This window comes from Dinoroseobacter sp. S76 (genome assembly GCF_049801095.1).
In the GTDB taxonomy this organism is placed as follows: Bacteria; Pseudomonadota; Alphaproteobacteria; order Rhodobacterales; family Rhodobacteraceae; genus Dinoroseobacter.
In genome coordinates this window covers 505140-561292 of record NZ_JBNAGH010000003.1, presented here as the reverse complement: position 1 = coordinate 561292, position 56153 = coordinate 505140, and the positions used below count along the sequence as shown (strand labels likewise).

Sequence of the window (56153 nt, the reverse complement as noted above, 5' to 3'; positions counted from 1 at the left end):
CGCGGGAAGGCGGCGCAAGTCACCTTCGAGGCGCGTGCCTCTCCTCATTGTTCCTAAAATACTCCCGCCGGAGGCTCCTGTCCGCGCCACCAGCACGCGGTCGGCAGTGTATCGCCAAGCGGTCAGTCCCCGGGGGCGCTGCCCCCGGACCCCCGGAGTATTTGCGGAACAATGAAAGGGGCGCGTCAGACGGTCAGCAGCCCGCGCAGCTCGGTCTCATCCATTTCGGCCTTGGTGCCGGACTTGATGATCTGTCCCCGGTCCATGACGGCGAAGCTGTCGCAGAGATCGCGGGCGAAGTCGAAGTACTGCTCCACCAGCAGGATCGCCATATCGCCCCGATCCCGAAGGAAGCTGATGGCGCGTCCGATATCCTGGATGATCGAGGGTTGGATCCCTTCGGTCGGCTCGTCCAGCACCAGAAGGCGGGGGCGCATGACGAGGGCGCGTCCGATGGCGAGTTGCTGCTGTTGTCCGCCAGACAGGTCGCCGCCGCGCCGTCCGAGCATGTCCTTGAGCACGGGAAAGAGGGTGAAAACTTCATCCGGGACATGGCGCAGGCTGCGGGGCAGGGCGCCGAAGCCGGTCTCGAGGTTTTCCTGCACCGTCAGTAGGGGGAATATTTCGCGACCTTGGGGCACCGAGGCGATCCCGGCTCGGGCGCGCGCGTCAGCGCGCAGGCGGGACAGGTCGCTGCCTTCCCAATCCATGCGGCCCGCTGAGATCGGCTGCCGCCCGGTGATCGCGCGCAGGAGCGTGGTCTTGCCCACGCCATTGCGTCCGAGCACCGTGGTCACTTTGCCGGTTTCGGCTGTCAGGGACACCCCGCGCAAGGCCTGGGCCGCGCCATAATGGAGGTCGATGTTTTCAATCGTCAGCATCTCAACGCCCCAGATAGACTTCGATGACTTGCGGGTTCGCGGAGACATGGTCGAGCGAACCTTCGGCGAGTACATGGCCCTGGTGCAGGACTGTGACCCGGCAATCGAGAGCGCGGACAAAGTCCATGTCATGCTCGACCACGATCACCGTATGCTGCCCCGCGATCCCGCGCAGAAGCTCCGCGGTCCGCATGGTCTCGGCATCAGTCATGCCGGCTGCGGGTTCGTCCACCAACAAAAGCTCCGGGTCTTGCGCCAGAAGCATCCCGATCTCGAGCCATTGCTTTTGCCCGTGGCTGAGATCAGCGGCCAGACGGTCTCGGTCCCCCTCCAGCTTGACCAATTCCAGCAGCTCGGTAATTCGCGCTTCTTCGGACTTGGTGCGGCGGTTGAAGAGGGTCGACCAGACGGAGCGGTCGGCCTTGAGGCTGAGTGCGATATTGTCGGCCACCGTGTGCGTCTCGAAAACCGTGGGTTTCTGGAACTTGCGACCGATGCCAAGCCGTGCGCTGTCAGCCTCGTCGGTTTTGGTCAGATCCACGGTCTGGTTCCACAGCACCTCGCCTTCATCCGGGCGGGTCTTGCCAGTGATGATATCCATCATCGTGGTTTTGCCCGCGCCATTTGGGCCGATGATCGCGCGCATCTCGCCCTTTTCCACATGGAGGCTCAGATCGTTGATCGCTTTGAATCCATCAAAGCTGCGGTTCACACCGTTGAGGGAAAGCTGGACGCTCATGCCTTGGCCTCCTCCGGGCTCGCTTCGTGTTTGGGTTTGCGCTGCAGGGCGTTTTCGACCACGCCGAGCACGCCTTTGGGCATGAAAATCGTGACGAAGATGAAGAGCGCGCCGAGGGCAAAGAGCCAGATCTCCGGGAACCAGCCCGTGAGCAAGGTTTTGGAGAGAGCGACGAGGATCGCCCCGATGGCCGCGCCCACGAGGGTGCCGCGCCCGCCTAGGGCGACCCAGATCACGATCTCGATGGAGTTGGCGGGGCTGAACTCGCCCGGATTGATGATGCCGACTTGCGGTGTGTAGAGCGCCCCGGCAACGCCGGCCATCATGGCCGAGACAGTCCAGACGAAGAGTTTGTAGCTCTCGACCCGGTAGCCGAGAAAGCGCGTGCGGCTCTCGGCGTCCCGGACGCAAACGAGGATCTGGCCGAGCTTGGAGGTGGTGATTGCCTTGGAGATCAGCAGGCCCGCGGTCAGGGCCAGGGCAGAGAGGGCAAAGAGGGCCGCGCGGGTGCTGTCGGATTGCAGGTCAAAGCCGAGCACGTCCTTGAAATCCGTGAGGCCGTTATTGCCGCCGAAGCCCATTTCGTTGCGGAAGAAGGCGAGCATCAGGGCGTAGGTCATGGCCTGTGTGATGATCGACAGGTACACGCCCGTGACGCGGGAGCGGAAGGCGAACCAACCGAAGACGAAGGCGAGCGCGCCGGGGACCAGCAGGACCATGAGGCAGGCGAACCAGAATTGGTCGAACCCGTACCAGAACCAAGGCAGCTCCTGATAGTTCAGAAAGACCATGAAGTCCGGCAGATCGGGGTTGGCATAGACACCGCGGTCGCCGATCTCACGCATCAGATGCATACCCATGGCGTAACCACCCAGGGCAAAGAAGGCGCCATGGCCGAGAGAAAGGATGCCGGTATAGCCCCAGACCAGGTCAAGGGCGACGGCGAGGAGGGCATAGCAGAGGTATTTGCCCAGCAGGCTCACCACATAGGAGGGGACGGGCTGGCCCTCCATCCAAAGATTGCCGGCGGGGATAGCGACAGTCAGGACAAAGAGCCCGGCGAGGAAGATACCCATGCGGCGGTCGATCAGGCGGCTCATTGGGCGGCTCCAAGTTCAAGAGAGGAGAGGGGGCTCCCGCCCGTCGTTGCCGCCCTGACGGGCAGCGCCTCCCGTTGGGCCGGGCCGCGTGCGGACGCACGCGGCGGACGCGCCTCGGGGTGACCGGTGGAGTTCAGCCCAAGATCGGGGTGCTGGGTGCGACTGCCGCGCGCGCATGCGCGCGCGGCCGGGCCCGACGCCGCCCGAGTGTCCGCGGAGCGGACCGACGGGTGGGGGCGGGAGGACCACGTTTCTGTGTTGCGGAGCGTCGTCATCGTCAATTCTCCACCGCCCGGCCCTTCACCGCGAAGAGCCCACGCGGCCGCTTCTGGATGAAGAGGATGATGAAGACGAGCACCAGGATCTTGGCCAGGACCGCACCCGCATAGGGCTCCAGGAACTTGTTCGCGATCCCCAGCGAGAAGGCCCCCGCGAGCGTGCCCCAGATATTCCCGGCTCCACCGAACACGACGACCATAAAGCTGTCGACGATATAGCTTTGGCCAAGGTTCGGCGACACATTGTCGATCTGGCTCAGTGCCACGCCCGCGAGACCGGCAATCCCGGCCCCCAGACCAAAGGTCATCGCATCAACCCAGCCGGTCCGGATCCCCATATTCGCGGCCATCGCGCGGTTCTGGGTCACGGCGCGCATTTGCAGCCCGATCGGCGTCTTCTTCAGCACGAAAAGCAGGATCGCGAACACCGCCAGCGCAAAGAGCAGGATCCACAGCCTGTTATAGGTGATCGTCATCTGCCCCACATCGAACGCCCCGGACATCCAGCTCGGATTGCCCACCTCGCGGTTGTTCGGGCCAAAGATCGAGCGGACGGTCTGCTGCAGGATCAGGCTGATCCCCCAGGTCGCGAGCAACGTCTCCAGCGGGCGACCGTAAAGGAACCGCACACAGCCCCGCTCGATCGCGACACCCACACCCCCGGCGACCAGAAAGGCCAGAGGGGCCGCGATCAGAAGCGACCAGTCAAAAAGCCCGGGGAAGGAGGCACGGATGATCTCCTGCACGAAGAAGGTCGTGTAGGCCCCGATCATCACCAGCTCGCCATGGGCCATGTTGATCACGCCCATCACCCCGAAGGTGATGGCAAGTCCAATGGCCGCAAGTAACAGGACCGAGCCCAGGGACAGGCCAAACCACACATTCTGCGCCATATTCCACAGGCGCTGATTGTCTTCGATGGCCTTCACCGCGTCTGCCGCAGCAGCGGCCAGGGTCGGGTTCGTCGCCTGGATGAGCGGTGTCAACACGCTCAGCGCGTCCTGATTGCCCATCTCGCGCAGCACCTCGATGGCGGCCACTTGCTCGGCCTCGGGAAGGTCGCCTTCAAGCACGGTGGCGGCAATGGCGAAGTCGAGCGCCTCGGCCACACCATCATCGCTTTCCTCGCCGCGCGCGGCGCGCAACAGCTCCAGCTGATCCACATTCGGCGCGCGGAACGCGGCCTCGGCGGCGGCCAGACGCAGGGCCGGGTCGGGCGCGCGCAGGGTCAGGGTGCCGATGGCCGCGCGGATGTCCCGCCGCAGCCCGTTATTCACCCGGATCTTCGAGGACCCGCGCCGGGGCACGATCCCGTATTCCTCGCCGGTCAGGGCGTCATAGGCCACATCATCGTCGCCGATCTCGCGGATCTCGACCACGCGGGTATTGGCCTTCAGGACATGTAGATTGCCCTCCAGCAGCACTTCCAGAACCGGCACAGCCCGGGGATCGCCCAGGGCGCCAAGCTCCGCGACCACAGCCGCGCGTTCGGGGAACTTGCCGTCGGGCAAACGCGCCACCAGCTCTTCAAGGCTTTGGGCCGAGGCGGCGGGCGCGGTCAGCGCGGCAAGACAGGTCAACAGGGCTGCGACGCACAGGCGAAGAAGGGTCATGTTGTCTCTCGGGGGTCAGAGAAGATCACGGCCCCGCCGCATCCGCAGGGGGCCATGACAATCAGGCGATGTCGCGACCCATACGGGGCCGCGACACTGGGCGGGGGCTTAGGAGCCGCCGCCGCAGACGCCGGTTTCAGTGTTGAAGTTGCCGCAGGACATGGGCGGCAGCCAGTTGGAGATCAGCGGCGCGCTCTCGGGCAGGTGGTCGGACCACGCATCCCCACGCACAAGGCCGGAGGTCTCCCACACGACGTCGAACTGACCGTCATCCTGGATCTCACCCACCAGCACCGGCTTGGTGATGTGGTGGTTCGGCAGCATGGTGGAATAGCCACCGGTCAGGTTCGGCACGGAGACGCCGACAATGCTGTCGATGACCGCATCCGGGTCGGTGGTGCCAGCGGCCTCGACGGCCTCGACCCACATGTTGAAGCCGATGTAATGAGCTTCCATCGGGTCGTTGGTCACGCGGTCTTCGTCGCCGATGAAGTCGATCCAGGCGTCGATGAATGCGTCGTTCTCCGGCGTGTCCACGGACATGAAGTAGTTCCATGCCGCCAGGTGACCGACGAGCGGCTCGGTGTCGAGACCGGCCAGTTCTTCTTCACCCACGGAGAAGGCCACAACGGGGATGTCCTCGGCGGAGATGCCCTGGTTGCCCAGTTCCTTGTAGAACGGCACGTTGGCGTCGCCATTGATGGTCGAGACCACGGCGGTCTTCTTGCCTGCGCCGCCGAAGGAGGCGATGTCGGACACGATCGTCTGCCAATCGGAATGACCGAAGGGCGTGTAGTTGATCATGATGTCCTCAGCCGCGACGCCTTTGGACTGCAGATAGGCTTCAAGGATCTTGTTGGTGGTGCGGGGATAGACATAGTCGGTGCCCGCGAGCACCCAGCGCTCCACGCCTTCTTCGTTCATCAGGTAATCCACCGCCGGGATCGCCTGCTGGTTCGGGGCCGCACCGGTGTAGAACACGTTGCGCTGGCTTTCCTCACCTTCGTACTGCACCGGATAGAACAGCAGCGAGTTCAGCTCTTCGAAGACCGGCAGCACGGATTTCCGCGACACGGAGGTCCAGCAGCCAAAGACCACGTCCACGCCTTCGCCTTCGATCAGCTCACGGGCTTTTTCGGCAAAGAGCGGCCAGTCGGAGGCCGGGTCCACGACGACCGCCTCGAGCATCTTGCCGTTCACGCCGCCCTTTTTGTTCTGCTCTTCGATGAGCATCAGCATGGCGTCCTTGAGCGTGGTCTCGGAGATCGCCATGGTCCCGGAGAGGGAGTGCAGGATGCCGACCTTGATCGTGTCGCTGTGACCGGCCGCAAAGGCGGTCGAGGACATGAGCGCGGCTCCAACACCGGCACCGATCAGGGATTTCCCAAATTTTGTCATATGCTTGTTTCCCAAAGCCATGACTGCGCGGGGGCACGTACGGGCCCTGCGGATTGAAACAGGACCAGGATCTGCATACATGCCCATACGCAGCGTTTTATTGTTGCATTGTGCGGCGGCAGAGAACTGCCAGGAACGACGCCGTCGCACACCTCCTGCGCCTGCCGCGGGGCTCCGCAAGTAAGCGCGGGGGCAACTTCGACCACGCATCCTTCTGGAAGAACCGGGAATCGCGCCGTCAGCGCTGACAGGGCGCGTCAACCGGCAAGAATTGCGCGATGCTGCCCGCAGTTTGCGCGACCTGCTTAAAAAACAGACGGCTCGGAAAGGGTGTTTCGGCGGTTTGCTGCGCCTGCGTGGATTCCGCTGCGTTGCGGCAGATTTGGGGGCTGCCCCCCAGAGCGGGCCCAAGACTGGCCAGACAGAGGCGCATCCCATGCCGCGCGCGGCGCGCCACGGATCTCGGATCGGGGCTTTCTGTCGCCCACGACCTGCAGAGGACCTTCCTTGCAAGATTGTCGCGCGAATGCCCCTTGACGCCCCCACACGGGTGTCATACCCAGCCGCGCACGATGGCGTGGTAGCTCAGTTGGTTAGAGCGAACGACTCATAATCGTTAGGTCGGGAGTTCAAGTCTCCCCCACGCCACCACCACCCTTCTTTAGACGAAGCCCGCCCTTCTCGACGGCGGATCACGGTCGTGCAAGATCTGTGTGCGATTGGGGGCGTTGCGCGTCCTGAGCCTCCGAAAAAGGCGACTGTTCAGTATCCGCGGAAACTGTGCTGCGATGTCCTTCTTCCACGCGACGGGTGACCGCTTCGGGTATCTGGGCGACGCCTCCGAGGTGGAGATCGTCGATACCTCGACCAACACGACCCTGGCGCGGGAGGCATTTGCCCCCCGGGCTTCTTTGATTGACCCGAGGCCGGGCGAAGCTTCAGTTCCGGCGGGGCGACCTCGCTCGCCATTGCTTTCGCCGTGACGGGGCCGGGAACACGAGCGGTGTGTTCGACGAGGTCCGTGTCGCCGAAGCCTTTGCGCCCATCCCGGTCCCGGGCGGGGGGCTCTTGCTCTTGACCGGTCTTGTCGCGCTCGATGCCCGGAAGGCCCGCAAAAACGGACCAAGACACTTGCGAGATCGCAGTCGCGGTGCCCGCCCGCGTGATGCGGGCCGACGCCTGATCGCAAAGGACGCTAGTCTTTCAGAGAACGCGCCCGAGGCGAGATGTCTTCACGCATTGTCCTTGCGGCGGCGGATTTCCGTGAAAACCTCCGTATCGCTGGCGCTCTCCATCCCCAGATGAGCGCGGATCGCCGGGTCCGAGGCGCGCAGGAAGGGGTTGGTGGCGAGCTCCTCCTCCAGCGTGGTGGGGACCGTCGCCTTGCCTTGGGCGCGCAGGGCCTTCACCGTCGCGGCCTTCTCCCGAAGGGCTGCGTTGTCCGGATCCACTGTCAGGGCAAAGCCCGCATTCGCCTCGGTATATTCGTGGCTGCAATAGATCACGGTCTGGGGCGGCAGCGCCGTGAGCTTTTGCAGGCTGGCATGCATCATCGGCCCGTCGCCCTCAAACAGTCGTCCGCATCCCATCACGAAGAGCGTGTCGCCCGTGAACACCACCCCCTCGGCCGACAGGTAGAAATTGATCATATCGGTCGTGTGGCCGGGCGTGTGCAGCACCTCGACCCGGTGGCCCGAGAAATCAAACGCCTCGCCATCGCCATAGCGCGTGTCGACCCCGGCGATGGGCTGGCTGACCGGTTTCGGCCCGATGACCTTGCAGCCGGTGGCGGCCTTGACCTCCTCGATCCCGTCCGTGTGGTCGTGGTGGTGATGGGTCACCCAGATCTCCGTCAGGCCCCAGCCGGTCTTTTCCACCGCAGACAGCAGCGCGGCAGCCTCGCCTGCATCCACCGAAGCGGTCTCGCCGGACGCGGGATCATGCAGCAGCACACCGTAATTCGCGCCGGGACCATAGGGGTATTGGTAAATCTCGAGTGCCATGTCGCTTCCCTCCGCTCTCTGGGGTCAGACAAGCGAAGCGCGCGCCGTTTGGCAAGGGGCGCGCGCGCTCCTGACGCTTTGGCAAGGGACCGGGCGCTCTGCGGGCTTGACCTGCCCCGCCGGCAGCAGGCAGCACTCGGACAGAGCACAGCAGGTGAGGCAGAGATGGACGAAGGATTTTGGGAAGAGCGCTGGCGCGAGAACCGGATCGGCTTTCACGAGCCCGAGGCCAATGCGCTCCTGGTGGATCATTGGGACCGTCTGGACATCGCTCCGGACGCGCCGGTCTTCGTGCCGCTCTGTGGCAAGAGCCTCGATCTCGACTGGTTGCTCGCGCGGGGCCATGCCGTGACCGGGGTGGAGTTCAACCGTATGGCCGTGGCGGAGGTCTTTGCGCGGTTGGGGCTGACCCCGGCGGTGACGAAGGCCGGGCCGCTGGAGTGTTTCACCGCCGGGGCGCTGCGCCTCTATGTGGGCGACGCCTTCGCGTTGACCGCTGCGATGCTGGGGCCGGTGGCGGCGATCTATGACCGGGCCGCGCTGATCGCCCTGCCGCCCGAGACGCGCCCGCGCTATGCGCGCCACCTCATGGAGGTGACCGGGACTGCGCCGCAACTGCTGGTGACCATGGCGTATGACCAGAGCCAGACCAATGGCCCGCCCTTTTCTGTCCCCGCCGAGGAGGTCACCAGGCACTACGGCGCGCGTTACGACATGGCGCTGCTGACCACCCGCCCGCTCGGCGGCCCCGTGGCCCTGCGCGCCGGGGGCGGGGAGGAACAGGTCCGCCTGTTGCACCCGCGCGTGGCCTGAACCGGACGCCGGTCACGTTTCTGCGAGGCACCGGCCCATGGCTGGCCCGGCGGCGGGGCGGCCCCTAGGCTCTGGCCCAGCAACGCGGAGGATGCCGGATGATCAGAACAGGGCTGTTAAGTGCGGGGCTCGTGCTCGCGCTGGGCGGATCGGCACTGGCCACGGTGCTCGATGGTCAGATCCTGCGTCAGAGCGGGCAGGGGGATTTCGTCATCCTCGACACGGATCAGCCCTTCGATGTGGGGGAGGACAATTTCAACACCGACCATCTTTACGCATTCGATGAGGATCAGAATATCCGCCTCATGGCGCCGATTGCAGTGGATGTGGGCGGGATCGACGGGGTGATCCCCGCCGGAGAGGTCGTCGCCAGCCACTATGTGTTCTTCGACAGCCTCAATGGCGTCCATTATGGCTGGGTCGAGTTCGATGCACCGATCCTTGGGGTGGCGGCCCTGCCAGCCTCCATGGATGCCACGGATTTTCTGGCCAACACCCAGGTCAACTATATCAGCACCGATCTGCGCGGGCTGGAGCAGGGCGATTATGTCTGGATCGACGAGGACAATCCCGCGCGGCTCTGGGTCTATTGGGCGGGCTCCTCACCCGGGGACTATATCCGGGTTTTCACCGCGCTCTCGCCTGCGGCCATGATGTAATCTCGCTCAGAAGAGGGTGTTCCGCTCGTCGATGGAGTTTTGCACCAGAGGGCGGCGCGGTCCTTGGTTATCACAGTACGCTAGTGCGCATAGGGCCTGCGCAGAATTGGAACCTCGCGCAGCCGCCCGGCTTTGAGATCGGCCCGGGCCACCTGCTCTTTGAAAAAGGTCACGCTCAGACGTCTGCGCGCCGCCTTTGACGATGGCGTGACCGCCGGGATCCACGCGGTGCCGACATCCTTCATGAAGGTCCTTCGGCTGGATCTCTCCCGGGGTGAGGGCCGGGGCACGAGCGCGCCCCGGCTCTGAGGTCAGAGTTTGGGCAGGGGCGGCAGCGCCTGTCCCAGCCATTTCTCGGAGAAACCGTTCAGCTCGCCGCCCAGCGTCTTGTGCAGGATGAAGGTGTTCACCCAGAACAAGAGGTCGAGATTGCCCTTCTTCACGCCGATAAAGGCGGGGGATTCCTTCAGGATGAACTTGGTTTCGATATCCGCATCCGCATTGTCGGCGGAGATCGCGGCCGCCAGGGTATTACCCGACACCAGCACATCCACCTGACCGGATTCGTAGGCCGCACGGGTCGCGGCATTGTCGCCAAAGCGCACGATTTCGGTGGTCTCGGGCGCGATCTTGGTCAGCTCCAGATCCTCCAGCGTGCCACCGGTCAGGCCGACGGACATGCCGGCCAGATCCTCGGCGCTGGCGATGGCCTTGTCACCGGAGGCAAAGACCCCGGAGAAAAAAGGCGCATAGGCCGAGGAGAACCAGATCGATTTCGCCCGCTCCGGGTTGGCGCCCATGGTGGCGATCACCAGATCCACGCGGTCCGTCTCGAGAAACGGAATGCGCTGGTTCGAAGTGACCGGCACCAGCTCCAGCTCGACGCCCAGATCCTCGGCGATCAGCTTGGCGACGTCCACGTCATAGCCGTCGTACTCGCCGGTCGCGCCAAGAAAGCCGAAGGGCGCAAAGCTTTCGGGCACGGCAATCTTGACGGTGCCCGCCTCGAGGATCTCGGCGAGATCGGCGGCGGCCTGGCTCGCCATAACCGGCAGGGCCAGTACGGCGGCAGCGACCAAATGGGTCAGTTTTTTCATGGGTTGGGTCCTCTCCTCGTTGGAAATTCTTGTTGGAACTCTGATCTGTCACGCCGCGATCGGCGCGTCCTTCGGAACGGTGCCGAGACGTTGCTCAAGCCGCAGGGCCAGCCGCGAGAGCGGGAAGCAGAGGGCGAAATACATCAGCGCCATGATGGGGTAGATGATGAAGGGCTCCGTGCCCTCCACGGGCGCATTGGCCCAGCGTTTGCCCACGCTCATCAGGTCGGAAAACCCGATGATATAGGCCAGCGAGGTGCCCTTGATGATCTGCACCATGAAGCCGACCGTCGGCGCGAGCGAGACACGGATCGCCTGGGGCAGGATCACGAGGCGCAGGGTCTGGAAAAAGCCAAGGCCCAGGGCTTGCGCACCCTCCCATTGGCCGTCGGGCAGGCTCTGGATCGCACCGCGCCAGACCTCCGCCAGATAGGCGGAGGCATAGAGCGTGAGCGCGAGGCTCGCCGCCACCCAGATATTCACATCGACACCCAGCAGGCGCGGGACCCCGAGCCCGAAGAGAAAGAGCAGCATCAGGAGCGGCGCCGATTGGAAGAACCAGATATAGGACAGGGCGATGGCCCGGCCGATCTTGCCGGGCAGCACCCGCAGGATGGTAATCCCCGCCCCGACGATCCCGCCGCCGATAAAGGCTATGAGCGACAGATAGATGGTGAACTGCATCGCCAGCAGCAGCTGATACATCACCACGCCATGGGGCGCGCCGAGCAGGGCGGTGAGCATCTCCTTCATCGCGCGACCTGCCAGGCGAAGAGGCGCTTTTGCAGCAGGGCCAGCACGGCTTTGAAGCCCAGAGAGATCGCGATGTAGATCAGGGTCAGCGTGAAATAGACCTCAAAGGTGCGGAAGGTCCGGCTGTCGATGAACTTGCCCGCCTGTGTGAGGTCATTCACCCCGATCTCCGAGATCACGCCCGTTGTCAGGAAGAGGAAGATGAACTGGCTGGTGAGCGACGGGTACATGCGCGCGATGGCTTGCGGCAGGGTGATCTTGAAGAATATCAGGGGCTTCGAGAGGCCAAGTGCGGCGGCAGCCTCTCGCTGGCCCTCGCTGACCGTGCCGTAGCCCGCGCGCAGGATCTCCGAGAAATAGGCCGAGAAGTTCAGGGTCAGCGCCAGCAGCGCGTGCCCCCAGAAAGGCCATTGATACCCCAGAAGCAGGGGCAGCCCGAAGGCGACAAAGAAGAGCTGGACGATCAGCGGCGTGTTGCGGATGAACTCCACATAGGAGGTCGCCAGATGGCGCAGCACCGGAACCTTGCCATAGCGTGCGCCGGACAGGGCGAGGGCAAAGAGAAAGCCGAGCGCCGCCCCTCCGATGGTCAGGGCGATGCTGAAAAATGCCCCCTCCATCAACATCAGAAGGTACTCGCCGCGGCGATAGATTTCGAAGAACCGCAAATCCATCCCCGCAGGAAGTCAGAACGTCCCGAGGCTCAGAAGCGGAAAGGCTCCGCGCGCGCGGCGGAAAGGGGGGCGGTCCGATTGTTGGGCGGCGCACCGCCCAACTGCTGCTTTATTAACCAATCTGCAAAGTGGGGCCTGTGCCGGTCAATCGTAGCTGAGCGCGCGGGCTTTGCCGCGGAAGATCACATAGCTCAGGATCGTGTAGCCGAGGATCGCGGGCAGCACGAAGATCGTCCCGAAGAGGATGATCAACAGGCTCTCCGGCGCGCTCGCCGCCTCATAGATCGTCAGCTGCTCGGGCACCACATAGGGGTAGAACGAATAGGCGAGCCCGAAGAAGGCGAGGATGAAAAGCACGATCGTCGCCGCAAAGGGGAACCACGCAAAGCTGTCATCGGCCGTGGGCAGGCGTTTCAGCCCCACGAACAAGAGACCGATCAGCAGGCAGAACATCATCGGCAGGGGCGCGAGGAGGACGATCTCGGGAAAGGAGAACCACTTCTCGAAGATGCGCGGGCTCACCAGGGGCGAGGCCAGCGAGACCGCTCCCAGCCCCAGCACGAGGCCCCAGATCCCGCCACGCGACCACTCCACGGCCTTTTTCTGCAACGCGCCTTCGGTCTTCAGCACCAGCCATGTGGCACCGATGAAGGAATAGGCGACGGTCAGGAAGATCGCGGTCAGCAGGGCGAAGCCCACGGTCCAGATCGTCCATTGCAGACCCATGATATAGAGCCCCAGCATGAAGCCCTGGCTCAGCGAGGTCATGAGCGAGCCGATGAAGAACGCCCGGTTCCAGGCGGGTTTCTGACTGGCGGGGGCCTTGGCGCGGAATTCGAAGGACACCCCGCGCAGGATCAGCCCGAAGAGCATGATCGCCACGGGTAGATAGAGCGCCGTGAGGATCGCCCCATGGGCCGAGGGGAAGGCCACGAGCAGGATGCCGATGGCCAGCACGAGCCAGGTCTCATTGGCATCCCAGAAGGGCCCGATCGAGGCGACCATCCGGTCTTTCTCGGCGTCCTCGGCAAAGGGGAAGAGCACCCCGACGCCGAGGTCGAACCCGTCAAGCACCACATAGATCAGGATCGACAGGCCCATCAGGGCGGCGAAAACGAGGGGGAGCCATTGGCTCTGATCGGCAAAGATCTCGGACATGGGTCTACTCCGCCGGCGCCACGGCCCGGACCGTGGCCGCACCGGCGCCTCGGGGTTCCAGAAGGCCGCCGCCATCCCCCTTGGCCGCCTTGTTGGCCAGATAGGTCAGCACGCTGATATAGCAGAAGATCAGCGCCGCGTAGATCGCGAGATAGGCAATGAGCGTGCTCAGCACCATGCCCGCGGGCACATCCGCCACTGCATCCGCGGTTTTCAGCACCCCATCCACGAGCCAGGGCTGCCGTCCGATCTCGGTGGTGTACCAACCCGCCAGCGTTGCGATCCAGCCCGAGAACCCCATGGCGACAAAGCCATAGAACATCGGTCGGGGCAGACCCTCCAGCCCGCGCCCCTTGCGCATGAACCACATGGCCGCCCAGCTCATCACCAGCATGGCCATGCCGGTGGCGACCATGATCCGGAAGGACCAGAAGACCTTGGCCACGGGCGGGTGCAGCACCTCTCCCTCTTCGGTGACGAAATCGTTCAGCCCGGGGATCTTGCCGTCGAGACTGTGGGTCAGAATCAGCGAGCCCACATAGGGGATCTTGATCGCGAAATCGTTCTCGCGGGTCTCTTCATTGGGCATCGCAAAGAGGATCAGCGGCACCGGGCTTTCCTCGCCATCCCAATGGCCCTCCATGGCAGCGACCTTGGCGGGCTGATGCTCCAGCGTGTTGAGCCCGTGCTGGTCGCCGACGAAAATCTGCACCGGGATCAGGAAGGCCGCGACCGTCACCCCGGTCTTCATCGCCGCGCGCATGCCGCCAGAACGGTCCCCGCGCAGCCAGCGGAACGCCGAAAGCCCGGCCAGCAGGAAGGACGCGGTCAGGCCCGAGGCCAACAGCACGTGGAAGAACCGGTAGGGCAGGGAGGGGTTGAATATGATCTCGAACCAGTTTGTGGCGTAAACCACCCCGTCGCGCAGCTCATAACCCTGGGGCGTGTGCATCCAGCTGTTCAGAACAAGGATCCAGAAGGCTGACATGGTCGTGCCAAAGGCCACCAGAAACGTCGCCAGCGTGTGCAGCCAGGGCGGCACCCGGCTTACGCCAAAGAGCATGATCCCGAGGAACACGGCCTCAAGGAAAAAGGCCGTCATGACCTCATAGGCGAGAAGCGGCCCGGCGATATTGCCCACGGTCTCCATGAAGCCCGGCCAGTTCGTGCCGAACTGGAAAGACATGGTGATACCCGAGACCACGCCCATGGCGAAGGTCAGGGCAAACACCTTCACCCAGAACCGATACGCCTCCATCCACTTGCCATCCCCGGTGGCTTGAAAGCGCAGCTTGAAGAACAAGAGCACCCAGCCAAGGGCGATGGTTATTGTGGGGAAGAGAATGTGAAACGAGATGTTCGCGCCGAACTGAATGCGCGACAGCAGCAGGGTGTCCATCGGGGACCTCCTCGGGGTTCAGTTGCCTGGTCTTTTTATCTTATCCCAGAGTTAGGTTTTCACCCTAAGGTTGCCAGAGATCAGGGGTGCGACCTGCTGTCCTGCGGGGGAAAGGGCGCGGCCTGATCGCCGACCCGCCCCTGCGAGCTGCTGTTTTGCTGCGCGCGGTCTCAGGCGGGCTTGCGACGACGCTTGAGGCCCGCAAGGCCCAGCAGACCCGCACCCAGCAGCCACGCGCCCGCGGGCAGCGGGATCGGCGCGACGGCGGAGGCCGTGGCACGCAGGATATCCCTCCCGAACTGGTCCGCGCCGCTTGCCACGGCCACGTCCCACTCAAAGCCAAAGGTATCGGGGAAGGTGAAACGAGATTGGTCGGTCACATCGAATGAGCCGGTGAACTCGTCGGCTGCGATCAGGTCAAAGACATCGCCGTCTTCGATCACGGCCCCATCGATAAAGCTGATCTCGAACATCACGTCGGATTGAATACTCACTCGATCTGCTGAGAGGGCAACACCACCGGCATCCGGTTCCAGCACGATGTCGACGAGTGAGTCTCCGGCAATCAACAGACTGCCAAGCCGGCCGGTAGCGACGCTCAGTTCCCTGTCGCCGTTGCCGAGAGACAGCGTTGTGTCGCTGAAAGAAAAGCTCGAGCCGTTGAAATCCGTCCCCTGCAGTGATCCACCTTCGCTGCGCGCAGTCCCGCCGGTTACGCTAAAGTCTTCGCCACGGAAGAGGCCGCCTATGACGACCGTTCCTTCTGTCTGGGTGAAGCTGGTTTGCTCGCCCTCAATGAATCCGTTGAGATGAAAGATGCCCGAGTTCAGGATTTCGATCTGATCGCCGCGAATATCACCGCGCAGCGTGAAAGTTCCCGCGTTCTCGATCCTGCCTTGATCTCCCTGAATGCGACCGGCTTGTTCAAGTGTTCCGCTGTTCTTGATCGATCCGTGGGAGTTGCTTATGTCGCCCGAGTTATCAAACGTGCCGTTGTTTTCGATTGTCCCGAACGAGTTGTCTATGTCGCCAGAGTTGTAAAACGTGCCGCTGTTGTCGATTATTCCGGCGAAGTGATTTTTGAAGGAACCCAGGTTCTCAAACGTTCCCGTGTTTTCGACTTCACCTGCGAAGAAATTGTCGAAATAACCCAAGTTCTGAAACCTGCCCGCATTTTCGACTGTTCCAAGGAAATTGTCGAATGACCCCAGGTTTTCAAACGTGCCAGCGTTTTCGATCCTTCCCTGGTTTTGGGTGCTATCCAGAGCTTTGATAGCTGCGGTGTTGATCAACTCTCCGATATTGGAAATGGACTCAAAGGTGGCGTCGTTCGTGGTCTCAAGAACCTCCCCAGAGCCAATAAAGATGTTCTGCGCGGTGGCCTGGAAGGGCGTCGCGAGGGAGAGGAGCGCCAGGAGGACGCCGCACAGGCGGAGCGAGGTGCAGGGCTGCGGGGAAAAAGCGAACATAGGGGCGCTCCTGAGGATGGTGGACCCTGTGGGCCCTTGATGGGTCGATATCCAACCAGGCGCTATGGCCTAGCGCCGTTGGGCGATCAGGATGACGTGATACGGACCAGGTGGCTGAAAACTGGTTAACGTCGGCGACCGTGACCGGTTTGTTTCAATGCAGAGGAGCTTTCTGCCGAGCCCTGTTTCCGTGTGCCACGATATGACCCTGCAAAATCTGGATTTGCGCCTGACGGGGGCAGCGCCAGTGCCCCAGGCAAAGCGCCGCGCGGCTCGCGCTTCTGTGGTCGGTGCGGATACTGTGGGACTGGATCTTGCGTGGGCCGGGCGCTTGGGCCATGTGTGGGCCGAGGAGGCCCCCCATGCGTGACTACAAGGTGATCATCAACGGCTTTGGCCGGATCGGTCGGTCTGTCTTGCGGGCCTGGCTCGGGGGCGGCTGGCCGGGGTTGCAGATTGTCGGCGTGAACGACATCGCACCGTTGGAGACCTGCGCCTATCTCTTTGAGTATGACAGTGTCTTCGGCCCCTGGCGGGGCGAGGTGCGGGTCGAAGAGGACGCGCTCGTGGTGGATGGGCGGCGGATCCCGTTTTCAACCGTGGCGAACCTGCGGGATCGGGATCTGTCGGGCGTGGATCTGGTGATGGAATGCACCGGGCGCGGCTCGGACCGGGCCTTTGCCGAACGCGCGCTCGAGGCCGGGGCGACCCGGGTGCTGGTCTCGGGCCCCTCGGTGGAGGCGGATTGGACGCTGGTTCTGGGCGCGAATGACGCGGATCTGAGCCGCGACCACCGGATCGTGTCGAACGCCTCCTGCACCACGAATGCGGTGGCGCCTCTGGTCAAGCTGCTGGATGGTGCCTTCGGGATCGAGACCGGGCATATGACCACGGTCCATTGCTACACCGGGTCCCAGCCCACGGTGGACATGCCCATGGCCAACCCGGCGCGGAGCCGGGCGGCGGCCCTGTCCATGGTGCCCACGACCACCAGTGCGCAGGCGCTCACGGATCTGGTCCTGCCAGCGCTGGCCGGGCGGATCCAGGGTGCGTCGGTACGGGTGCCCGTGGCCTCCGTCTCGGCGGTGGATCTGAGCGTGATGCTGCGCGCGCGTCCCGATGGGGCGGCGGTGAACGCGGTGCTGGCCGGGTCCGAGGGCGGCATCATCGGGGTGACCGGCAAGCCGCTGGTTTCCTCTGATCTGCGCCAGCGCCCGGAGAGCATCATCATGGCGCCGCGCGAGACCCAGGTCAGCGCGGGCGGCATGGTCCGGGTTTTTGGCTGGTATGATAATGAGTGGGGCTTCGCGAACCGGATGCTCGACGTGGCGATCCGGATGTCGAAGTTCTGAGCCCTGCTGCGGGCGGGATCGCCTGTGGCGGGTGTGCGCCTTCGGCGAGGATATTTGCAGACTTAAGAGAGGGGGCGCGCCAGGATCGACGCGCCCGCCTTCGGTTAGCGGGGCAGGGAGCCCTTCGCGCTGCCCTTCAGGCCGCCGGAAACCTCCTCGGTGGATTCCTCGGAGAGCTCTTCGGGCAGGATGAGGTTCAGCGCGATGGCGATGGCCGCTGCGGGCAGGAGGCCGCTGGTCATCAGGATGCGCAGGGTGTCGGGCAGGTATTGCACGGCGCCCGGCTCCAGCTGCAGACCGAGGCCCACCGACAAGGCAATGGCGAAGATCACCATGTTGCGCCGGTTCCAGTCCACATCCGAGAGCATCGAGATGCCCGCGGCCACGACCATGCCGAACATGACAATAACGCCGCCGCCCAGCACCTCGATCGGCACCGTGCGGATGACGCCGCCCACCTTGGGAACTAGCCCGCAGATGATCAGGAAGATCGCCCCGCAGGTCACCACATGGCGGCTCATCACGCCGGTCATGGCGATCAGGCCCACATTCTGGCTGAAGGAGGTGTTCGGGAAGCCGCCGAAGATCCCCGCGATCGCCGAGCCGAAACCATCCGCATAGGTCGCGCCCTTGATCTCTTCCTCGGTGGCCTCGCGGCCTGCGCCGCCCTTGGTGATGCCCGAGACATCGCCCACGGTTTCAATCGCCGAGATGAAGGCCATCAGGCAGAAGCCGAGGATGGCCGCGAAGGAGAATTCGAACCCGTATTTGAAGGGCTGGGGCAGGGCGAAGGCGGCGGACCGCTCCCAGGAGCCGGTGATCGCGTCGATGCTCAACATGCCGACCATGATGGCGTAGAGGTAGCCGACGATCAGACCGATCAGCACCGCCGAGATCGAGAGCATCCCCTTGGTGAAGAACTTCAGCCCGAGGGTCACGAAGATCACCACGAGGGCCGCGGACCAGTTCAGCAGGCTGCCATATTCCGGCGTGCCGATGGCCGGGACGCCGCCCGCCGCGTATTGAATGCCGACCTTCACCAGCGCCAAACCGATCATCGTCACCACAAGACCCGTCACCAGCGGTGGCAAGGCGAAGCGGATCTTACCGATCACAAGCCCGAGCAGCGCATGGAACAGCCCGCCGATGATGATGCCGCCAAAGAGCGCGCCGAGGGCATCGACCCCCTTGCCCGCCACAAGCGGGATCATGATCGGCAGGAAGGCAAAGCTTGTCCCCTGCACGATGGGCAGGGCCGCGCCGACGGGGCCGAGCGTCACGGTCTGCAGGAGCGTCGCGAGCCCGGCAAAGAGCATGGACATCTGGATCAGATAGAGCAGCTCGGGGAAGTCCGGCGAGTTCGAGCCGAACCCGAAGCCCGCCGCACCCGCGACGATGATCGCCGGGGTCACGTTCGAGACGAACATGGCCAGCACATGCTGGATGCCCAGCGGGATGGCCTTGGCCAGCGGAGGGGTGAAGTTGGGGTCGCGCAACTGCGCGGGAGTTCCAATGGAGGTATCTGCCATGAGGGGCCTTTCTTCCTTCCTGATGGAGCGGCGGGGCTTCTGGCGTCCCCGTCGCGCGGATTTACGGCGCAACCACCTCGTAGGGTGTGTCGAACCAGTGTTCTTCCAGGTTCGGCGTGGATCCGATCCGATCGACCACGGCGAAGAGGCCTGGCGCATGGAGCGGTGTCAGCACCCCGTGCCAGGTATTGCGGTGATAGTTCACAGCCTGACCGGGCGCGGTCAGAAAGGCGCGCGGCTCTCCCGGTGTGCCGCTCTCATCCGGGGCCACGATGACCAGAAATGGATGGCGGCTCATGGGGATGAAGGCCTGGGAGCCCTCCGGGTGCCGCTCCACCATGTCGAGGGTCAGGGGCAGCGCCCGGGGCTCGGCGTCAAAGAGGCTGATCCCCGCCCGGCCCTCAGGTCCGAAATCGAGGGATGCGCGGTCATGGTGCCGCCCGCAGAGCCCCTGATTGATCAGCTTGTCCGGCGCGCCCGTGACCTCCAGCAGATCGCCGAAGGGGGCGAAACCCTCTGCCGTCAGGGGCTTTGCGGTGATCCGCCCGCTCAAATCGAGCCCGGCGACCATTCGGGCCGTCCAAAGAGCCGCAAGCGGCTGACCCCGCCATCGGGGAAGATGTTGAAGCGGATATGGGTGATCGCGCCGAGATCCGCGAGCTCACTGGTGAAGTCATGGATCGTGTCCGCCGAGAGCTTCACCTCCGGCAAAAGCGTGTGCCAGAACATGGAATCCGTGACGATCGCGTCGGTCAGCCCGTCGCCGAACACCGCCAGATCCGCCGCCTGGATCGAGGCGCGGTCCGGGAAGTTGCCCTTGAAATGGGCCGTATCGATCTCGCAGCGATTGACACGACCCTTGGCGCCGAGCGCGATGACCATCCAGTCATGGCCCGGGGTGCGACGGCGCCGGGTTTCCCAGCCATCGCCCATATTGACCCCGCGCCCGGGTGCGAGCAGCCGCATGTAGTCGCCGTAATGGGCATCCGAGAAGCTCAGGATCCGGCCGCCGTTCAGGGCCGCCGAAAGCTCGATATCCTGTCCGTCTTCGGTCGGGTCGAGCTCGGGGATGCCATAGACCCGGAGCCGTGCGACGCCGCCATCGGGGAAGATGTGGATGCGCAGATGGGTCCAGCTCTCAAAGCTTTTGCAGTTGAAATAGTGATGCGCCGAAGCGCCGAGGGCCTTGTGGGGCAGCACCTCGATCCAGCGGGTCTCCTCGGTCGGATCGCCGTCGCAATTGGCGGCTTCGATCATCACCGCAGGCGCGTAGTTGCCGGTGAAGTGAGAAGTGTCCACGTCAAAGCCGAGGATCCGGCCCGGGGCAGCCAGCGAGATCACGGCCAGGTCATGCCCGCCCCCGCGACGGCGGCGGGTTTCCCATCCGTCCATCCACTTGCCATGGGCGTCGAACTTGTCGGGAATGAAGATCGCCGGCTGGTCCTGCAGCATCCGGTTGAGCGGGGCGAAGAACTCGTCAGAGGCGTAAAGCGCGCGCGCGCCCAGACCCGCTGAGGCCAGGTTGATGCCCGTTCGGACGAAAAGGGGGATATTGGGGTCCTGTTGCTCAGGGCTCATTCTTGACTACTCCGGTAGCATGTCTTGCAGGCGCAGGCGGGCGATACGCTCCACCTGCTGGCATGCGGTTTCAAATTCTGTGTCGCGCGGGTTCTCGATCCGCGTGTGAAAGGCGCTCAGGATGTCGTCCTTGCTCAGGCCTTTCACCGCGATGATGAAGGGAAAGCCGAAGCGCTCCGTATAGCGGGTGTTGAGATCGCTGAAGGTCGCACGCTCGGCGTCGGTCAGCGCGTCGAGCCCGGCCCCGGCCTGCTCGGCGGTGGACTCTGCCGTCAGGCGCTTGGCGGCGGCAAGTTTTCCGGCGAGGTCCGGATGGGCGCGCAGCACGCCGAGGCGGGCGGTGTCATCGGCGGCGCGGAACTTCCGGGCGAGAGCATTGTGCAGCCCGCCTGCGGTGTCATGGACGGGGCTCAACTCGCCCTCCCAGGCCTGCTCGGCGATCCAGGGGGAGTGCTCGAAGACGCCACCATAGGCTCCCACAAACGCGTCCCGGTCCATCTCGGAGGGGCGGTCCCAGGGCGCGGGCGCCGGGTGGGTTGCGTGCCAATGCTCGGCAATGTCGATCCGCCGGGCGAACCAGACATCTGCGTGGGATTGCGCATATTCGATGAAGCGCTGCAGGGCCTGGGCCCGGCCGGGCCGCCCGACCAGACGACAATGGAGACCAATGGACATCATCTTGGGCGCGCCAGCGTCCCCCTCGGCATAGAGCGCGTCGAAGCTGTCCTTGAGATAGGCGTAGAACTGGTCGCCGGAATTGAAGCCCTGGGGCGTGGCGAAGCGCATATCATTGGCGTCGAGCGTATAGGGGATCACCAACTGGTCCTGCTCGCCGTAGCGGACCCAATAGGGCAGGTCATCCGCATAGCTGTCGGAGACATAGGCGAACCCGCCTTCCTCAGCCACGAGCCGCACGGTGTTCTCGGAACAGCGCCCCGTATACCAACCCGTGGGCCGGGCGCCGGTCACCTCGGCGTGCAGGGCGATGGCCTCGGCCATATCCGCGGCTTCATCCTCCGGCGTGTAGTCCTTGTATTCGATCCATTTCAGCCCGTGGGAGGCGATTTCCCATCCCGCGTCCTGCATCGCGGTGACCTGCGCGGGTGCCCGGGCGAGTGCGGTGGCCACGCCGTAGACGGTGACCGGCACGTTGGCGGCGGTGAACATCCGGTGGAGCCGCCAGAACCCGGCGCGCGCGCCGTATTCATAGATCGACTCCATGTTCCAATGGCGTTGGCCGGGCCAGGCGGCGGCCCCGACGATCTCGGACAGGAAGGCTTCGGAGGCCGCATCCCCATGCAGGATGCAGTTCTCGCCGCCCTCTTCGTAGTTGATCACGAATTGGACAGCGATCTTCGCCCCGCCCGGCCATTGGGCGTTCGGTGGGGTCTGTCCATACCCCTGCATGTCACGCGGATAGCGGTTCACGTTTTTTCTTTCCCCTCGCTGATGGAATTGCTTCTAATGCAAAACAATCGGCGTGTTTTTCAATAAAACTTTGAAAGACCTAATCCATAGGCATTCGCGCAGTTTTTCGGCACGTTCAGCCGAGCCCTGCCAAAGGATCAGACGAAAGGGAACGCGATGGCGCAAGAAACAGGCTATTTGACAACCCATGTGCTCGACACGGCACGGGGTGTTCCGGCGGAGGGGATGCAGATCGTGCTCTATCGTCTGGACGGGGCGACGCGCGCGGTGATCGCGGCCAAGCACACCAATAGCGATGGGCGCACGGATGGGCCGATCCTGCCGGCAGAGGCGTTCGAGACCGGCACATATGAGTTGGTCTTCCATGCAGGCGACTACCTGCGCGAGACGGGGCAGGCCGGGGCGGAGCCGCTCTTTCTCGACGAGATCCCGATCCGGTTCGGCATGAGCGACGGGACGGCCCACTATCATGTGCCGCTTTTGCTCTCGCCCTTCAGCTTCTCGACCTATCGGGGCAGCTAGAAAAACCGGGCCCGCTCCTGCGGACCCGGTGGCACTCGTGACACAGGGCGGGGCGGCGACCTGCCGCCCGACGTCTCAGCTTTTGCGGCGCGCCCGGCGATATCCGGCGAGACCCGCCAGACCGAGGCCCAGCATCGCCACGCTGGGCGGCAGCGGCACGGGCGAGACCGGACCGGTCCCGAGGGTCGCGCCATCGAGGGTGGTGATGGTGAAGAAGCTGTCGATATTAGCCTGCACATCCATGAAAGCGGACACGAGGGTCGTCGCGCCGGAGGACGCCCAGACGCCGGTGTAGATCAAAAGCTCATCCCCGGCCTCCACATCAATCTCTACGCTCAAGAGATCCGCAAAGGTCTGCGCATCGGGGCCCGCCGCATCGGAGAGACGGAAATTGTCCGATGCCAGCTCATTGCCGTTCTCGAGGACGATGAGATCGCCCATGAACGTCGCGAAGGGATCGGTGTCGGGCCTCTCTGAGGCGACGCTGTAGAACCCGGCGATGCGCATGTCGAAGCGCAGGGTTCCCGCGGTGGCGACCGTCACGGTGCGCCGGGCTTCGCCCTGGCCAAAGGCGGTTTGTCGGGCCGTGACCCCGGTTTCGGGGCGGAACACGCGCGTGGCGACAAAGAGATCATCGCCATCGTCCTGAAACGTGGTCAGGGAGGTGCTGAACTGGTCCCCATTGCGGTCGCCCACATTGCTGTCCACTTGGCCGTTCGGAGTGCCATCGGCGAAGACGTCTTGCGCTTGCTCTTGCTGCGACCCGAAGACGGAGCTTGAGCTCAGGGTGACCGAAGCTGCCTGGGCCAGGTCGAGGCCCATGATCGTTGCCAGGATGCTGGCGAACACAATATTCATTTTCATAATTGCGATCCTTGAGGAGGGCGCCATCCCATATGGGCCCTTCGCAGCCTGCTCTAAGGATGCGGGTCCTCTGCTGCTTGAGCGTTATGTGAGGATTTCCTGAAGGTCGCCCCGGAAGAGGGGTTCAGGGGCGTGTCTGGGCCGCCGGGCCACTGATCGCCGCGCGGCATTGCCTTGTCATGTAGTCGGAAAAAAGCCGCACCTTGGGGTCGGTGAAGCGGCGATGGGGAAACAGCCAGGCCAGGGGCACCGGGGCCGGGGGCGTGTCCTCGCAGACCGGGACCAGGCGCCCGGCGCGCAGGTGTTCGGCCAGCTCGAAGGCCGGTTTCAGGATGATCCCGCGCCCGGCCAGCGCCCAGTCTGTCAGCACATCCCCGTCGTCGGATTCCAGCGGCCCCGAGATGTCATAGCGTTTCGGCCCGGTCTGGGTCATGAGCGTCCATTGAAACTCGGTCGCGCCTGGAAAGCGCAGCACAAGGCAATCGTGACGATCCTGCACCAGCGCCGCGCCATCGAGCGGCGTGCCCCGGCGGCTGAGATAGGCGGGGGAGGCGGCCAGCACCCGGGGGCATTCGGCCACCATCCGCACCTTGAGGTCACTATCCGGCAGCGGCCCCATATGGAGCGCCATGTCCAGCCCCTCACCGGTCAGGTCGAGCTTGCGGTCCGACAGGCGCAGCCGCACGTCGATCTCGGGGTAGAGATCCTTGAAGGCCGGGATCTGCGCCGCCACCAGCCTGCGCCCGATCCCGAGGGGGGCGGCGACAAAAATCGAGCCGCGCGGGCTCTGGCTGGTTTCCATGACTGCGGCTTCGGCTTCGGCCAGGGCCTCCGTCACCTTGCGCGCGCCCTGATAGAAGATCTTGCCATGCTCTGTGGCGCGCAGGGTCCGGGTGGTGCGGTTGAACAGGCGCACGCCCAGATACTTCTCCAGCTCCGAAATCCGGCTGGAGGCGACGGCCGGAGAGCACCGCTGATCCCGTGCGGCCGCTGACATACTGCCCAATTCGTAGACACGCACGAACATGGCGAGGTTCTTCAGGGACATCATGGGTATTATTCGCGCTTGTTTGAAGGTCTTTGGTTATTTCTCCGATTATCAGAAAGATCGCCATGGGTATAGTGACCCGGACCGAAGGAGACCCCCGATGTATGATCTTGCTGTTCTTGAGGCCTGGGCCGAGTTTGCCGTGCGCTGGCTCCACGTGATCACGGGGATCGCCTGGATCGGCTCGTCGTTTTTCTTCATCGCGCTGGATCTAGGACTGCGGAAGGCCGAAGGCATGCCCAAGCTCGCCCATGGGGAAGAATGGCAGGTCCATGGCGGCGGGTTTTACCACATGACCAAGTATCTGGTCGCGCCCGAACGCCTGCCGGACCACCTGACCTGGCACAAATGGGAGAGCTATTTCACCTGGATCTCGGGCTTCGTGCTGCTGGTACTGGTCTATTACCTCGGTGCCGAGCTTTACCTGGTCGATCCGAATGTGGCCGATATCCCGGTCTGGGGCGCGGTGCTGATCTCGCTTGGGTCGCTGGGCTTTGGCTGGATGGCCTATGATCTGCTGTGCAAGAGCAAGTTTGGCGAGAACAACACCCGTCTCATGGTGCTCCTCTTCGTGCTGCTGGTGATCATGGCCTGGGGCTATACGCAGGTCTTCACGGGGCGCGCGGCGCTCCTGCATCTGGGGGCCTTCACCGCGACGATCATGAGCGGGAATGTGTTCTTCATCATCATTCGCAACCAGAAGATCGTGGTGGAGGATCTCAAGGCCGGGCGGGTGCCGGATGCGAAATACGGCAAGATCGCCAAGCAGCGCTCGACCCACAACAACTACCTCACCCTGCCGGTGCTCTTCCTGATGTTGTCGAACCACTACCCGCTGGCCTTTGCGAGCGAGTATAACTGGCTGATCGCGGGGCTCGTGTTTCTGATGGGGGTGTCGATCCGGCACTATTTTAACACCAAGCATATGGGGGGCGAGCCGCCGCTCTGGACCTGGGCGATCACGGTAACGCTGTTCATGGCGGCGGTGTGGCTCTCGGTGCTGGGGACGCCTGAGACCGACGGGGAGGCGCAGTTGAGCCCGGGGGCCGTGCGCTTCGCCGAGGCGGAAGGGTTCGAGGATGTCCATAACATCGTGCTCGGGCGCTGCTCCATGTGCCACGCGCAGGAGCCGAGCTGGGACGGGATCTATTGGCCCCCGAAAGGGGTGGTGCTGGAAAGCGAGGCGGATCTCGCGACCCAGGCAAAGGCGGTCTACCTGCAATCGGGGCTGAGCCACGCCATGCCGCCCGCAAACCTGAGCTATATGGAGCCGCAGGAACGCGCCGCCATCATCGCCTGGTACCGCGCCGCGCGCTAGGCAAACCGGGCGCGCTCCACATGTGGAGCGCGCGGACCCGCGCTGTGCCGAGCCCCGGTCAGACTTTCACACTTTGGGAAAGGCGGAGCGCGTCCTCCGGATCGGCCTTGGCCGATCCGGCCACGGATGTGGTCACGGCGCGGTGAAGCGCCAACGCGTGTGCTGGCGATAGGGCGCGTCCGGAATGACCTCGATCGAGGGAAACCCCGCATGGTTCGCCGCATCGGGCCAGACCTGCGCCTCCAGCGCGATGGCGGAGAAGCGCGGGGCGATCCTCCCCGTATGCACTGCATAGGGCGCCGTATCGAAAGTCCCGAGATCGAAGACCTGGAGCCCTGGCTCGGTCGTGAACATCTCCATCGCGATCCCGCTCGCTCCGACCAGCCGACAGGCCGGGCTCAGGTCGCGCCGCGCTGGGCTGAGCACATAGTTCAGATCAAAGCGCCGCTCCGGTCCCGGCGCGAAGAGGCGCTGCTCCAGGAAATCCAGCGGCGTGCCTGCAACCTCCCCGAGCGCGCCGGTGACGATCAGATCCGCATCGCTCATCGTATAGCGCTCCCCATGGACCTGCAGCCTGTGCCCGTCGATCCGATCGGTGCCGTCGAGGTTCCAATAGCTGTGATTGGCGATGTTGAGCAGGGTCGGCGCATCGGTCGTCCCGGTGATCTCCAGATCCAGATCAAAGCCCGTCACCCGGTAGGTCGCCTCCAGCCGTCGCTGGCCCGGAAACCCGGACAGGCCATCGGGTAGCACCGTTGCCAGCGTCACGTAATCCGGCCCTTGCGCGACCAGATCCCAGACCCGTCCCTGGGTGCCCTCGCTCCCCCCGTGAAGCGTATGCTGCCCCGCGAGATTGGCCTCGAAGTGATGCATCTTCCCGGCGATCGGCGCGCGGGCGTCACGAATCCGGTTCGCAACCGGCCCCATCAACGCGCCAAAGCTGATCATCCCGGCCTCATACCCGGACAGTTCCTCGGTCCCCAGGGTCAGGCCATGGGCCACACCCGCGAGCCGCACATCCTGCAGCACGGCCCCCCAGGTCAAAATTGTGACCTGCAACGGGCCTTGCCCAATGGTGAAGGCGCGCACGGGCTGGCCGTCTGCGGTGGTGCCAAAGGGTCTCGAACGCGCGCTCATGGGGGATCTCCGGGGCTCATGTCGACCCGGAGGATCCAGCGGAAGCGTCCGGGATGCAAGCCGGGCCGGGATCCACCCTGTCGCAGGGGGCAAGCCCCGGAAATCCTTGCATCCCGGGCGAAGTTTCCGATAGGAAACAAGCATGGCCCACGGGCCACGACTCAGACCGGACTGCGCCCATGTTGAAGCAGACACCCCTGCATAATCTACATCTTGAGTTGGGAGCCAAGATGGTTCCCTTTGCCGGATGGGAGATGCCCGTCCAATATCCCACGGGGATCATGGCCGAGCATGCGGCCTGCCGCGAGGGAGCAGCCCTCTTCGATGTGAGCCATATGTGCCAGATCGAGATCCCTGGCCCGCACCCGGACAAAGCTCTGGAGCAGCTGGTGCCCGGTGGGATCACATCCCTGAAACCGGGGCAGGCCCGCTACACCCAGCTGACGACCGAGACCGGCGGGATCTTTGACGACCTGATCGTGACGCGGATGGATGACGGGCTCTTTGTCGTGGTCAACGCCTCCATGGCCGAGCAGGACGTGGCGCTGCTGCGGGCAGGACTGCCCAAACACGAGATCACAGTGCTGGACACTCGCGCTCTGGTTGCCCTCCAAGGGCCCGAGGCGGCGGCGCTGCTGACCCCGCTGCTGCCGCAGGCAGACACACTCCGCTTCATGCAGTCCCATGAAGAGACTTGGCAGGGTCATGCGCTCCGGGTCTCGCGGCTGGGTTATACGGGTGAGGACGGCTTCGAAATCTCGCTGCCTGCCGAGGCTGGCGAGGATTTCGCCCGCGCGCTCATCGCCGCCGGCGCCGTGCCCGCCGGGCTTGGGGCCCGCGATACCCTGCGCATGGAGGCCGGCCTGCCGCTCTATGGCCAGGACATCGATCAAGACACCTCGCCGCTTGAGGCCGGGCTCGGCTTTTCCATCCCGAAACGGCGCCGCGCCGAGGGCGGGTTCCCCGGCGCGACCCGGATCGGCGCCGAGGCCAACACCGGTCTCGCACGCCAGCTTGTGGGCTTGCGCCCCGAGGGCCGCGCCCCGGTGCGCGCCGGCGTCGAGATCACCACAACCGACGGTACGCCCCTCGGCTCCGTGACGAGCGGAGGCTTCTCGCCGACCCTGCAAGCGCCGATTTCCATGGGCTATGTCGCCACAAGCCACGCCGCACCCGGCACCGCTCTCACGGTCCTGCTGCGCGGCAAACCCGTGCCGGCGACCGTCACCCCGCTCCCCTTTGTTCCGCACCGCTACAAACGTTGAAAGGCCCGACCATGCCCAGCACCTATTTCACCGATGACCATGAATGGATCGAGGTCGAGGACGATATGGCCACGATCGGGATCACCAAGCACGCCGCCGAACAGCTGGGCGAAGTGGTTTTCATCGAGCTCCAGCCCACGGGCGAAACCTTTGCCAAAGGTGACGAAATCGGCGTGGTCGAGAGCGTGAAGGCCGCTTCGGATATCTTCGCCCCCGTCGCGGGCGAGATCGTCGAGGCCAATGAAGCCCTGGTCGAGACGCCCGGAGACCTTAACGAGGACCCCGAAGGGGCCTCCTGGCTCTACAAGATCAAGCTGAGCGATACGGGCGAACTCTCCGAGCTGCTCGATGCCGATGCCTACGCGGCCCTCATCGAGTAACGCCGCCTCATTGTTCTGAAAATACTCCCGCCGGAGGCGCTCCCGGACCCCGCCTCCCGCCCCGCCGCCAACCGCAAGGAGACCAGAATGGGTTTTTCGCTGACGGACTATGCGCCCTATGACTTCGCCAATCGCCGCCATATCGGGCCCTCGCCCAAGGAGATGTCGCAGATGCTCGCGGTATTGGGGGTGTCCTCCCTGGAGGCGCTGATCAACGAGGCCCTGCCCGAGGGGATCCGGCGCCGCGACCCTCTGGCCTTTGGCCCGGCCCTGAGCGAGCGGGACACGCTCCACCGGATGCGGGAGCTCGCCGACAAGAACACCGTGCTGACCTCGCTGATCGGGCAGGGTTATTGCGGGACCCACACACCGCCAGTGATCTTGCGCAACATCCTTGAGAACCCGGCCTGGTACACGGCTTATACGCCCTATCAGCCCGAGATCAGCCAGGGACGTCTTGAGGCGCTCTTGAACTACCAGACCATGATGGCGGATCTGACCGGGTTGCCGATTGCCAATGCCTCTCTGCTGGATGAGGGCACGGCGGCGGCCGAGGGTATGGCCATGGCCCAGCGGGCCTCGAAATCCAAGGCGACGGGGTTCTTCGTGGCTGAGGATTGCCACCCCCAGACCATCGATGTGATCCGCACCCGGGCGGAGCCGCTGGGGATCGAGGTGATCGTCGGATCCGTCGATGCGCTGGATCCCGAGGCAGTCTTTGCCGCGCTCTTCCAGTACCCGGGCAGCTACGGTCATGTGTGCGATTACAGCGCGCAGATCGCAGCGCTCCACGAGGTCAAGGCGCTGGCCATCGTGGCCGCAGATCCGCTCGCGCTCACCCTTTTGAAATCCCCGGGCGAGATGGGGGCGGATATTGCCATCGGCTCGACCCAGCGCTTTGGCGTACCCATGGGCTTTGGCGGGCCCCACGCGGCCTATATGACCTGCGCAGATGTGCTGAAACGGGCGATGCCCGGGCGGATCATCGGGGTCTCGGTGGATGCGCGCGGGAACAAGGCCTACCGGCTCTCCCTGCAAACGCGTGAACAGCATATCCGCCGCGAAAAGGCCAATTCCAATGTCTGCACGGCCCAAGCGCTGCTGGCGGTGATGGCCTCCATGTATGGCGTTTTCCACGGCCCCGACGGGCTGAAAGCCATCGCCCAGACGGTCCATCGCAAGACGGCCCGGTTGGCGGACGGGCTGACCGAGCTCGGCTTCAAAGTCGACCCCAAGGACTATTTCGACACGATCACCGTCAAGGTCGGCGCCATGCAGGGCGTGATCCTCGCCGCGGCCCTGCGCGAAGGGGTGAACCTGCGCAAGGTCGGCACGGACCGGGTGGGGATTACGCTTGATGAGTTGACCCTCGGCAGCACGGTTGAGGCCGTCTGGCGTGCGTTCGGCGCGGGCGACATGGCCTATGACAAGACGCGAATGGTCTATCACCTGCCCCAGGAGATGCTGCGCGAGAGCAGCTACATGACCCATCCGATCTTCCACATGAACCGGGCCGAGGCGGAGATGACCCGCTATATGCGTCGGCTCGCGGACCGCGATCTGGCGCTGGATCGGGCGATGATCCCGCTCGGCTCCTGTACGATGAAGCTGAATGCGACGGTGGAGATGCTGCCGCTCACCTGGCCCGAGTTTGCCAATCTCCACCCGTTCGCGCCGGCGGATCAGGCGGCGGGATATCACGAGATGATCTCCGAGCTGTCGGAGATGCTCTGCGATGTGACGGGCTATGACGCCATGTCCATGCAGCCCAATTCCGGTGCCCAGGGCGAGTATGCGGGCCTTCTGGCGATCCGCGGCTATCACCGGGCGCGAGGCGAAGACGGGCGCAAGATCTGCCTCATTCCGACCTCGGCCCATGGCACCAACCCGGCCAGCGCCCAGATGGTCGGCTGGAAGGTGGTCGTGGTGAAATCCGCCGAGAATGGCGACATCGATCTGGAGGATTTCCGTGCCAAGGCGGAACTGCACTCCGACGCGCTGGCCGGCTGCATGATCACCTATCCCTCGACCCATGGGGTGTTCGAGGAGACCGTGCGCGAGGTGTGCGAGATCACCCATGCCCATGGCGGGCAGGTCTATATTGACGGGGCGAATATGAACGCCATGGTCGGGTTGTCGGCGCCGGGCGATCTGGGCGGGGATGTGAGCCATCTCAACCTGCATAAAACCTTCTGCATCCCCCATGGGGGCGGCGGGCCGGGCATGGGGCCGATCGGGGTGAAGGCGCATCTCGCGCCGCATTTGCCCAGCCATGCGACCCGCCATGGGGCCGGGTTCGGCGATGTGGGGGCCGTGGCCTCGGCGGCCTATGGCAGCCCGTCGATCCTGACGATTTCCTATGCCTATTGCCTTCTGATGGGTGGCGCCGGGCTGACCCAGGCCACGAAGGTCGCGATCCTGAACGCGAATTACATGGCCAAGCGGCTGAGCGCGGGCTTCCCGATCCTTTATGCCAATGATCAAGGACGCGTGGCCCATGAATGCATTCTGGACACGCGGGTGCTGGACAAGATCGCCGGGGTCAATGTCGAGGATGTGGCAAAGCGGCTGATGGATTGCGGCTTTCACGCGCCGACCATGAGCTGGCCCGTGGCGGGCACGCTGATGGTGGAGCCCACGGAGAGTGAGCCCAAGGCCGAGCTCGACCGGTTCTGTGATGCGATGCTGGCGATCCGGGAGGAGGCAGATGCCATTGCCACCGGGACGCTGGATGCGGAGAACAACCCGTTGAAACGCGCGCCGCATACGGTGGAGGATCTCGTGGGCGACTGGAACCGGCCCTATAGCCGGGAGCAGGCTTGCTATCCGCCTGGCGCCTTCCGGGTCGACAAGTACTGGCCGCCGGTAAACCGGGTCGACAATGCCTATGGTGATCGGAACCTGGTCTGCACCTGCCCGCCGGTCGAAGACTACGCCGAACCTGCTGAATAGGGCTCGGAGGGCTCCCGCCCGTCGTTGCCGCGCCCTGACGGGCGCAGCGCCTCCCGTTGGGCGTGGCCCGGTGCTGGCGCACCGGGCGGTCACGCGCCGATGTGGATGCGGGTATGTCGGGAACCGCAAAACCATGTCGCAGAAGAGCGGTGGACCTGCCTCGCGCCGCACTAGGTAAAGGGCGAGGGAGAGCGCCCATGTTTCTGAGCATTTTCGACATTTTCAAGATCGGGGTTGGCCCGTCGAGTTCCCATACGATGGGGCCGATGGTAGCCGCCGCCATGTTCCTCGAGGATCTGCGTGGCGGGCGCGAGAAGGAGCCCGGGGCAGGCACGGTTGCCGCTTTGCAGGCCACGCTGCATGGCTCGCTGGCCTTTACCGGCAAGGGCCATGCCACGGATCGTGCGGTCTGCCTCGGGCTTGCCGGGTTTGTGCCCGAAACCCTCGATCCGGTCGCAGCTGAGGAGGCCTTGTCCGCCATGGCCGCCGAGGGCGTTGTGCGTCCGGCTTCGTTACCGGAGCTAACCTTCCATCCGGACCGGGACGTGGTGTTCGACTATGAGGAGAGCTTGCCCGGACACGCCAATGGCATGGTTTTGCGCGCCTTCGACCAATCCGGGGCGCTCTATATGGAGGAGGTCTTCTACTCCGTCGGTGGCGGCTTTGTCCTGCGCGGCTCCGAAATCGCCGCGGCAGATCACGGCGGCGCGGCGGATTTCCACGACGAAAAAGCCGCCCAGGGCTACCCCTATCCCTTTGGTTCTGCAGCCGAGATGCTTGAGATGGGCGCGGCCTCGGGTAAGCGCATCTCCGAGATGAAGCATGCGAATGAAACCGTCCATGGCGACCCGGATGCGGCGATTGCCAAGGTGCGCGACGTCATGTTCGCCTGCATGGACCGGGGGCTTGCCACGACCGGCATCCTGCCCGGCGGCCTCTCGGTCAAGCGCCGCGCCCACGGGATTCACGAGGCGTTGAAGGCGGGGCAGGGGCTGAACCTGTCTCAACCTCACGAGGTTAATGACTGGCTCTGCGTCTACGCCATGGCGGTGAATGAGGAGAACGCCGCCGGGGGCCAGGTCGTGACCGCGCCGACCAATGGTGCGGCGGGGGTGATCCCGGCCGTGCTGCGCTACTACCGAGATCACTGCGTCGGCGCGACCGAGGCCGGGGAGCGGGAGTTCCTGCTGGTGGCCGCTGCCATCGGGGGGCTGATCAAGCACAATGCCTCGATCTCCGGTGCTGAGGTGGGCTGTCAGGGGGAGGTCGGATCTGCCGCCGCTATGGCCGCCGCAGGTCTCTGCGCCGCCCTTGGAGGCAGCAACGCGCAGGTCGAAAATGCCGCTGAGATCGCGCTCGAACACCATCTGGGCATGACCTGCGATCCGGTCGGCGGGCTCGTGCAGGTGCCCTGTATCGAGCGCAACGGGCTGGGTGCGATCAAGGCGGTCGCTGCCGCCTCACTCTCGCTGCGCGGGGATGGAACGCACCTCATGCCGCTCGACAACTGCATTGAGACCATGCGCCAGACCGGCATCGACATGTCTCACAAATACAAGGAAACCAGCCTCGGTGGCCTTGCGGTCAACCTGCCCGAGTGCTGACACCCCCTTCATTGTTCCAGAAATACTCCGGGGGAGGCGCGCGTAGCGCGGCGGGGGCAGCGCCCCCAACCGGGCGTCGCGCGTCAGCGCGGCGCAACCCCTCGAAGACTACTCCCGTCCGCGCAAAGTGCGCGCGGGTCGCGTGGCCAGCGGGCGCAGGGCAAAGCCGAGACCGGCCAGCAAGGTCGCCATGGCCCCTCCAGTGACAATCGCCAGGGCTGAGATCGGCTCGAAGCGGTAATTCGTCTCCATCACAAAGGTCATCACACCCCAACCCGCCAATCCGCCGGCAAAGATCGCGACCAACCCTGCCGCAAGCCCGAGAAAGGCCGAGCGCAGGGCAAAGCTCGCGAGGATCCGGCCCCGTGTCGCCCCCACGGTTTTCAAAACAGCCGCTTCAAACACCCGCGCGCGCTCGCCTGCGGCGGCTGCTCCGATCAGAACCACGAACCCAGTCACCAGGGTCGCCGCCGCGCCATAGCTTGTGGCCGCGGCAAGCCCCGACAAGGCCTCCGTCACCCGATCAATCGCGTCGCGCACCCGGATTGCAGTGATGTTCGGGGCGTCCGCTGCCACATCGCGCAGAAGCTGCGCCTCCGCCTGCTCGGCCGCATAGACGGTCGCGATATGGGTATGAGGGGCCCCTGCTACTGCGGCGGGGTTCATGGTCAGGACAAACCCGATCCCTGCGGTTGAGAAATCCACCACGCGGAAGCTCGTGATCTCCGCCTCGATATCGCGGCCCAGAATGTTCACGGTCAGCCGGTCGCCCAGCTCCAGCCCAAGCTCCAAGGCCTCTTCTTCGGCGAAGCTGATCTGGGGCGGGCCGCTATAGTCCTCGGGCCAAAAGGCGCCTTCGGTGATCCGCGTGTCCGGGCCAAGCGCCGCGGCATAGGTGATCCCGCGATCGCCGCGCACCACCCAGTGATCCCCGGCCACCTCACGCGCGGGCTGGCCGTTGATCTCGGTGATCACACCGCGCAGCATGGGCGCCGTATCCACGCGCCGCACATCGGGATCCCCGCGCGTGCGTGACAGGAACTCCGGCAGCTGGTCGGTCTGAATATCCACGAAGAAATAGCTCGGCGCATCCTGGGGCAGCTCATCGGCAATCACCGTGCGCAGATTGCTGTCGATCTGACCGACGGCGGCAAGCACCGCGAGGCCGAGCCCGAGCGAGAGCACCACCGACGTCGTCTCACCCCCCGGTCCGCCCACCGCGCCAAGCGCCAGGCGCAGGGCGGTGCGCCCGCGCACGAGTTTCGACCGGGCCAAGCGGCGCGCGGCGCGCCGGACCAGCCAGGCCGCGCCGATCAATAGGACAAGCGCTCCGGCAATCCCGCCGACCGAGCCCATGGCGAGGGTCGGGATGCCCGACAGCATCACTGCACTGCCAACAAGCGCCAGCACCGCAACGATCACCGCCGCCAGATAGCGCCCGCGCGGCCAATGGAACTTGGGCGTGGCCGCATCGCGGAAGAGCTCAGCGGCGCGCACCTGTTCGGTCCGCGCCAGCGGCCAGAGCGTGAAGACGAGCGCGGTCAATATCCCATAGAGCGCCGCCTCGGCCAGCGGTCCGGGATGCACGCCGAAGGCTGCCGGAATGGGCAGGCTCGCGCTCAGGATCGGGGCCGCGATCAGCGGAATGGCCGCGCCAAGGGTCAGACCCGCCGTCACACCCAGCGCCGTCAGCACGCCAATCTGCATGAGGTACGCGGCAAAGATCGTTTTGCCCTCGGCCCCGAGGGTCTTGAGCGTCGCAATCACCGGGGTCTTACCGTCAAGATAGGCGCGCACGGCGGCGGAAATCCCGACCCCGCCCACGGCAAGCCCGGCAAGGCCCACCAGCACGAGGAAGGACCCGATCCGCTCGACAAACCGCTCTACACCCGGGGCGGCATTACGGCTGTCGCGCCAGCGCATGCCCGTGTCGCGGAAGAGGCCCTCAGCCGTGTCCTCCATCGCCTGCAAATCCGTGCCCTCGGGCAATGAGAGGCGGTACTCGGTCTCAAAAAGGCTGCCCGCGCCGATCAAGCCGCTCTCGGCGAGATCCTCGGTGCGCACGATGGTGGTGGGGCCGAGCCCGAAGCCGCCCCCGGCGCTGTCCGGTTCGCGCTCCAACACGGCGGAGAGACGGAATTCCTGGGTGCCGAGGCGGAACGTGTCGCCGATCTCCAGCCCCATCCGGTCCACGAGGATCTGCTGGATCACGGCCCCGGGGATTTCTCCGCCAAGGGCCGAGGCAAGAGGGATATCCGGGCTGAGCAGCACCGATCCCTTCAGCGGGTAGAGGTCATCCACCGCCTTCACCTGGGTCAGGCCACGCTCGGCCCCGTCCGGTCCGTCCACCACCACCATGGAGCGGAACTCCACGATTTCAGAGACTTCGAGGGCGTTCTCCTCCATCCAGGCGCGCTCGGTCTCGGTGGCGAAGCGATAGGTGAACTCCATCTGGCCATCGCCGCCGAGGATCACCGCGCCTTCGCGCTCAAGCCCCTGCTGGATGGCCACACGCACTGAGCCCACGGCCGCGATCGCGGCAACACCAAGGGCAAGACAAAGAAGAAAAACACGGAACCCGGCGATCCCGCCGCGCAGCTCTCGCCGGGCGATCCGGCCCGCAACCGCGAGGCTCATTCCGCAGCCTCGCGCTGGGCACCTGTGTCGCTATCCACGCGCCCATCGCGCAGGCGGATCACCCGGTCGCAGCGGGCGGCAAGCTCGCGCGCATGGGTGACCAGCACCAGCGTCGCACCGTGGCGATCGCGCAGGCCAAAGAGCAGATCCATGATCGCCTCGCCCGTGGTCCCGTCAAGATTGCCCGTGGGTTCATCCGCCAGCAGCAGCTTGGGGCGCGGCGCCGCGGCGCGGGCGAGGGCCACGCGCTGCTGCTCGCCGCCGGACATCTGGGATGGGTAATGGTGCAACCGATCCGCGAGCCCGACCGAGGCGAGCTCGGCCTCCGCACGCTCGAACGCATCGGCGGCCCCGGCCAGTTCGAGAGGGGTTGCCACGTTTTCCAGAGCCGTCATGGTGGGAATGAGGTGGAAGGATTGGAACACGACGCCCATATGATCCCTGCGGAACCGGGCCAATGCGTCCTCGTCGAGCCGCGTCAGGTCATGGCCAAGCGCCAGCACCTGACCGCCGGTGGCACGTTCGAGCCCCCCGAGCACCATGAGGAGTGAAGACTTGCCCGACCCCGAAGGCCCGATGAGCCCCACTGTTTCCCCGGTTGTGACCTCCAGCGAGATGTCATGCAGAATGTCCACCGGCCCCGCATTCCCGTCCAGACGGAGCGAAACATCGGTGAGCGACAATACAGCGTCTGACATGGGCGGGGATCTCCGGTCGAAGGGGGTTGCAAGGGCATATGGGGCGCGCGGGGCGTTTCGCAAGGCGCGGGCAGGGCTTGCCGGGCTGGCGGGCGCGGTTTGGCTGGCGCTCAGCCCGGCCATGGCCGAGCCGGTGACGGTCGCGGCCCTCGGAGATAGCCTGACCCAGGGCTATGGGCTGCCTCAGGCGGACGGGTTCGTGCCACAGCTCCAACGCTGGCTCGAGGCGCAGGGCGAGGAGGTCGCGCTGATCAATGCCGGTGTCTCTGGCGATACGACGGCGGGCGGGCTCAGCCGCGTGGACTGGACCCTGACGCCCGAGGTCGATGCGATGATCGTGGCGCTGGGGGGCAATGACCTCTTGCGCGGGATCGATCCGTCGGTGAGCCGCGCAAATCTCGACGGAATTCTCGCCAAGGCGCAGGCGCGGGAGCTGCCCGTGCTGCTCGTCGGGCTGGTGGCACCCGGCAATTACGGGCCCGAGTACAAGGCGGCCTTTGACACCATGTATCCGGAGCTCGCCGAGGCTTATGGCACGCTCCACGTGGAAAGCTTCCTCGGCGCGCTCACGGCGCAGGTCGATCAGGTGCAAGCGGTCCGGGACTACATGCAGAGCGACGGGATCCACCCGAATGCCGAGGGCGTGGCTCTGATCGTCGAGGCGCTGGGCCCCGAGGTGCAGGCGCTGATCGCGCGTGCGGCGCCCTAGTACTCCGCCACGGATTTCAGGGCACTGGTCAGGAAGCGTTCCAATGTGCGGGCATCGATGGGCTTGTTCAGCAGGTCCACGTCGCGGGCCGCACATTGGGCGCGCAGCTCGGGCGAGCGGTTCGCCGAGATGAGCCGCGTCGGCAGCTTGCCATGGCGCGCATGGATCTGGTCGATCAGATCGAGCCCGTTTTCGCCATCATCCAGCTGGTAGTCGATGAGCATGGCATCGGGCGCGATCTCGATCTCGTCGAGCAGGGCAATCGCCTCCTCCGCGCCATGGACGTCCAGCACGGAGATATCCCATTTCTCGAGCAGGAGCGTCATCGCTCGGCGCAGTTCCAGATCGTTCTCCACCAGCAGGACGATCATGCCCGAGCCTGCCAACTGCCCGCCGGTGATCTTGCTGAGCGAGCCGGGCAGGGTCAGATGCGGCTGGTTCGACAGGGTCACATTGACGAAAAAGCCCGAGCCCTTGCCCACAACGGACCAGAGGCCCAGCGGGTGGCCGAGCCGCGCGCAGGCCCGCTCCACGATCGCCAGCCCCAGCCCCAGCCCCTCGGAGGCGCTGGCCTTGGCGTCCAGACGCTCGAACTCCTGAAAGATGATGTCCTGCTTGGTCTCCGGGATGCCGGGGCCGGTATCCCAGACCTCGATCCGGAAGGAGTTTCCGTTGCTCCGCGCACCCACCAGAACCCGGCCCGTATCCGTGTAGCGGATGGCGTTCGAGACCAGATTGGCCACGATCCGGCGCAGGTAGGAGGTGTCGGACTCCACCACGGCGGAGCAGGTCAGGACCTTGAATTCCAGACCTTTTTGCGCGGCGATCGGGGTGAACTCCTCGCGGATTGTATCGAAGATCGTGTCGAGCCGGACGGATGTGACCTCGAGCGAGGCCATGCCCGCCTCAAGCTTGGAAATATCCAAGAGCGCGTCGATGATGTTCTCGACCGAGTTCAACGCCCGGTGCGCCTTGTGGGCGATCTCGCGGGTGGCGGATCCGGTCTCGGGCCCGTCGAGCGCCGAGACATAGAGCTTGGCCGCCGAAAGGGGCTGCAACAGGTCATGGCTCGCCGCGGCCACGAAACGCGACTTCGAGGCATTTGCGCGCTCGGCGGAGGAAAGCGCATCCTCGAGCTCCAGCGTCCGCTCCATCACGCGCTGTTCCAGCAACTCGTTGACCTCGAACAGGGTGCGGGTCGCCTCACGCTCGGCGGTGACATCGGTGAAGCTGATCACGAAGCCCCGGTCGGGCATCTCCTGGGCGAAGACATCGAGGATCAGACCATCCCGGCGCTTCACCTCGAAGCTGATCGGCTTGCGGTCGCCATCCTCCATCACCCATTTCCAGAGGCTGGAGCGGTTCTCGGCGGCCTCCGTGGTGGTTTCGGCCTCGAACCGGTCGAGCAGGGTTTGGAACTGCGTGCCGAGGCGGAACCGGTTGACCGGCAGGGTCAGAAGCGTGCCGACCCGCTTGTTCCAGCCCATGAGCCGCGCGTTGCGGTCAAAGATCACCACCCCCTGGTTCAGATGGTCGAGCGTGGCGCGGATCATCCGGGACTGACCGTCGAGGAGCTTGTCGCGCTCCTCCCGCTCCAGCCGCATGATATCGGTGACGTCGGTCTGCATGATCACCGTGCCGCCATCATGGGTGCGGTGTTCCGAGACCTGCACCCAGCGGTCGCGCACCATGCGGACATTGAACATCACATGGTTGTCCTGATGCCGTTTGAGCCGGCGTTCGGCCCAGGCCTCGGGCGAGAGATCCACGGGCAGGGCGAGGAAGCGGCTGTGGCTGACCAGTTCGACATACCGCTTGAAGGTCAGGCCCGGCGACAGCTCCGCCTGCAGGTCGAGCATATGCATGCCGAAGCGGCTGTTGCACATGACAAGCTCGTCCTGCGCATTGAAGAGGGCGAACCCCTCCTGAATGGTCTCGATGGCGCTGGACAGGTCCGCCCGCGCGCTCTCGGCGGCGCGATTGGCTTCGGCGAGGCGCGCGTTGGAATCGTTGAGAAGGTCGAGCGCATGCTCGAGATCCGCCGTACGCTGGCGCACCTGATCCTCGAGCAAGGCGGCACGTTCGAACTGGCGATAGGCGACGCCGGTCTTGTCGGTATCCTGCTCGACCCGCCGCATGAGCACGTCGGTGATCTGGCGCAGCTTTTCGTTTTGCCGCTCCAGCGAGTCACTTGGATCGATCAGCCAGTCCGTCATGCGCGCTCCCTGGGGTGTCGCCTTGGGGTGCGGGCGGATAGATCGCCACGCCAGTCATGGTGTGATTTACATGCATTGCATTCAATTGCTCACCATAGGTTGAAAAACCTACAACGCAATGCTCGGCAAGCGTGTTCGAGATCCGGCCCATCATCTGCTTCTGCCCGGCTTCGAGCCGTCGCAGAATGCAATCACAAGCGATGATGCCCGCCGGCTTGCCGTCCTCCGCGAGGGACTCGAATTCCCGTTCCAGATGGGCCACCAGATCATCGGGCTCAGCAAGGGTCAGGACCAGCCCCTCGTCGATCGCTGAGAAGAAAACGAGATCGCCATCCTCGGTGACCTGCTGGATCGCGCGCACATGATGGGTGCCACCGATGGTGACCACGACCGGATGGGCGGCGAAGGTGAAAGGGCCCAGCTGTTCGGGATCCTTGCCCAGCACGCGGGCATATTCCCGGGCCGCGGGGGCCGCGTTCAGACTGTGGACCATGCGGCGGCTGGGGTCGGCATCGGTCACCACGAGGCGGCGATCCGTGGGTGTCAGATGGTCGAGGCTGAAGACCTTCACCGGGCAGAGCGTGCGCACGAAGGTCACGATGGCCGCGTTCTGAAACGGCGTGCCATTGAGGGACACGAAGGTCTCCTCGAACCGCGCGCCATCCCCGGCCGAGCCACCAAAGAGCGGCATGGGGCCGAGCCCTGTGGCGAGCCCGAACGCGAGCTCGTCTTCCTTGAGCGACAGCCCGTCGATCATCAGGAAGGCAAACTCATTCTCCCAGCTCTCGGCGCGCCGCGTCAGCTTTTGCCGCTTGCGGATCGTGCGCCCGATCAGTTCCTGGGTGTCGATCTTCTCCAGCGTGTCGATGAGCATCGTCTCGACCGCGAAGAGCGCGGAGGGCAGGCCCACGGCCACGATCTCATCCTCCGTATAGCCCGAGGCCGAGATTTCCCCGGCGGTGGTGCAGGCCAGGACCGGGGTTTCCCCAAAGAGCTTGTCGGCTTCGGCGATCACCGTGCGGAAGTCCGTGGCGGGGGTGACGAAAAGGATCACGAGCGCAAGGGGTTCGGTGCACAGCGCGTCTCGCAACACGGTTAAGGCATCGGCTTCGTCGCACCGCACATGGGCCTGCACAAAGGCCTGAGGCGCGCCATCTGGCGTGCTGAGCATCTCCGCGATCCCCCCTTCCAGCCCCCGGCGCCCCGGAGACTGCCCCTAGACCAGGCGGGTACGCCGCTCAGGCCATCGAGCTATTCTCGTTTGCTACAAAGTTGGCGAAATTCGCCTCTTGTGCAATCAAAACCGCCTGCGTGCGGCTTTGGACGCCCAATTTGCGCATAATCGCGGTCACATGGGCTTTTACGGTCGTTTCGGCAATAGACAGATCATAGGCGATCTGTTTGTTCAGCTTGCCTGCGCAGATCAGCTGCAGGATTCGCGCCTGTTGCTTGGTGAGAAGGCCAAGCCGGGCGAGGGCCTCCTCGGCATTGTTCTGGGGACCATCCCGGTCCGAGGTCGGCACATAGCTGTCGGGCGTAAAGACGGTGCCCTTCTGGATTGCCTCGAACGCATCGCGGAACACGTCCCGTTTGGAATGCTTGGGCACAAAGCCCGCAGCCCCCACGCGTAAAGTCGAGGAGATCATCCGGTTATCGGCCATGGACGAGACCACCACGACAGGTGTGTCCGGCGCCACGGATTTCAGGCGGATCAGCCCGTCGAGCCCGTTCACATCCGGCAGGTTGAGATCGAGGATGATCACATCCGGGCGCCCGTCCTCAAGCTGGGTGAGCGCGGCCTCCAGATGGTCGGCCGTGTCGATGGCATCAATGCTCGCCACCGTTTTCAAGGTCATCGAGAGCGCATCGCAGAACAACGGGTGATCATCCACGATCATCGCTGTCTTGAAGACTGTTGCCACCATCGCCTGTCGTCCTTTTGCCGTCCGGTCGGGCCTCATGCCTACAGAGGGTGCCGGTTCTTGACTCTAATCATAAGAAAAAACCGCTCAAGGAAAACCAAGCCATTGGTCCCATAGCCGCGTCCTTTCGACTCTGGCAGAGGGCGCAAACCGGTGCTTCGTTAAGGTTTTGCGGTGTTTTCGGCGATCATCGAGATCATTTCGAAGAGGATGGCCGAGGCGGTCAGCGCGGTGATCTGGTTCGGAGCGTCCTTGGTGGGCATCATGCAGACCACGTCGCCGCCGATGATGTTGAGCCCGCGCACGGCGTGCAGGAGCCCCACCGCCTCGTCGATATCGAACCCCTTTTCCCCGGGCTCCAGATTCGAGACAGCGGGCGCGATGGTCGGGTCGAGGCAGTCGAGATCGAAGGTGATGTAGACCGGGCGCCCGGCCAGGGTCTCGCGGATCTGGGTCACGACCTCCGCAAGGCCGCGTTGGCGAAACTCCTTCATGGTGACCACGTTGTAGCCGTAGTCATAGGAAGGCTGCAGCCAATCGAGCGTGCGGGCATGGCCGCGCAGGCCGACCTGCATGGAATGGGCCGGATCCACCTGTTCCTGATCCACGAGGTAGGCGCCCCAATGGGCGGCGGATTTCTCGGCCCCGAGGAAGTGATCGACCTTGGTGAAGACATCCGTATGGGCGTCGAGATGCAGAAAGCAGACCTTCTCGCCGCCGGTCAGTTGGCCATTGCCCAGGGCCTGGACGATGCCACCGGTGATCGAGTGATCGCCGCCGACCGAGACCGGGCGGGCGCCCGCTGCATCGATCCCTTTGTAGAAGGCCGTGATATCGGCGATGCAGGCCTCGTTGTCATTGGCCCGGGGCAGGGGGACATCGCCCACATCCACGATCTTTGCCGCACTCCAGGGGTCGAGGTTGAAGCCGCCATGCATCCGCCGCGCGACGCTGGAGACATTGCGCACGGCGCGCGGGCCCAGATGCTGATCCCGTTCCGTTGTGCCATTGCCGGTGGAATGGGGCACGCCCACGAGGGCGATATCGGCGCCCTCTGCGCTCGTATTGGGGCAGCGGAACATGGTTGGGATGCCCCACCAATAAAGGTTTTCCATCATGGCGGTCTGGTGGGGGTCGGTCATGGGGCCTCGCGTTTCGGGTCGTGTGTCGGCGCAGCCTAGACCAGGCTTAGGCCTTGCGTCACGCGGGGTGTGGTCGAAACGGAGCGCGCCCAACATGTTGGGCGCGCGGTCACGCTCCGGGATCGGGGATTGAGCATGGTCCGCGCGCTCGAGGAACAGGTCCTCCGGGCAAGAAAAAGCGCGCGCCCCGAGGGACGCGCGCCATGGTCGTTCTGATACGTGGCTTACTTGGACGCGTACTGCTTGGGCAGACGGAATGTCCAGACCATGCCACCCTGGTTCAGGTAGTTGACCTTCTTGGCCACTTCACCGCCCCAGAGCGGAACCGCGCCACCCCAGCCGGAGACCACGGAGACGAACTGCTCGCCATCCTGCTCCCAGGTGATGGGCTGGCCGACGATGCCGGAGCCGGTCTGGAAGGACCAAAGGGTCTCGCCCGTGTCGTCATCCAGCGCGATGAACTCGCCTTCCGGGGTGCCGAAGAACACCAGGCCACCGGCCGTGGTCATCACACCGCCCCAGAGCGGCGCGTCGTTCTTGTAGTTCCACTTGACCTCGCCGGTATCCGGGTCGATCGCCTTCAGAGAGCCGATATGGTCTTCAAAGAGCGGCTTGATGGTGAAGCCGGAGCCGAGATAGGCGGCACCCTTCTTGTAGGTGATCGGCTCGTTCCAGATGTCCATGCCCCATTCGTTGGAGGGCACATAGAAATTGCCGGTGCGCTGGCTGAACGCCATGGGCATCCAGTTCTTGCCACCGAGGAAGCCCGGAACCGCGAAGACGGTTTCGCCCTTCTTGCCATCGGCTGCCGCGGCAGGGTCGCCCGGACGGTTGTCCTCGATAAAGATCGGACGGCCGGTGTCGTCGATGCCGGAGGCCCAGCTGATCTGCTCGACAAAGGGCACGGCGTTGACATAGCCGCCATCGGCCGCGTCGAGCACGTAGAAGAACCCGTTCCGGTCGGCGGTCGCCAGACGCTGGTTCCCGTCGCGGTCGTTATAGGCGACCACTTCGTTCACACCGTCGAAGTCCCAGCCTTCGCGCGGGGTGGTCTGGAAGTGCCACTTGATCTCGCCGGTGGCGGGATCGATGCCCAGACGGGAGGCCGCATAGAGGTTATCGCCAGTATTGCCTTCGGTGGGCTCGCCCGCGCCGCGCAGGTGGCTGTTCCAGGGCGCCGGGTTGCCGGTGCCGAAGATCAGCGTGTCGGTCCGCGCGTCATAGGAGCCGCCCAGCCAGGTGGCGCCGCCGCCGGTCTTCCACATATCGCCCGGCCAGGTCGCGTTCAGCGTGCCGGTCATGGTGGAGGGTTCACCATTCAACTCGCCCATGTGACCCTCGATCACCGGACGCTTCCAGACCAGATCGCCGGTCTCGGCATCGCGCGCCTCAACCGCGCCGACGATCCCGAACTCGCCACCGGAGTTGCCGGTGATGACGAGGCCGTTCACGATGAGCGGGGCCGCGGTGTAGGAATAGCCCGCCTTGTAGTCGGCGATCTTCTTGCGCCAGACAACGTCACCCGTCTTCAGGTCGAGCGCCACGATGCGCGCATCCAGCGTGCCGAAATAGAACTTGTCGCCATGGATCGCGCCACCGCGGTTGATCACGTCACAGCAGGGCAGGATGCCTTCGGGCAGGCGGGCATCATACTGCCACAGCTCTTTGCCGGTCTTCACGTCGATCGCATAGACCCGGCTGTAGGAGCCGGTGATATACATCACGCCGTCATAGATCAGCGGCTGAGTTTCCTGACCGCGCTGCTTCTCGCCGCCGAGGCTGAAGGCCCAGGCCGGAACGAGGTTCTCGACGTTTTCCTTGTTCAGGGTGTCGAGCGGGGAGAACCGCTGCAGGTCACGTCCCATCCCGTTTGTCAGGACCCGACTGGTGTCCGCCTGATCATTGGCCAGGTCTTGTTCCGTGACGCCTTCTGCATAGGCCGCGCTGGTGGCGACGACTGCAGCTGTCACGGCGGCGATAAACCGGTTCATGCGGTTTTCCTCCATGGTGTTGCTGTCCCTAAGACTCCCGTTCCGCGGGAGCTCCTCTGGCATATGTGTCCCTCAGAATGTGGCGGCGGACCTATTGCACAATAGTCGTAAGCTGAGTCAAAGACTTGGATTTGCTGCAAAAACCCCTTTATTTGCACGCCTCACAGGGCCGTGAACGCAGCACGAAAGTCGCAGATATCCCCGAGCACAAGAGACGTAATCTCGGCGCGAGGAGGAGAGTCCATGCCGTCAAAGACCCCGCAATCCACCCCGATCCGCGCGCGATCCGGCCTGCCCTTTGCCGTGGCTGGTGCAGCCTGTCTGATCCTGGCCACGCCAGACGCTGGGGCCGCCGAGACCCGCGCGGTCTATCTCGAGGCGCAGGATGGCGAGCGGCTGGCCATCGCGGATCTTGTAGTCGAGGATGGGGCCTATGATCTCACCCTGCGGGATGGGCCGTTCTCGGACCATTTCCTGTCCATGCGCCCGTTCAAATGCCTGACCGGGGCCGAGAAACACTGGTGCTATGTGCCGTACCCCTACGAGAACGCCCGCAATATCGGGTCCGAGCTCACGGATCTCGAATACGACCTGCTGTTCCTGTGGAAGGGTGCAGGCGAGTACGGGATCAACATGTGGAACGGGGTCTACTACAAGCTGGAGGCCGAGGGCGACCGGCTCGTGGGCGTCATGCATGAGATGGATATGGATATCCTCTCGGCCCCGCCGGAGGATGGCAATCTGCGCCCGGTCCGCGAGATGGATCTGGAGCCCGCCGATCCCGACAGTCACTGGCTGCCGCGGCTGGTCATCGAGTAATCCGCGCGGGATGTGGCCGCCACCTGGGCGACCATCCCTTTTAAATCTGGTGCTTACTCGTCCAGGGCCTTGTTCATCTCCACATCGGAAATGCTCTCGAGATAGGCGATGATGAAGTCCTGCACCGTGCGGTCGGTGATGCCGACATGGCGCATCTTGGTGCCGGGCATGAACCCCTGATTGTCTTCCATCCAGGCGCGCAGGGCCGCGGGCGTCCAGACAATGCCCGAGGCCTCCAGCGCGATTGAGTAGTCGTAATCCTCGACCATGCCCGCCGCGCGGCCCACGATGTTTTCGAGCGTCGGGCCATAGCTGTCATGGTCGGTATCGGGCGCGTGGCAGCGGCGGCATTCGGAGTTATACAGGGTCTCGCCCGCGGCCACCTTCACCGCTTCGAAGGTGTCGGCCGTGGCGGGCGGGGCAAGCAGGCTCAGGCCAAGGGCTGCGGCGGTTAGAATTCGGGTCATGTCGTCCTCCATTGCGTGCCCGCAGGCTAGGTCAAGCGGCGACGCGGCGGATTGAGCTAGGTCAACAGATCGGCCCGGTTGCATGACGCTTTAGTCGTATTTGACGCGGCTCGCCCATAGGTAGAGTATGGGGCCATTGGGAGGGTTTCATGACCTATATGTCACGTATTCTGGCCGGTGCCGCGGCGCTGGCGATCTCGACCGTTGCAGCCTTTGCCGACACGCCGGTGCTGCGCGCACAAGTGCTGAAATTCGGCACGGTGAATTGGGAACTCGACACGATCAAGCACCACGGGCTCGACACCGCGAACGGTTTCGAGCTGGAGGTGACAGGGGTCGCGGGCGGCGCTGCCGCCAAGGTCGCGTTCCAGGGCGGGGCGACGGATGTGATCGTCTCGGATTGGCTCTGGGTCGCGCGGCAGCGGGCAGCCGGCAAGGACTACGTGTTCATCCCCTATTCCAAGGCCGTGGGCGGGGTGATGGTCCCCGGTGACAGCACTGCGCAATCCCTTGCGGACCTCAAGGGCAGCAAGATCGGCATCGCGGGCGGTCCGCTCGACAAGAGCTGGCTGATCCTGCAGGCCTATGCCCAGCAGCAGCACGGGTTTGACCTCTCTGGCGAGACCGAGCAGGTCTTCGGCGCGCCGCCGCTGATCTTCAAGACCGCGCTTCAGGGGGAGCTTGGCGGGGCGATCAATTTCTGGCATTTCATGGCCAAGATGGGGGCGTCTGGCATGCGCCAGCTCGTCTCGGTGGAAGACGCGGCCGAGGCGCTGGGGCTTGATAGCGAGACGCCGCTTCTGGGATATGTGGTCACCGGCGAGATGCTCGCCGAACACCCTGAGCTGGTAACCGGGCTCGCCGCCGCCTCGCGGAGCGCCAAGGACATGCTGGCCAGCGATGATGCGGAGTGGAAGCGCCTGCGCGACCGCATGAACGCCAAGACCGACGCACAGTTCGAAGCGCTCAAGGCCGGGTTCCGCGCGGGCATCCCCTCCGAAGGCCCTGTGGATGAGGAGGCTGCGGCCCGCATGCTCGCCCTGATGGTGGAGCTGGGCGGTGAAGACCTGCTGGGCTCGGCGACCGAGCTGCCCGAGGGCGTTTTTGTCCAGCCGGGAAGCTGACCCGGTCCGGCTGCGCGTGGCCAGCGATACCGAAGCTGAGGCGGGGGCGTCGGGCGTCCCCGGGGCCTCGGCCCCTCTCGTCACCTTGACGCTTGCCGAAATGCGGTTCGAGGATGGCACGCCCGTGCTCGGTGCTCTGGAGCTGTCTTTGCGCCCGGGCGAGACGCTGGCCATCACCGGGCCGTCCGGGGTGGGGAAATCCACCCTTCTGCGCATCCTCGCCGGGCTCGAGACCCGATTCACCGGCACGCTTCAGGTGCCTGACCGTATGGCGATGGTGTTTCAGGAGCCGACCCTGCTGCCCTGGCGCACGGCGCGGGACAATATCCGGCTGACCACGGGCCTGTCGGCGAAGGCCGCGCAGGAGGCGCTCGACGAGGTCGGTTTGGCCGATCACGCGGGTCAGTACCCAACGCAGATGTCCCTTGGCCAACAGCGGCGCTTGTCGCTGGCGCGGGCCTTTGGCAGTGCGCCGGATGTGTTGTTGCTTGATGAACCCTTCGTTTCGCTCGACCCGGAGCTGGCCGAGGAGATGATGGTTCTCTTTGCCCGGCTCCGCGCGGCGCGGGGGCTGGCCACGGTGCTCGTCACCCATGTGGAAACCGAGGCCAAGATGCTGGCCTCGCGCATTGTCACCCTGTCCGGCAGCCCCGCACGGCTCGGGGCGGAGCGTCAGAACAAGGGCGCGTATTTCCAGTTATCCGCGTCCGGCGTGACCTCGTCCAAGTCATAGCCCGCGCCCTGCAGACGCCGGGCGGCCTCGACCCCCTCGGCGGCGGCGGCATCCACCATCTGACGCCCCTTGATCGGATCCTTGGCGATCCCGCGCCCGCGCAGCAGGTCGATCCCGTGGTTGAACTTGCCCACCGCATCCCCGGCCTCCGCCGCGCGGCGGTTCCACTCGGCGGCGGCATCGGGGTTCTCGTCGGCGCCGAGGCCATTGTCGTCAAGCTGGCTCATCCAGGTCATCGCGCCCGTATAGCCCGCCTCGGCACAGGTCTCGAAGATCTGGCGGGCGTTCTCGTGATCGCCGGACTTCGTCAGCATGTAGCCAGAGGCGCACATAACCATGCCGGTCTCGCCCCGGCTGGCCTTGTCGAGCATGGAGCCCCAGGTCATCTCCTCGGGGTTCAGCGTGCCGCCCGGATCCTCATCGGGCTCCTCCGCAAGGACCGGCAAGGCGAAGGCGGCGAGCAAGGCCGCGAGAAGCGCGCGCATCTTCATCCCTTGCGCTTGATCATGCCGCGCGCCGGGTCATAGCCCCAGAGCGCCAGAGCCATGAAGGCGAGGGTTGCGAGCAGGGTCCAGCCGAGCGCGGCAAGGTTCAGGTTGCCGTAGAGCGCAAATCGGATGAGCTCGACCCCATGGGTGAAGGGATTGACCGCGCAGATATCGTGGAGGAGTTCCGAGCTTTCGGCCATTTTCCACAAGGGGTAGAGCGCGGAGGAGAGGAAGAACATCGGGAAGATCACGAAGTTCATGACCCCGGCGAAATTTTCCAGCTGTTTGATAAAGCTCGACAATGCGAGGCCGAGCGCCCCCAGCATGAGCCCCGCGATCAAAAGGGCCGGGAAGACCATGAGGTAGCCTTGCCAGGGCATGTAGATGCCGAAGATCGCGGCAATTGCGAGGAAGGCATAAGCCTGAGCGATCGAGATCAGCGTGCCACCCGTGAGCTTGCAAAAGAGCAGCCACCAACGCGGCAGGGGCGAGGTCAGCAAGAGCCGCATGGACCCCATCTCGCGGTCATAGACGAGGCTGAGCGAGGATTGCATGCCGTTGAAGAGCAGGATCATCCCGCAGAGGCCAGGGACGATATAGACCTCATAGGTGATGTAGGTCTGGTAGGGCGGGATGATCGACAGGCCAAGCGCCGCGCGGAAACCCGCGGCGAAGACCAGGAGCCAAACGAGAGGGCGCACAAGGGCCGCGATGAAGCGCTCGCGCTGCTGGATGAAGCGGAAGGCTTCGCGGGCGATGATGGCGCGCAGGGCGATGAGATAGGCATTCATGGCGCGGGCTCGAAGCTGGGGACCGCCTCCGGCGGGAGTATTTGGGGAACAATGAGGGGGGCGGTCATGCCTCGGCTCCGGTCAGGGCCAGGAAGTGGTCGGTCAGGGGCGTCTCGCCCCGGATGCTGTCGGTGGGGCCATCGGCGCGGATCTTGCCCCGGTGCAGGATCAGGAGCTGGTCCGTACCGCGGATCTCGTCGGTCAGGTGGGTGGCCCAGAGCACCGTCAGATTGCGCGCGGCGCAGAGCTCATGGACATGGTCGGTGATCGCCGCGCGGGAGGCCGCGTCGAGCCCCACGGTCGGCTCATCGAGGAGCAGCACGGAGGGGTCGTGGATCAGGGCGCGGGCGATTTCCGTGCGGCGGCGGTGGCCGCCATTGAGGTTGCGCACGGTCTCGCGCCGCCGCTCGGTCATGTCCAGCAGGTCGAGCGCGGTATCGATGCGCCGGGCGGCGTCAGCCCCGGCGAGCCCATGGAGCGCTGCGAAATAGCTCAGGTTGCGGTCCACGGAGAGGGACAGATCCAGCGTGGTTTGCTGGAACACCACGCCGATCTCGGCAAGGGCTGCGCGCGGGGTCTGGCGCAGGTCATGGCCCGCCACGGTGATCGCACCCTCGGCGCTGGTGAAGAGCCGGGTCAGCAGGCCGAACAGGGTGGATTTCCCCGCGCCGTTCGGCCCGAGCAAAGCGCAGAACGCGCCCTGGGGGATGTCAAAGCTGACCTCCGCAAGGGCGCGTTTGGAGCCATAGGAAAAGCTCAGGTCGCGGACGCTCAGGCCCGTCACGCGGTGTTACTCGATGGTGATGTCAATGCGCTGGGTCTCTCCTGTGGAGCCTGGAATGCGCAGGAAGTAACTGCCAGGCTTGATTGCCACAAAGCCTATTTCCATTTCGCCTGCATCGTCAAACTCGATGGAGTTCACGCCGAGGGGGCGGATCTCCAGATCGTTCACCACGATCTCGTCGATCCAGATGGCGCGGAAGAACTCGGATCCTTCAAGGGCCAGTTCGGCGGAGCCGTCGCCTTCGATCTCGAACTCGTAATAGGTGCCGGAGGTCAGGACCCAGGGGGCCTCGGAGAGGGGCGTGCCCGAGCTGAGGGTGATCGGCGGCAGGTCGGCCTTGTTGGCCGAGGACAGGATGCCGGCGCGGCCCCATTCGTCGCGCGGGGCGCCATCGGCGAGGGCGAGGCCCGGCAGGACGAGGGCGAGGGTGGTGGCAGCGAGGGTCAGGGTCTTCATGGGTTCGGTCCTTTGGTATCGGAATGGTCGTTGAAGGAAGGGACGCTGAGGCGCCAAGGTCGGGCGCGCTCGAGGCGACCGCAGGGCAGCGCGCGGGTCTATTCGGTGGGGCGCAGGGCCGCGCCCCAAGGGAAACGGCCGACCTTGATCGACTTGATCGCCTCGCGCTTGGCCACGTCGATGACGGTCACATCGCCGGAGACGCCATTGGTGGTGAAAAGCAGGGATTTGTCCGGCGAAAAATCCATATGCCAGACCCGACGGCCCACGAGGATGTAATCCTCAACCTCGAAGGTCTCGGCATTCACCACGGCCACATGGTTCGACGGGCCGAGCGCCACGAAGGCATGGGTGTCGCCCTCGGTGAACTCGAACCCCACGGGCTGCACCCTGTCCGGATGGACGCCATCGACTTCGAAGCCGATCTTGGCGATCTCGGTCTGATCGGCGACGTTGAAGATCGAGATGGTCCCGCCGATCTCGGCACTGACCCAGAGCTGCGCGCCATCCTTGATGAACTCCGCATGGCGCGGGCGGCTGTCCACGAGCGTGTTGGCAAAGAGCTCCTGGGTCTCCGTGTCGATCCAATGGGCCATATTGGTGGTCTCGGAGGTGGTGATGGCGATCTTGCCATCGGGGGAGACGGCCATGCCCTCGGGCTCGATCCCCACATCAATCTGGGCGATCACGGTGCGGGTCTCGGTATCGACCACCGTGGTGATCGCGTCATCCTCATTGGCGATATAGAGGTGGCGGTCATTGGGGTGGAGGACGAACTGCTCGGGGTCCTCCCCGGAGGGCAGATCATGGAGGATCTCGCCCGTCACCGGATCCATCACCTGCACCGTGTCGCTGTCGGAGGCGCAGATATAGACGCGGGAATAGTCCTTGGAGAAGGTGATGCCGCGCGGGCGCTCTCCGGTTTCGATGGTGCGGACAACCTCCAGCGTGGCGATGTCGATCACGCTGATCGTGTCGTCCTTCTCATTGGTCACCCAGATCTCGCCCGAGGCATGGGCGGCGGTGGAGGCGAGAAGGAAGGCGAGGGTGGTCAGGGTCGGTTTCATGGATCGGCTCCGGCTCTGGTGAAGGAAGCGGGGGACACGCGTTGCGCCCCCCGGGAACTGGCTGTGAAAGACCCGGGCAGGGTCAGTTGAAGGCCGTGCAGGCGCTTTCCGGGGCATCGAGACCGAGCGTGTCGAGCTCCGTCCGCTGGTGCAGGAACCCGTCCAGCGGGGCCTGAGCGACCAGGGCACGGGGGTGCACGATCGGAATGGGTTGGCGGAGCTGGCCGTTCCACTGGCGGAAGGTCAGGGGGCGTCCCTTGAACCCGGCCAGTTCGAACGTGTCGCCGAGGATGTAGCCGCGCAAGGTCGGCAGGTCCGTTGCAGAGGTCCGCACGACCGCCTCCCCGAGGGAGCGCATGGCCGCCCAGGCCGCATAGTCCACCGGGGCCATACCGCGCTCGGCGGCTTCTGTGAAGCGCGACTGCAGCTGGGCGGCGCCCCATTGTTCCACCACGGGCGACCAGGTGCGCGGGCTCAGTCCTTCGGAGCCTGCGACCGGGCGCGGTTCCCATGTGTTGTAGAGGATGTAGCGGCCGAAATCATTGACCTCATCGGCAATGAGCAGGGCGTCGTAATCGCCGAACTCCTGCGTAAAGAGCGGGACTTCCTGTGCCGCATTGCGGCGCATATCCGCGTCAAAGGCCCAGGTCTTTTCGGCTTCCAGGTCGAGCCCGAACTTGGTCAAGGAGTTCCGCAGCGCCTCCGCATAGGCCGTATCCACCGGATAAGTGCCGGAGATCATGACCAGATCCGTCCAACGCTTTTTCACCAACAATTGGGCCAGCGCATCCGTGCGCATGGCGTCCGAAGGCAGGGTGTGGAGCAGATTGCCCCGGCACTCCCCGTCTCGCAGGGCAACATCGCCTGTGGCCACGTTGAAGATCAGCGCCTCGGCGGCCTCGGGCATATCGGCGATCGCCAAGAGGGCCTCCGCCGGGGCGTCCACCAGCAGGTACGGGGTCTCGGCCAGCGCGGCTCGGGCCGCAGAGAGCAGATCGCCCTCCTCGGCCACCTCGGTGATCGTCAGCTCATACTTGTGCCCCAGGAACCGCCCCGTGGTGGTGTTGTCTTCCAGCCCGAGCTGCGCGCCCGCAAGCCCCAGATCCTCGGGGACAGGGTCGAGATTGGACAATGTGGGCGGGGGCGAGATGTCCTGGCGCAAGTAGTGCACGGACAAATCCAGTGCACTCGCAGTGGTTGCCAGCATAGCTGTCGCACAAACGCCTAAGGCGAGTTGGTGCATGTGATCCTCCCGTTTGTCAGCACGGTAGGACGGGCATGGGGGAGAGTAAAATGCGACCAATGTCGAAGGCTCGCCAGGGCGGTTTTCGGCCCGAAAGGGGCTCGGGCTGCGACCTCTTAAACCAAAGTCCAATTCTGCGGGCGCATCCTGTCGACTACAACAGCCTCGACACCAGAACACTGATGCGGGAGCCGAGGAACATGGACCTGACAAAGACCGCCCACCTTGTGGGGATCGCCCTTTTCACTGCCACGATGGCCTATGCCCACGGGGATGTCGCACCGCAGCCTGTGGATACGGACGCGCTGCCCGAAGTGGGCGAAGAGTGGCTGATCGAGAACCCCTATCGCGAGCTTGAGCCCGCCCTGTGGAAGGCCGCGATCGATATCGGATCCTCGGGCTACAACCAGAACTGCGCACGCTGCCACGGGCTGGGCGCGGTGTCGGGCGGTCTTGCACCGGATCTGCGGTATCTCGAAGCCGAGGAATATGGCGACGAGTGGTATGTGGAGCGGTTCCAGTATGGCTACACCCAGAACGGCATCACCAAGATGCCCGCCTTTGGGGACCTGCTGGGCCAGAAAGCCGCTTGGGCGATCCGCCTTTATATCGAGACCCGTCCCGGCGAGGGCGCGCTCGACGATCACCAGGCCCGTCTGAAGGAAATCCGCGACGAGTTGATGAGCGGTAGCGTGGCCGATGAAATGGCCATGAAGACCGAGCTCGAGGCGATTGCCGCCGAGGTCTACACCGAAAGCGGTGCACCCCTCGCAGACAGCATCGCCTGGCGCGCAGCGGCCCAGCTGGCCGGGTCCCCGGAAAGCTACAAGACCGCCGCCGAAACCTTGACGGTGGGTCTGTCTGCTGCGCAATAATCAGGGCTCGTGATCTCCGGCGCGCAGAGAAGACAAGAAAAAGCGCGCCGGACCAACAGCATGGGAGGAAGAATGGTCCGCGTTTCCAACTGGATTTCGGCTGCCATCTTATCAACGATCACTCTGAGCGCCCCGGCCCATGCGGACAGGTGCGCTGATTGGGTCCCGCAACCCAAACCTCAGAATGCCAGCCGTGACATCGTCGGGCAGGATCTCGATACGATTCAGGAACGCGGCTTTGTCACCATCGCGGTCTATGAGGATTTCCCGCCCTATTCCTGGAAAGAGGGCGGCAAACCCCGTGGCATCGATGTGGAGATCGGCAAGCTGATCGCGGCGGATATCGGCGTGGATGCGCGGTTCAACTTCGTCACTGCCGGCGAGACGCTGGATGCGGATCTGCGCAACAATGTCTGGAAAGGGCCGATTGTCGGCGGGGCCGTGTCGAACATCATGATGCGCGTGCCCTATGACAGTGAGTACACCTGCCGCGTCGAGCAGGTCGTCTTTACCGGGCAGTATTACAAGGAAAGCATCGCCATCGCCTATGACGCGGCGAGCTATCCCGAGGAAAAGCCGGTCCCGGCCTATTTCCGGTTTGATACGGTCGCAGTCGAAAATGACTCGATTGCCGATTTCTACCTGTCGAGCCTCGCAGGCGGGCAGCTTTTGAACAATATCCAGCGCTTTCCCACCATGGAGGAGGCGATGGCTGCCCTCGCGGCGGGGGAGGTCAAGGCGGCCATGGGGCCGCTGGCCCAGCTGGAGCATGGCAAGACCGAGACCATCGGCGTGCACCAGCCGCCCTTGCCGGGCTTTTCCCGCGGCGCCTGGACCATCGGTCTGGGCGTGCATTTCGCCTATCGACCGCTCGCCTATTGGGTGGATGACGCCGTGCGCTATGCGCTCGATGACGGCCGGATCGAAGCGATCTTCGCGGATTATGGATTACAATTCAGCGCCCCTGAGCGCTGAACCTACAACTTTGGTACGAGTAGTCCCATGCGAACAGCGTGTTAGGCTCTCGTATAACGTGAAAGGACGACCCCGATGCACCTCACTGACTCGCGCGACATCGCCGCGGACCCTCAGACGGTCTGGAACTCGCTGCTCGATGCGGAGGTGCTGAAGGCCTGTGTGCCCGGCTGCCAGGAGATGCACGGCTCCCCCGAAGAGGGGTTCGAGGCCGTGGTCGTCCAGAAGGTCGGGCCGGTGAAGGCGACCTTCAAGGGCGCAGTCGAGTTGCAGGACATGAACGCCCCCGAGAGCGTCAAGATCGTTGGCGAAGGCAAGGGGGGGGCTGCCGGGTTTGCCAAGGGCGGCGCCAGCGTCCGGCTTGAGCCGATCGAAACCGGCACGCGCTTGCATTACGATGTGGAGGCCAAGGTCGGCGGCAAACTCGCCCAGCTCGGCAGCCGGATCATTGACGGGTTCGCCAAGAAGATGGCGGATCAGTTCTTTGCCAAGTTCCAGGAAGCCGTCGAGGGCCCCGCCCCCGAAGGCGAGGATCCGTCCCCCGAGGGCGGCGATGGTGAAAAGAAGAAAGGGTGGCTCAAGAAGCTCGTCAGCTGAGCACTTGTCCCGCCGTCAGACATCAGGATTCAGGGAGGATCTGTATGACATCTGTGACAATGACCGTGAACGGCAAGGCCCGCTCCGGTGACGTGGAGGGCCGCACGCTTCTGTCGTCGTTCCTGCGCGATGAGCTGAACCTCACGGGGACCCATGTGGGCTGCGACACCAGCCAGTGCGGCGCCTGTGTGGTTCATGTGAACGGCGAAGCGGTCAAGGCCTGCTCGATGCTGGCGGCCGAGGCCGATGGCGCCGAGGTCAAGACGATCGAGGGCATGTCCAACCCGGACGGCTCGCTCTCGGTGATCCAGGCCGCCTTCCAGGAACATCACGGGCTGCAATGCGGGTTCTGCACCCCGGGCATGGTGATGTCTGCGGCTGCCCTTCTGAAGGACAACCCCAAGCCCTCCGAGGCCGAGATCCGCGAATATCTCGAAGGCAATATCTGCCGCTGCACCGGCTACCACAACATCGTCAAAGCGATCATGGCCGCCTCCGGTCAGGACGTCGCGCCGCCGATGGCTGCGGAATAAGGCCAGCACGCGACCCCTCGGGCGCGATCCTGCGCCCCGGATCTACAGACCAAGGTTTTCCCCAGGGAGGAATGCATGCCCAAAGACGGTGGCATTGGCGCCAGCTCTAAGCGCCGCGAAGACGTCCGGTTCCTGACCGGCCGTGGACGCTACACAGACGATATCAACCTGCACAACCAGACCTACGCCTATTTCCTGCGCTCGGAAGTGGCCCATGGCAAGATCAACGGGATCGACACTTCTGCCGCCGACGGCATGGATGGTGTGGTTCAGATCTTCACGGCCAAGGATTTCGAGGCGGTGGGCGGTGTGCCCTGCGGCTGGCAGGTCACCGATCTGCACGGCAACCCGATGAAAGAGCCCAAGCACCCGGTGCTGGCGGAAGGAAAAGTGCGCCATGTGGGCGACCCGATCGCCGTGGTTGTGGCCGAGAGCCTCGAGCAGGCCCGCGATGCCGCCGAGGCGATCGATGTGGACATCGAGGAGCTGCCGGCAGTCATGGACATGAAGGCCGCCATCGCGGAGGGCGCCACGAAGGTGCATGACGATCTCGACGACAACCTCTGCTACGAGTGGGGTTTTGTCGAAGAGAACCGCGCGGCGGTGGATGAGGCGATCAAGAATGCCCATCACGTCACTACGCTGGAGCTGACCAACAACCGTCTGGTGGCCAACCCGATGGAGCCCCGCGTAGCCGTGGGCGACTTCAACCCGGGCACCGAGGATTACACCCTCTACACAACCTCTCAGAACCCCCATGTGATCCGCCTGCTGATGGGCGCTTTCGTGCTGGGCATCCCCGAGCACAAGCTGCGCGTGGTGGCTCCGGACGTGGGTGGCGGCTTCGGTTCCAAGATCTATCACTACGCCGAAGA

The 56153-nt window shown here is 64.5% G+C and carries 52 protein-coding genes and 1 tRNA gene (1 of these 53 only partly in view); 19 read left to right on the top strand and 34 right to left on the bottom strand.

Annotated features, from left to right (window positions below; all coding sequences use genetic code 11):
* Nucleotides 1-185: 185 nt before the first annotated feature.
* The 5 genes from urtE to urtA all read right to left on the bottom strand — a co-directional run bounded on the left by urtE (nt 186) and on the right by urtA (nt 6009).
* Nucleotides 186-881 carry an urea ABC transporter ATP-binding subunit UrtE gene (urtE, locus tag ACP153_RS12295; RefSeq protein ID WP_424971284.1) on the bottom strand — a complete coding sequence of 232 codons (696 nt, stop codon included), beginning with the start codon at nt 879-881 and terminating at the stop codon, nt 186-188.
* A 1-nt stretch (nt 882) separates the two neighbouring features.
* A complete protein-coding gene (urtD, locus tag ACP153_RS12290; protein WP_424971283.1) occupies nt 883-1620 on the bottom strand; it encodes an urea ABC transporter ATP-binding protein UrtD in 738 nt (245 codons plus the stop codon).
* The gene (gene urtC / locus ACP153_RS12285) at nt 1617-2720 is read right to left on the bottom strand and encodes an urea ABC transporter permease subunit UrtC (RefSeq protein ID WP_424971282.1); all 1104 of its coding nucleotides are present in this window, start codon (nt 2718-2720) and stop codon (nt 1617-1619) included. The genes urtD and urtC overlap by 4 nt, the downstream gene beginning before the upstream one ends.
* Nucleotides 2721-2997: 277 nt before the next feature.
* A complete protein-coding gene (gene urtB, locus ACP153_RS12280) occupies nt 2998-4611 on the bottom strand; it encodes an urea ABC transporter permease subunit UrtB (protein ID WP_424971281.1) in 1614 nt (537 codons plus the stop codon).
* A gap of 108 nt (nt 4612-4719) precedes the next feature.
* Entirely contained in the window at nt 4720-6009 is a 1290-nt protein-coding gene (gene urtA, locus ACP153_RS12275) for an urea ABC transporter substrate-binding protein (RefSeq protein WP_424971280.1), read from the bottom strand.
* A gap of 574 nt (nt 6010-6583) precedes the next feature.
* Between urtA and ACP153_RS12270 the strand changes: the two genes are divergently transcribed.
* A tRNA-Met gene (locus ACP153_RS12270) sits at nt 6584-6660 on the top strand.
* A gap of 581 nt (nt 6661-7241) precedes the next feature.
* Here the strand turns inward: ACP153_RS12270 and gloB are convergent.
* Entirely contained in the window at nt 7242-8012 is a 771-nt protein-coding gene (gene gloB / locus ACP153_RS12265) for a hydroxyacylglutathione hydrolase (protein WP_424971279.1), read from the bottom strand.
* Nucleotides 8013-8177: 165 nt separating this feature from the next.
* On the opposite strand from gloB, the gene tmpT reads away from it, so the two are divergent.
* Both tmpT and ACP153_RS12255 read left to right on the top strand, forming a co-directional pair.
* Nucleotides 8178-8825: a thiopurine S-methyltransferase gene (gene tmpT, locus ACP153_RS12260; RefSeq protein ID WP_424971278.1), complete on the top strand. Its 648-nt coding sequence runs from the start codon at nt 8178-8180 to the stop codon at nt 8823-8825.
* 98 nt (nt 8826-8923) lie between these two features.
* The gene (locus ACP153_RS12255; protein ID WP_424971277.1) at nt 8924-9484 is read left to right on the top strand and encodes a hypothetical protein; all 561 of its coding nucleotides are present in this window, start codon (nt 8924-8926) and stop codon (nt 9482-9484) included.
* Between the two features lie 80 nt (nt 9485-9564).
* On the opposite strand, the gene ACP153_RS12250 is transcribed toward ACP153_RS12255, so the two are convergent.
* The 7 genes from ACP153_RS12250 to ACP153_RS12220 all read right to left on the bottom strand — a co-directional run bounded on the left by ACP153_RS12250 (nt 9565) and on the right by ACP153_RS12220 (nt 16034).
* A complete protein-coding gene (locus ACP153_RS12250) occupies nt 9565-9729 on the bottom strand; it encodes a hypothetical protein (protein WP_424971276.1) in 165 nt (54 codons plus the stop codon).
* A gap of 66 nt (nt 9730-9795) precedes the next feature.
* Nucleotides 9796-10581 (bottom strand): transporter substrate-binding domain-containing protein, encoded by a 786-nt coding sequence (locus ACP153_RS12245; protein WP_424971275.1) that lies wholly within the window; start codon nt 10579-10581, stop codon nt 9796-9798.
* Between the two features lie 48 nt (nt 10582-10629).
* On the bottom strand, nt 10630-11334 hold the full coding sequence (locus tag ACP153_RS12240) for an amino acid ABC transporter permease (RefSeq protein ID WP_424971274.1): 705 nt from the start codon (nt 11332-11334) through the stop codon (nt 10630-10632).
* On the bottom strand, nt 11331-12008 hold the full coding sequence (locus ACP153_RS12235) for an amino acid ABC transporter permease (RefSeq protein WP_424971273.1): 678 nt from the start codon (nt 12006-12008) through the stop codon (nt 11331-11333). The genes ACP153_RS12240 and ACP153_RS12235 overlap by 4 nt, the downstream gene beginning before the upstream one ends.
* Before the next feature lie 144 nt (nt 12009-12152).
* Nucleotides 12153-13166 (bottom strand): cytochrome d ubiquinol oxidase subunit II, encoded by a 1014-nt coding sequence (locus ACP153_RS12230; protein ID WP_424971272.1) that lies wholly within the window; start codon nt 13164-13166, stop codon nt 12153-12155.
* Nucleotides 13167-13170: 4 nt separating this feature from the next.
* Nucleotides 13171-14565, bottom strand: a complete 1395-nt coding sequence (locus ACP153_RS12225; protein ID WP_424971271.1) for a cytochrome ubiquinol oxidase subunit I — start codon at nt 14563-14565, stop codon at nt 13171-13173.
* A gap of 170 nt (nt 14566-14735) precedes the next feature.
* Entirely contained in the window at nt 14736-16034 is a 1299-nt protein-coding gene (locus ACP153_RS12220; RefSeq protein WP_424971270.1) for a VPLPA-CTERM sorting domain-containing protein, read from the bottom strand.
* 362 nt (nt 16035-16396) lie between these two features.
* Here ACP153_RS12220 and ACP153_RS12215 point away from each other — a divergent pair, with 362 nt between their 5' ends.
* Nucleotides 16397-17386 (top strand): type I glyceraldehyde-3-phosphate dehydrogenase, encoded by a 990-nt coding sequence (locus tag ACP153_RS12215; protein ID WP_424971269.1) that lies wholly within the window; start codon nt 16397-16399, stop codon nt 17384-17386.
* Nucleotides 17387-17490: 104 nt separating this feature from the next.
* Here the strand turns inward: ACP153_RS12215 and ACP153_RS12210 are convergent, their stop codons facing one another.
* From ACP153_RS12210 to puuE, 4 genes are all read right to left on the bottom strand, one after another.
* The gene (locus ACP153_RS12210) at nt 17491-18915 is read right to left on the bottom strand and encodes a nucleobase:cation symporter-2 family protein (protein ID WP_424971268.1); all 1425 of its coding nucleotides are present in this window, start codon (nt 18913-18915) and stop codon (nt 17491-17493) included.
* 61 nt (nt 18916-18976) lie between these two features.
* Nucleotides 18977-19486 carry an ureidoglycolate lyase gene (locus ACP153_RS12205; protein ID WP_424971266.1) on the bottom strand — a complete coding sequence of 170 codons (510 nt, stop codon included), beginning with the start codon at nt 19484-19486 and terminating at the stop codon, nt 18977-18979.
* Nucleotides 19465-20493 (bottom strand): allantoicase, encoded by a 1029-nt coding sequence (gene alc, locus ACP153_RS12200; RefSeq protein ID WP_424971265.1) that lies wholly within the window; start codon nt 20491-20493, stop codon nt 19465-19467. The genes ACP153_RS12205 and alc overlap by 22 nt, the downstream gene beginning before the upstream one ends.
* Nucleotides 20494-20499: 6 nt before the next feature.
* On the bottom strand, nt 20500-21921 hold the full coding sequence (puuE, locus tag ACP153_RS12195; protein ID WP_424971264.1) for an allantoinase PuuE: 1422 nt from the start codon (nt 21919-21921) through the stop codon (nt 20500-20502).
* 156 nt (nt 21922-22077) lie between these two features.
* Between puuE and uraH the strand changes: the two genes are divergently transcribed.
* On the top strand, nt 22078-22443 hold the full coding sequence (uraH, locus tag ACP153_RS12190) for a hydroxyisourate hydrolase (protein ID WP_424971263.1): 366 nt from the start codon (nt 22078-22080) through the stop codon (nt 22441-22443).
* A 75-nt stretch (nt 22444-22518) separates the two neighbouring features.
* On the opposite strand, the gene ACP153_RS12185 is transcribed toward uraH, so the two are convergent.
* Together ACP153_RS12185 and ACP153_RS12180 are read right to left on the bottom strand one after the other, a co-directional pair.
* Complete coding sequence (locus tag ACP153_RS12185; protein WP_424971262.1) at nt 22519-23307, bottom strand: hypothetical protein; 789 nt, start codon at nt 23305-23307, stop codon at nt 22519-22521.
* Between the two features lie 124 nt (nt 23308-23431).
* A complete protein-coding gene (locus tag ACP153_RS12180; RefSeq protein WP_424971261.1) occupies nt 23432-24358 on the bottom strand; it encodes a LysR substrate-binding domain-containing protein in 927 nt (308 codons plus the stop codon).
* A gap of 97 nt (nt 24359-24455) precedes the next feature.
* Between ACP153_RS12180 and ACP153_RS12175 the strand changes: the two genes are divergently transcribed.
* A complete protein-coding gene (locus tag ACP153_RS12175; protein WP_424971260.1) occupies nt 24456-25673 on the top strand; it encodes a urate hydroxylase PuuD in 1218 nt (405 codons plus the stop codon).
* A 132-nt stretch (nt 25674-25805) separates the two neighbouring features.
* On the opposite strand, the gene ACP153_RS12170 is transcribed toward ACP153_RS12175, so the two are convergent.
* Nucleotides 25806-26810, bottom strand: a complete 1005-nt coding sequence (locus tag ACP153_RS12170; protein WP_424971259.1) for an aldose epimerase family protein — start codon at nt 26808-26810, stop codon at nt 25806-25808.
* A gap of 179 nt (nt 26811-26989) precedes the next feature.
* Between ACP153_RS12170 and gcvT the strand changes: the two genes are divergently transcribed.
* The 4 genes from gcvT to ACP153_RS12150 all read left to right on the top strand — a co-directional run bounded on the left by gcvT (nt 26990) and on the right by ACP153_RS12150 (nt 33011).
* Nucleotides 26990-28075 (top strand): glycine cleavage system aminomethyltransferase GcvT, encoded by a 1086-nt coding sequence (gene gcvT, locus ACP153_RS12165; protein ID WP_424971258.1) that lies wholly within the window; start codon nt 26990-26992, stop codon nt 28073-28075.
* Between the two features lie 11 nt (nt 28076-28086).
* Nucleotides 28087-28455, top strand: coding sequence for a glycine cleavage system protein GcvH (gene gcvH, locus ACP153_RS12160; protein ID WP_424971257.1), 369 nt, complete (start codon nt 28087-28089; stop codon nt 28453-28455).
* An 87-nt stretch (nt 28456-28542) separates the two neighbouring features.
* Complete coding sequence (gene gcvP / locus ACP153_RS12155) at nt 28543-31407, top strand: aminomethyl-transferring glycine dehydrogenase (protein ID WP_424971256.1); 2865 nt, start codon at nt 28543-28545, stop codon at nt 31405-31407.
* Nucleotides 31408-31604: 197 nt separating this feature from the next.
* Nucleotides 31605-33011, top strand: coding sequence for an L-serine ammonia-lyase (locus ACP153_RS12150; protein WP_424971255.1), 1407 nt, complete (start codon nt 31605-31607; stop codon nt 33009-33011).
* Between the two features lie 108 nt (nt 33012-33119).
* On the opposite strand, the gene ACP153_RS12145 is transcribed toward ACP153_RS12150, so the two are convergent.
* Both ACP153_RS12145 and ACP153_RS12140 read right to left on the bottom strand, forming a co-directional pair.
* A complete protein-coding gene (locus ACP153_RS12145; protein WP_424971254.1) occupies nt 33120-35648 on the bottom strand; it encodes an ABC transporter permease in 2529 nt (842 codons plus the stop codon).
* The gene (locus ACP153_RS12140; RefSeq protein WP_424971253.1) at nt 35645-36346 is read right to left on the bottom strand and encodes an ABC transporter ATP-binding protein; all 702 of its coding nucleotides are present in this window, start codon (nt 36344-36346) and stop codon (nt 35645-35647) included. Before ACP153_RS12140 ends, ACP153_RS12145 begins: the two co-directional genes overlap by 4 nt.
* Here ACP153_RS12140 and ACP153_RS12135 point away from each other — a divergent pair.
* Nucleotides 36345-37055: an arylesterase gene (locus ACP153_RS12135; protein WP_424971455.1), complete on the top strand. Its 711-nt coding sequence runs from the start codon at nt 36345-36347 to the stop codon at nt 37053-37055. The two genes, ACP153_RS12140 and ACP153_RS12135, sit on opposite strands and share 2 nt — an antisense overlap.
* On the opposite strand, the gene ACP153_RS12130 is transcribed toward ACP153_RS12135, so the two are convergent.
* The 5 genes from ACP153_RS12130 to ACP153_RS12110 form a co-directional block, all read right to left on the bottom strand.
* On the bottom strand, nt 37052-39271 hold the full coding sequence (locus ACP153_RS12130; RefSeq protein WP_424971252.1) for a PAS-domain containing protein: 2220 nt from the start codon (nt 39269-39271) through the stop codon (nt 37052-37054). The genes ACP153_RS12135 and ACP153_RS12130 overlap by 4 nt on opposite strands.
* Complete coding sequence (locus tag ACP153_RS12125) at nt 39243-40442, bottom strand: FIST N-terminal domain-containing protein (protein ID WP_424971251.1); 1200 nt, start codon at nt 40440-40442, stop codon at nt 39243-39245. Before ACP153_RS12125 ends, ACP153_RS12130 begins: the two co-directional genes overlap by 29 nt.
* Nucleotides 40443-40509: 67 nt before the next feature.
* Nucleotides 40510-41196 carry a response regulator gene (locus ACP153_RS12120; protein ID WP_424971250.1) on the bottom strand — a complete coding sequence of 229 codons (687 nt, stop codon included), beginning with the start codon at nt 41194-41196 and terminating at the stop codon, nt 40510-40512.
* A 158-nt stretch (nt 41197-41354) separates the two neighbouring features.
* Nucleotides 41355-42335 carry an arginase family protein gene (locus ACP153_RS12115; RefSeq protein WP_424971249.1) on the bottom strand — a complete coding sequence of 327 codons (981 nt, stop codon included), beginning with the start codon at nt 42333-42335 and terminating at the stop codon, nt 41355-41357.
* Between the two features lie 224 nt (nt 42336-42559).
* Nucleotides 42560-44326 (bottom strand): PQQ-dependent methanol/ethanol family dehydrogenase, encoded by a 1767-nt coding sequence (locus ACP153_RS12110; protein WP_424971248.1) that lies wholly within the window; start codon nt 44324-44326, stop codon nt 42560-42562.
* 243 nt (nt 44327-44569) lie between these two features.
* Between ACP153_RS12110 and ACP153_RS12105 the strand changes: the two genes are divergently transcribed.
* Nucleotides 44570-45145, top strand: a complete 576-nt coding sequence (locus tag ACP153_RS12105; RefSeq protein WP_424971247.1) for a hypothetical protein — start codon at nt 44570-44572, stop codon at nt 45143-45145.
* A 53-nt stretch (nt 45146-45198) separates the two neighbouring features.
* Here the strand turns inward: ACP153_RS12105 and ACP153_RS12100 are convergent, their stop codons facing one another.
* Nucleotides 45199-45612: a c-type cytochrome gene (locus ACP153_RS12100; protein ID WP_424971246.1), complete on the bottom strand. Its 414-nt coding sequence runs from the start codon at nt 45610-45612 to the stop codon at nt 45199-45201.
* 158 nt (nt 45613-45770) lie between these two features.
* On the opposite strand from ACP153_RS12100, the gene ACP153_RS12095 reads away from it, so the two are divergent.
* Together ACP153_RS12095 and ACP153_RS12090 are read left to right on the top strand one after the other, a co-directional pair.
* Nucleotides 45771-46736 carry an ABC transporter substrate-binding protein gene (locus tag ACP153_RS12095; RefSeq protein ID WP_424971454.1) on the top strand — a complete coding sequence of 322 codons (966 nt, stop codon included), beginning with the start codon at nt 45771-45773 and terminating at the stop codon, nt 46734-46736.
* Nucleotides 46737-46752: 16 nt separating this feature from the next.
* Complete coding sequence (locus tag ACP153_RS12090) at nt 46753-47469, top strand: ABC transporter ATP-binding protein (RefSeq protein ID WP_424971245.1); 717 nt, start codon at nt 46753-46755, stop codon at nt 47467-47469.
* Here ACP153_RS12090 and ACP153_RS12085 read toward each other — a convergent pair.
* The 6 genes from ACP153_RS12085 to ACP153_RS12060 form a co-directional block, all read right to left on the bottom strand.
* Nucleotides 47409-47954, bottom strand: coding sequence for a tetratricopeptide repeat protein (locus ACP153_RS12085; protein ID WP_424971244.1), 546 nt, complete (start codon nt 47952-47954; stop codon nt 47409-47411). The two genes, ACP153_RS12090 and ACP153_RS12085, sit on opposite strands and share 61 nt — an antisense overlap.
* A gap of 2 nt (nt 47955-47956) precedes the next feature.
* Complete coding sequence (locus tag ACP153_RS12080; protein ID WP_424971243.1) at nt 47957-48748, bottom strand: ABC transporter permease; 792 nt, start codon at nt 48746-48748, stop codon at nt 47957-47959.
* Between the two features lie 64 nt (nt 48749-48812).
* On the bottom strand, nt 48813-49532 hold the full coding sequence (locus ACP153_RS12075; protein WP_424971242.1) for an ABC transporter ATP-binding protein: 720 nt from the start codon (nt 49530-49532) through the stop codon (nt 48813-48815).
* Between the two features lie 6 nt (nt 49533-49538).
* Nucleotides 49539-49988, bottom strand: a complete 450-nt coding sequence (locus ACP153_RS12070; protein ID WP_424971241.1) for a hypothetical protein — start codon at nt 49986-49988, stop codon at nt 49539-49541.
* A gap of 98 nt (nt 49989-50086) precedes the next feature.
* Nucleotides 50087-51055, bottom strand: coding sequence for a YVTN family beta-propeller repeat protein (locus tag ACP153_RS12065; RefSeq protein WP_424971240.1), 969 nt, complete (start codon nt 51053-51055; stop codon nt 50087-50089).
* An 82-nt stretch (nt 51056-51137) separates the two neighbouring features.
* Nucleotides 51138-52262 (bottom strand): ABC transporter substrate-binding protein, encoded by a 1125-nt coding sequence (locus ACP153_RS12060; protein WP_424971239.1) that lies wholly within the window; start codon nt 52260-52262, stop codon nt 51138-51140.
* Nucleotides 52263-52498: 236 nt separating this feature from the next.
* On the opposite strand from ACP153_RS12060, the gene pedF reads away from it, so the two are divergent.
* The 5 genes from pedF to ACP153_RS12035 form a co-directional block, all read left to right on the top strand.
* Nucleotides 52499-53173 (top strand): cytochrome c-550 PedF, encoded by a 675-nt coding sequence (pedF, locus tag ACP153_RS12055; RefSeq protein ID WP_424971238.1) that lies wholly within the window; start codon nt 52499-52501, stop codon nt 53171-53173.
* 72 nt (nt 53174-53245) lie between these two features.
* Entirely contained in the window at nt 53246-54148 is a 903-nt protein-coding gene (locus ACP153_RS12050; RefSeq protein ID WP_424971237.1) for a substrate-binding periplasmic protein, read from the top strand.
* A gap of 75 nt (nt 54149-54223) precedes the next feature.
* Nucleotides 54224-54745 (top strand): CoxG family protein, encoded by a 522-nt coding sequence (locus tag ACP153_RS12045; RefSeq protein ID WP_424971236.1) that lies wholly within the window; start codon nt 54224-54226, stop codon nt 54743-54745.
* Between the two features lie 44 nt (nt 54746-54789).
* Complete coding sequence (locus ACP153_RS12040) at nt 54790-55278, top strand: (2Fe-2S)-binding protein (protein ID WP_424971235.1); 489 nt, start codon at nt 54790-54792, stop codon at nt 55276-55278.
* 75 nt (nt 55279-55353) lie between these two features.
* On the top strand, nt 55354-56153 hold the beginning of the coding sequence (locus ACP153_RS12035; protein ID WP_424971234.1) for a xanthine dehydrogenase family protein molybdopterin-binding subunit. The gene runs 1597 nt beyond the window's last position; the window shows 800 of its 2397 coding nt (coding positions 1-800); the start codon lies at nt 55354-55356; its stop codon lies off the right edge, out of view.

Coding starts and splice junctions, on each gene's coding strand:
- urtE (WP_424971284.1), bottom strand. CDS start 881: ATGCTGACGATTGAAAACATCGACCTCCATTATGGCGCGGCCCAGGCC.
- urtD (WP_424971283.1), bottom strand. CDS start 1,620: ATGAGCGTCCAGCTTTCCCTCAACGGTGTGAACCGCAGCTTTGATGGA.
- urtC (WP_424971282.1), bottom strand. CDS start 2,720: ATGAGCCGCCTGATCGACCGCCGCATGGGTATCTTCCTCGCCGGGCTC.
- urtB (WP_424971281.1), bottom strand. CDS start 4,611: ATGACCCTTCTTCGCCTGTGCGTCGCAGCCCTGTTGACCTGTCTTGCC.
- urtA (WP_424971280.1), bottom strand. CDS start 6,009: ATGACAAAATTTGGGAAATCCCTGATCGGTGCCGGTGTTGGAGCCGCG.
- gloB (WP_424971279.1), bottom strand. CDS start 8,012: ATGGCACTCGAGATTTACCAATACCCCTATGGTCCCGGCGCGAATTAC.
- tmpT (WP_424971278.1), top strand. CDS start 8,178: ATGGACGAAGGATTTTGGGAAGAGCGCTGGCGCGAGAACCGGATCGGC.
- ACP153_RS12255 (WP_424971277.1), top strand. CDS start 8,924: ATGATCAGAACAGGGCTGTTAAGTGCGGGGCTCGTGCTCGCGCTGGGC.
- ACP153_RS12250 (WP_424971276.1), bottom strand. CDS start 9,729: ATGAAGGATGTCGGCACCGCGTGGATCCCGGCGGTCACGCCATCGTCA.
- ACP153_RS12245 (WP_424971275.1), bottom strand. CDS start 10,581: ATGAAAAAACTGACCCATTTGGTCGCTGCCGCCGTACTGGCCCTGCCG.
- ACP153_RS12240 (WP_424971274.1), bottom strand. CDS start 11,334: ATGAAGGAGATGCTCACCGCCCTGCTCGGCGCGCCCCATGGCGTGGTG.
- ACP153_RS12235 (WP_424971273.1), bottom strand. CDS start 12,008: ATGGATTTGCGGTTCTTCGAAATCTATCGCCGCGGCGAGTACCTTCTG.
- ACP153_RS12230 (WP_424971272.1), bottom strand. CDS start 13,166: ATGTCCGAGATCTTTGCCGATCAGAGCCAATGGCTCCCCCTCGTTTTC.
- ACP153_RS12225 (WP_424971271.1), bottom strand. CDS start 14,565: ATGGACACCCTGCTGCTGTCGCGCATTCAGTTCGGCGCGAACATCTCG.
- ACP153_RS12220 (WP_424971270.1), bottom strand. CDS start 16,034: ATGTTCGCTTTTTCCCCGCAGCCCTGCACCTCGCTCCGCCTGTGCGGC.
- ACP153_RS12215 (WP_424971269.1), top strand. CDS start 16,397: ATGCGTGACTACAAGGTGATCATCAACGGCTTTGGCCGGATCGGTCGG.
- ACP153_RS12210 (WP_424971268.1), bottom strand. CDS start 18,915: ATGGCAGATACCTCCATTGGAACTCCCGCGCAGTTGCGCGACCCCAAC.
- ACP153_RS12205 (WP_424971266.1), bottom strand. CDS start 19,486: ATGGTCGCCGGGCTCGATTTGAGCGGGCGGATCACCGCAAAGCCCCTG.
- alc (WP_424971265.1), bottom strand. CDS start 20,493: ATGAGCCCTGAGCAACAGGACCCCAATATCCCCCTTTTCGTCCGAACG.
- uraH (WP_424971263.1), top strand. CDS start 22,078: ATGGCGCAAGAAACAGGCTATTTGACAACCCATGTGCTCGACACGGCA.
- ACP153_RS12185 (WP_424971262.1), bottom strand. CDS start 23,307: ATGAAAATGAATATTGTGTTCGCCAGCATCCTGGCAACGATCATGGGC.
- ACP153_RS12180 (WP_424971261.1), bottom strand. CDS start 24,358: ATGATGTCCCTGAAGAACCTCGCCATGTTCGTGCGTGTCTACGAATTG.
- ACP153_RS12175 (WP_424971260.1), top strand. CDS start 24,456: ATGTATGATCTTGCTGTTCTTGAGGCCTGGGCCGAGTTTGCCGTGCGC.
- ACP153_RS12170 (WP_424971259.1), bottom strand. CDS start 26,810: ATGAGCGCGCGTTCGAGACCCTTTGGCACCACCGCAGACGGCCAGCCC.
- gcvT (WP_424971258.1), top strand. CDS start 26,990: ATGTTGAAGCAGACACCCCTGCATAATCTACATCTTGAGTTGGGAGCC.
- gcvH (WP_424971257.1), top strand. CDS start 28,087: ATGCCCAGCACCTATTTCACCGATGACCATGAATGGATCGAGGTCGAG.
- gcvP (WP_424971256.1), top strand. CDS start 28,543: ATGGGTTTTTCGCTGACGGACTATGCGCCCTATGACTTCGCCAATCGC.
- ACP153_RS12150 (WP_424971255.1), top strand. CDS start 31,605: ATGTTTCTGAGCATTTTCGACATTTTCAAGATCGGGGTTGGCCCGTCG.
- ACP153_RS12145 (WP_424971254.1), bottom strand. CDS start 35,648: ATGAGCCTCGCGGTTGCGGGCCGGATCGCCCGGCGAGAGCTGCGCGGC.
- ACP153_RS12135 (WP_424971455.1), top strand. CDS start 36,345: ATGGGCGGGGATCTCCGGTCGAAGGGGGTTGCAAGGGCATATGGGGCG.
- ACP153_RS12140 (WP_424971253.1), bottom strand. CDS start 36,346: ATGTCAGACGCTGTATTGTCGCTCACCGATGTTTCGCTCCGTCTGGAC.
- ACP153_RS12130 (WP_424971252.1), bottom strand. CDS start 39,271: ATGACGGACTGGCTGATCGATCCAAGTGACTCGCTGGAGCGGCAAAAC.
- ACP153_RS12125 (WP_424971251.1), bottom strand. CDS start 40,442: ATGCTCAGCACGCCAGATGGCGCGCCTCAGGCCTTTGTGCAGGCCCAT.
- ACP153_RS12120 (WP_424971250.1), bottom strand. CDS start 41,196: ATGGTGGCAACAGTCTTCAAGACAGCGATGATCGTGGATGATCACCCG.
- ACP153_RS12115 (WP_424971249.1), bottom strand. CDS start 42,335: ATGACCGACCCCCACCAGACCGCCATGATGGAAAACCTTTATTGGTGG.
- ACP153_RS12110 (WP_424971248.1), bottom strand. CDS start 44,326: ATGAACCGGTTTATCGCCGCCGTGACAGCTGCAGTCGTCGCCACCAGC.
- ACP153_RS12105 (WP_424971247.1), top strand. CDS start 44,570: ATGCCGTCAAAGACCCCGCAATCCACCCCGATCCGCGCGCGATCCGGC.
- ACP153_RS12100 (WP_424971246.1), bottom strand. CDS start 45,612: ATGACCCGAATTCTAACCGCCGCAGCCCTTGGCCTGAGCCTGCTTGCC.
- ACP153_RS12095 (WP_424971454.1), top strand. CDS start 45,771: ATGTCACGTATTCTGGCCGGTGCCGCGGCGCTGGCGATCTCGACCGTT.
- ACP153_RS12085 (WP_424971244.1), bottom strand. CDS start 47,954: ATGCGCGCGCTTCTCGCGGCCTTGCTCGCCGCCTTCGCCTTGCCGGTC.
- ACP153_RS12080 (WP_424971243.1), bottom strand. CDS start 48,748: ATGAATGCCTATCTCATCGCCCTGCGCGCCATCATCGCCCGCGAAGCC.
- ACP153_RS12070 (WP_424971241.1), bottom strand. CDS start 49,988: ATGAAGACCCTGACCCTCGCTGCCACCACCCTCGCCCTCGTCCTGCCG.
- ACP153_RS12065 (WP_424971240.1), bottom strand. CDS start 51,055: ATGAAACCGACCCTGACCACCCTCGCCTTCCTTCTCGCCTCCACCGCC.
- ACP153_RS12060 (WP_424971239.1), bottom strand. CDS start 52,262: ATGCTGGCAACCACTGCGAGTGCACTGGATTTGTCCGTGCACTACTTG.
- pedF (WP_424971238.1), top strand. CDS start 52,499: ATGGACCTGACAAAGACCGCCCACCTTGTGGGGATCGCCCTTTTCACT.
- ACP153_RS12050 (WP_424971237.1), top strand. CDS start 53,246: ATGGTCCGCGTTTCCAACTGGATTTCGGCTGCCATCTTATCAACGATC.
- ACP153_RS12045 (WP_424971236.1), top strand. CDS start 54,224: ATGCACCTCACTGACTCGCGCGACATCGCCGCGGACCCTCAGACGGTC.
- ACP153_RS12040 (WP_424971235.1), top strand. CDS start 54,790: ATGACATCTGTGACAATGACCGTGAACGGCAAGGCCCGCTCCGGTGAC.